The sequence below is a fragment of the Aquimarina litoralis genome, from assembly GCF_039523995.1.
Lineage (GTDB): Bacteria > Bacteroidota > Bacteroidia > Flavobacteriales > Flavobacteriaceae > Aquimarina > Aquimarina litoralis.
Map to the genome: position 1 here is coordinate 1656083 of NZ_BAAAGE010000001.1, position 57671 is coordinate 1713753.

General features: G+C 34.0%; 48 protein-coding genes and 1 tRNA gene (2 of these 49 running past the window's edge). 22 read left to right on the forward strand and 27 right to left on the reverse strand.

The features are described from left to right. The 11 genes from ABD077_RS06645 to ABD077_RS06695 form a co-directional block, all read right to left on the reverse strand. Positions 1-972 carry the 5' end (the start) of a DNA repair ATPase gene (locus ABD077_RS06645; RefSeq protein ID WP_343911569.1) on the reverse strand. The gene continues 3894 nt to the left of window position 1, outside the view, so only the first 972 of its 4866 coding nucleotides appear in the window; the start codon lies at positions 970-972; the stop codon falls past the left edge of the window. Positions 973-1043: 71 nt separating this feature from the next. Then, positions 1044-2048: a tetratricopeptide repeat protein gene (locus tag ABD077_RS06650; RefSeq protein ID WP_343911570.1), complete on the reverse strand. Its 1005-nt coding sequence runs from the start codon at positions 2046-2048 to the stop codon at positions 1044-1046. A gap of 106 nt (positions 2049-2154) precedes the next feature. Next, on the reverse strand, positions 2155-2508 hold the full coding sequence (locus ABD077_RS06655) for a DUF3592 domain-containing protein (protein ID WP_343911571.1): 354 nt from the start codon (positions 2506-2508) through the stop codon (positions 2155-2157). Between the two features lie 54 nt (positions 2509-2562). Beyond that, positions 2563-2820, reverse strand: coding sequence for a hypothetical protein (locus ABD077_RS06660; RefSeq protein WP_343911572.1), 258 nt, complete (start codon positions 2818-2820; stop codon positions 2563-2565). A gap of 2 nt (positions 2821-2822) precedes the next feature. Further along, complete coding sequence (locus ABD077_RS06665) at positions 2823-3074, reverse strand: hypothetical protein (RefSeq protein ID WP_343911573.1); 252 nt, start codon at positions 3072-3074, stop codon at positions 2823-2825. 197 nt (positions 3075-3271) lie between these two features. Next, complete coding sequence (locus ABD077_RS06670) at positions 3272-5371, reverse strand: flotillin family protein (protein ID WP_343911574.1); 2100 nt, start codon at positions 5369-5371, stop codon at positions 3272-3274. Positions 5372-5428: 57 nt separating this feature from the next. Beyond that, complete coding sequence (locus ABD077_RS06675) at positions 5429-5983, reverse strand: SPFH domain-containing protein (protein WP_343911575.1); 555 nt, start codon at positions 5981-5983, stop codon at positions 5429-5431. Positions 5984-5991: 8 nt separating this feature from the next. Then, the gene (locus ABD077_RS06680) at positions 5992-6717 is read right to left on the reverse strand and encodes a hypothetical protein (protein WP_343911576.1); all 726 of its coding nucleotides are present in this window, start codon (positions 6715-6717) and stop codon (positions 5992-5994) included. A gap of 159 nt (positions 6718-6876) precedes the next feature. Next, complete coding sequence (locus tag ABD077_RS06685; protein ID WP_299603633.1) at positions 6877-7191, reverse strand: YbjQ family protein; 315 nt, start codon at positions 7189-7191, stop codon at positions 6877-6879. A 65-nt stretch (positions 7192-7256) separates the two neighbouring features. After that, the gene (locus ABD077_RS06690; RefSeq protein WP_343911577.1) at positions 7257-7967 is read right to left on the reverse strand and encodes a PspA/IM30 family protein; all 711 of its coding nucleotides are present in this window, start codon (positions 7965-7967) and stop codon (positions 7257-7259) included. 3 nt (positions 7968-7970) lie between these two features. After that, on the reverse strand, positions 7971-8366 hold the full coding sequence (locus tag ABD077_RS06695; RefSeq protein ID WP_299603628.1) for a type III secretion system chaperone family protein: 396 nt from the start codon (positions 8364-8366) through the stop codon (positions 7971-7973). A 328-nt stretch (positions 8367-8694) separates the two neighbouring features. Between ABD077_RS06695 and ABD077_RS06700 the strand changes: the two genes are divergently transcribed. The 3 genes from ABD077_RS06700 (at position 8695) to ABD077_RS06710 (ending at position 10719) form a co-directional block, all read left to right on the forward strand. Next, positions 8695-9453: a helix-turn-helix domain-containing protein gene (locus ABD077_RS06700; RefSeq protein ID WP_343911578.1), complete on the forward strand. Its 759-nt coding sequence runs from the start codon at positions 8695-8697 to the stop codon at positions 9451-9453. A 217-nt stretch (positions 9454-9670) separates the two neighbouring features. Further along, positions 9671-10138, forward strand: a complete 468-nt coding sequence (locus tag ABD077_RS06705; protein ID WP_343911579.1) for an ankyrin repeat domain-containing protein — start codon at positions 9671-9673, stop codon at positions 10136-10138. 71 nt (positions 10139-10209) lie between these two features. Continuing rightward, positions 10210-10719: a hypothetical protein gene (locus ABD077_RS06710; RefSeq protein ID WP_343911580.1), complete on the forward strand. Its 510-nt coding sequence runs from the start codon at positions 10210-10212 to the stop codon at positions 10717-10719. Between the two features lie 11 nt (positions 10720-10730). Here ABD077_RS06710 and asnS read toward each other — a convergent pair whose 3' ends face one another. From asnS to rplM, 9 genes are all read right to left on the reverse strand, one after another. After that, a complete protein-coding gene (gene asnS / locus ABD077_RS06715; protein ID WP_343911581.1) occupies positions 10731-12173 on the reverse strand; it encodes an asparagine--tRNA ligase in 1443 nt (480 codons plus the stop codon). A 743-nt stretch (positions 12174-12916) separates the two neighbouring features. Continuing rightward, complete coding sequence (locus ABD077_RS06720) at positions 12917-15328, reverse strand: efflux RND transporter permease subunit (protein WP_343911582.1); 2412 nt, start codon at positions 15326-15328, stop codon at positions 12917-12919. Positions 15329-15412: 84 nt separating this feature from the next. Then, on the reverse strand, positions 15413-17854 hold the full coding sequence (locus tag ABD077_RS06725; protein WP_343911583.1) for a DUF5686 and carboxypeptidase-like regulatory domain-containing protein: 2442 nt from the start codon (positions 17852-17854) through the stop codon (positions 15413-15415). A gap of 88 nt (positions 17855-17942) precedes the next feature. Further along, positions 17943-18506 carry a ribosome recycling factor gene (gene frr / locus ABD077_RS06730; protein ID WP_219007079.1) on the reverse strand — a complete coding sequence of 188 codons (564 nt, stop codon included), beginning with the start codon at positions 18504-18506 and terminating at the stop codon, positions 17943-17945. A gap of 60 nt (positions 18507-18566) precedes the next feature. Further along, a complete protein-coding gene (gene pyrH / locus ABD077_RS06735) occupies positions 18567-19274 on the reverse strand; it encodes a UMP kinase (protein WP_299604669.1) in 708 nt (235 codons plus the stop codon). Between the two features lie 457 nt (positions 19275-19731). Further along, positions 19732-20694: a translation elongation factor Ts gene (gene tsf / locus ABD077_RS06740; protein WP_343911584.1), complete on the reverse strand. Its 963-nt coding sequence runs from the start codon at positions 20692-20694 to the stop codon at positions 19732-19734. A 165-nt stretch (positions 20695-20859) separates the two neighbouring features. Continuing rightward, positions 20860-21675: a 30S ribosomal protein S2 gene (rpsB, locus tag ABD077_RS06745; RefSeq protein ID WP_299603610.1), complete on the reverse strand. Its 816-nt coding sequence runs from the start codon at positions 21673-21675 to the stop codon at positions 20860-20862. Between the two features lie 131 nt (positions 21676-21806). Further along, the gene (rpsI, locus tag ABD077_RS06750; protein ID WP_299603607.1) at positions 21807-22193 is read right to left on the reverse strand and encodes a 30S ribosomal protein S9; all 387 of its coding nucleotides are present in this window, start codon (positions 22191-22193) and stop codon (positions 21807-21809) included. After that, positions 22193-22648, reverse strand: a complete 456-nt coding sequence (rplM, locus tag ABD077_RS06755; protein WP_343911585.1) for a 50S ribosomal protein L13 — start codon at positions 22646-22648, stop codon at positions 22193-22195. Before rplM ends, rpsI begins: the two co-directional genes overlap by 1 nt. Before the next feature lie 277 nt (positions 22649-22925). Here rplM and ABD077_RS06760 point away from each other — a divergent pair, with 277 nt between their 5' ends. The 3 genes from ABD077_RS06760 (at position 22926) to ABD077_RS06770 (ending at position 27467) form a co-directional block, all read left to right on the forward strand. Beyond that, positions 22926-25619 carry a DUF5916 domain-containing protein gene (locus tag ABD077_RS06760; protein WP_343911586.1) on the forward strand — a complete coding sequence of 898 codons (2694 nt, stop codon included), beginning with the start codon at positions 22926-22928 and terminating at the stop codon, positions 25617-25619. A gap of 80 nt (positions 25620-25699) precedes the next feature. Beyond that, the gene (locus ABD077_RS06765) at positions 25700-26893 is read left to right on the forward strand and encodes a serine hydrolase domain-containing protein (RefSeq protein WP_343911587.1); all 1194 of its coding nucleotides are present in this window, start codon (positions 25700-25702) and stop codon (positions 26891-26893) included. A gap of 178 nt (positions 26894-27071) precedes the next feature. After that, the gene (locus ABD077_RS06770) at positions 27072-27467 is read left to right on the forward strand and encodes a lipocalin family protein (protein WP_343911588.1); all 396 of its coding nucleotides are present in this window, start codon (positions 27072-27074) and stop codon (positions 27465-27467) included. A 74-nt stretch (positions 27468-27541) separates the two neighbouring features. On the opposite strand, the gene ABD077_RS06775 is transcribed toward ABD077_RS06770, so the two are convergent. Continuing rightward, positions 27542-28396, reverse strand: coding sequence for a TerC family protein (locus tag ABD077_RS06775; RefSeq protein ID WP_343911589.1), 855 nt, complete (start codon positions 28394-28396; stop codon positions 27542-27544). 65 nt (positions 28397-28461) lie between these two features. Further along, on the reverse strand, positions 28462-31275 hold the full coding sequence (gene polA, locus ABD077_RS06780; protein ID WP_343911590.1) for a DNA polymerase I: 2814 nt from the start codon (positions 31273-31275) through the stop codon (positions 28462-28464). Positions 31276-31674: 399 nt separating this feature from the next. Here polA and ABD077_RS06785 point away from each other — a divergent pair, with 399 nt between their 5' ends. Then, positions 31675-32913, forward strand: coding sequence for a metallophosphoesterase (locus ABD077_RS06785; protein ID WP_343911591.1), 1239 nt, complete (start codon positions 31675-31677; stop codon positions 32911-32913). Positions 32914-32995: 82 nt separating this feature from the next. Continuing rightward, on the forward strand, positions 32996-33292 hold the full coding sequence (locus ABD077_RS06790) for a thioredoxin family protein (RefSeq protein WP_299603584.1): 297 nt from the start codon (positions 32996-32998) through the stop codon (positions 33290-33292). Between the two features lie 21 nt (positions 33293-33313). Here the strand turns inward: ABD077_RS06790 and ABD077_RS06795 are convergent, their stop codons facing one another. Both ABD077_RS06795 and ABD077_RS06800 read right to left on the reverse strand, forming a co-directional pair. Beyond that, the gene (locus ABD077_RS06795) at positions 33314-33952 is read right to left on the reverse strand and encodes a polysaccharide deacetylase family protein (protein ID WP_343911592.1); all 639 of its coding nucleotides are present in this window, start codon (positions 33950-33952) and stop codon (positions 33314-33316) included. Between the two features lie 43 nt (positions 33953-33995). Then, positions 33996-37298 (reverse strand): protein O-mannosyl-transferase family, encoded by a 3303-nt coding sequence (locus ABD077_RS06800; RefSeq protein WP_343911593.1) that lies wholly within the window; start codon positions 37296-37298, stop codon positions 33996-33998. A 214-nt stretch (positions 37299-37512) separates the two neighbouring features. Here ABD077_RS06800 and ABD077_RS06805 point away from each other — a divergent pair. Beyond that, a tRNA-Gln gene (locus tag ABD077_RS06805) sits at positions 37513-37585 on the forward strand. A 196-nt stretch (positions 37586-37781) separates the two neighbouring features. On the opposite strand, the gene ABD077_RS06810 is transcribed toward ABD077_RS06805, so the two are convergent. Next, a complete protein-coding gene (locus ABD077_RS06810; protein ID WP_343911594.1) occupies positions 37782-37973 on the reverse strand; it encodes a hypothetical protein in 192 nt (63 codons plus the stop codon). A gap of 95 nt (positions 37974-38068) precedes the next feature. Then, on the reverse strand, positions 38069-38902 hold the full coding sequence (locus tag ABD077_RS06815; RefSeq protein WP_343911595.1) for a universal stress protein: 834 nt from the start codon (positions 38900-38902) through the stop codon (positions 38069-38071). Between the two features lie 230 nt (positions 38903-39132). On the opposite strand from ABD077_RS06815, the gene rimP reads away from it, so the two are divergent. The 3 genes from rimP to infB are packed head-to-tail and all read left to right on the forward strand — an operon-like array spanning position 39133 to position 43715. Then, positions 39133-39633 (forward strand): ribosome assembly cofactor RimP, encoded by a 501-nt coding sequence (gene rimP, locus ABD077_RS06820; protein WP_343911596.1) that lies wholly within the window; start codon positions 39133-39135, stop codon positions 39631-39633. A gap of 12 nt (positions 39634-39645) precedes the next feature. Next, positions 39646-40878, forward strand: a complete 1233-nt coding sequence (gene nusA / locus ABD077_RS06825; protein WP_343911597.1) for a transcription termination factor NusA — start codon at positions 39646-39648, stop codon at positions 40876-40878. 44 nt (positions 40879-40922) lie between these two features. Further along, positions 40923-43715, forward strand: a complete 2793-nt coding sequence (infB, locus tag ABD077_RS06830; RefSeq protein ID WP_343911598.1) for a translation initiation factor IF-2 — start codon at positions 40923-40925, stop codon at positions 43713-43715. A gap of 73 nt (positions 43716-43788) precedes the next feature. Here the strand turns inward: infB and ABD077_RS06835 are convergent, their stop codons facing one another. Then, the gene (locus ABD077_RS06835; RefSeq protein ID WP_343911599.1) at positions 43789-44241 is read right to left on the reverse strand and encodes an SPOR domain-containing protein; all 453 of its coding nucleotides are present in this window, start codon (positions 44239-44241) and stop codon (positions 43789-43791) included. Between the two features lie 224 nt (positions 44242-44465). Between ABD077_RS06835 and ABD077_RS06840 the strand changes: the two genes are divergently transcribed. The 10 genes from ABD077_RS06840 to ABD077_RS06885 form a co-directional block, all read left to right on the forward strand. Further along, positions 44466-45788 (forward strand): c-type cytochrome, encoded by a 1323-nt coding sequence (locus ABD077_RS06840; RefSeq protein ID WP_343911600.1) that lies wholly within the window; start codon positions 44466-44468, stop codon positions 45786-45788. A gap of 54 nt (positions 45789-45842) precedes the next feature. Continuing rightward, positions 45843-48950, forward strand: coding sequence for a TAT-variant-translocated molybdopterin oxidoreductase (locus ABD077_RS06845; RefSeq protein WP_343911601.1), 3108 nt, complete (start codon positions 45843-45845; stop codon positions 48948-48950). A 34-nt stretch (positions 48951-48984) separates the two neighbouring features. Next, positions 48985-50718, forward strand: coding sequence for an NrfD/PsrC family molybdoenzyme membrane anchor subunit (gene nrfD, locus ABD077_RS06850; RefSeq protein ID WP_343911971.1), 1734 nt, complete (start codon positions 48985-48987; stop codon positions 50716-50718). 4 nt (positions 50719-50722) lie between these two features. Continuing rightward, the gene (locus ABD077_RS06855) at positions 50723-51262 is read left to right on the forward strand and encodes a DUF3341 domain-containing protein (protein WP_299603561.1); all 540 of its coding nucleotides are present in this window, start codon (positions 50723-50725) and stop codon (positions 51260-51262) included. Positions 51263-51267: 5 nt separating this feature from the next. Beyond that, positions 51268-51915 (forward strand): c-type cytochrome, encoded by a 648-nt coding sequence (locus ABD077_RS06860; protein ID WP_343911602.1) that lies wholly within the window; start codon positions 51268-51270, stop codon positions 51913-51915. Between the two features lie 45 nt (positions 51916-51960). Further along, positions 51961-53307, forward strand: a complete 1347-nt coding sequence (locus ABD077_RS06865; RefSeq protein WP_343911603.1) for a quinol:cytochrome C oxidoreductase — start codon at positions 51961-51963, stop codon at positions 53305-53307. Positions 53308-53339: 32 nt separating this feature from the next. Continuing rightward, positions 53340-54416 (forward strand): cytochrome c oxidase subunit II, encoded by a 1077-nt coding sequence (locus tag ABD077_RS06870; RefSeq protein WP_343911604.1) that lies wholly within the window; start codon positions 53340-53342, stop codon positions 54414-54416. 48 nt (positions 54417-54464) lie between these two features. Further along, positions 54465-56285 (forward strand): cytochrome c oxidase subunit I, encoded by a 1821-nt coding sequence (locus tag ABD077_RS06875; RefSeq protein WP_299894965.1) that lies wholly within the window; start codon positions 54465-54467, stop codon positions 56283-56285. A 133-nt stretch (positions 56286-56418) separates the two neighbouring features. Further along, a complete protein-coding gene (gene ruvB, locus ABD077_RS06880; protein WP_343911605.1) occupies positions 56419-57441 on the forward strand; it encodes a Holliday junction branch migration DNA helicase RuvB in 1023 nt (340 codons plus the stop codon). A gap of 21 nt (positions 57442-57462) precedes the next feature. Next, positions 57463-57671 carry the beginning of a cytochrome P450 gene (locus ABD077_RS06885; protein WP_343911606.1) on the forward strand. Its footprint extends 1123 nt past the window's final position, so the window shows 209 of its 1332 coding nt (coding positions 1-209); it begins with the start codon at positions 57463-57465; its stop codon lies off the right edge, out of view.

Below are 57671 nucleotides of genomic sequence, written 5' to 3' on the forward strand. Positions count from 1 at the left end.
AACTTCATTGGTGAACAGTTTTACTTCTCCAGATTGTAGATAATAACCATTAGGATAGATGATTCCTTGATCATCAGGCAAAAGCACACAAGCGTCTTTTATACACTCGATTTTTTTTACTTCTTGTACTTTATGATTGTATACAAAGTATCTAGGAGTTTCCTGAAATGGTTTTATTTCTAAGGCGATGAGGTTGCCTAAATCTGCATAACGATATTGACCATCATCTAAGGTTTGATCTACTTGCGCTACCGCTTCATTGTAGATTCCTTTTCCATCATCTGTGTTGTCTTCGATTTTAATGGTGAGATCTCCACCAACGGTTTCTACAAATACTTTATCTAAAATAGAGATATGCGGATGGGTTCCGTATCTATGCATATCTCGAGTTACTTCTGTCCACTCGAAATCATACTGATTCGGGAATTTAAATTCGTGCTCACTTCGATTATCAACATAGGTAAGTGTTCCTTCATTGATTAACCATTTAAAGGTTTTAATATCGGATACGCTTTCGCTTAACTGAAAAACCATATGAAGATAGTTGCCTACAATAGCAAACTTTGAAAAAATGGTGTTTCTGTAGTACTTGTATAAATTCGTGAAATCATTAATAAAAATATCGTCCTCGATGAGGTCTAATTTTTTATTTACAAAGTGATCATCTGTGTATGTATAAATACTAAAAACATCTTCTAACTTGATTTCTGTTCTTAAACCAAAATGTACGTTGTAACCAAAGAGACAATATTTACCAATGGTTACAATGTCTCTGGCGATACAATTGTTCTCTGTATTGATGCGATTATTGGCAATTAGTTTAGTTTCTACACTACCAAAAACTTCTTTTCTTGCATCATTTAGTTGGGTAAGACGATTCTGGAGTTCACCTTTTTGTTTTTGCAAACGATTTTGGATGATCTCATAGGTTCCACCGTCTAATTGTATAGTATTTTTATTGGTTTCTTCCATAGTTGTTACCCTAGGTTTTTTTAGCTTTGATTCAAGTTTATCAATTTGTTTAAAAAAATATTATTTCAGATTTAATATTTAATTTTTATAACATCGAATCCTCCTGAATCAGTTATATATAAAATAGTTCGTTCTCTTCTCTTTAGATATTTTAATTCTGTCAATAAATCTGTATCTGGTTTATTTAGTTCTTTTATTCTTTCATAACAGTAATAATAGTTTTGTTTATCAGATTCATAGAGTTCTTGATAAGTTATAACTGCATTTGCTTTGCTTTTGATTATTTCGTAGTAATTACCGATTAACCACTTGAAATCTTTATTGATCATTGATGCTTCCTTAAGTAACTCTAAAGCTTGTTTGTACTGCTGTTTTTTGATATAACATCCAGCAATATTTGCATCATTCTTTAAGTTTTTGGTTGACTGTTTTTTTATTAAAAGAAATTGATCTAAAGCTAAGTCTATTTTATTGTTATCATAAAGAATTTCTCCTATGATAGTTTGTATTTCTATTGTCTTATTTTCTTTATGCAAGAACTTGTCATTTTTGATTAAGGAATCTGCATATTTAAGAGCATCGAAAACGTTTTTGTCTGATCTTTTATAAATTTCTTGTATTCTTAAATGTAATTGAGCATTTCTTTTGTCTAATTGCTTATACAGAGGTGTTTTTTTCTGAACTTTAGAGTAATCTTTTTTAAAAGGTAATTTAATAATGTTATGTGGTACAGTATTCCATAAAATATTTGTAAACAGACCTTTGTGTTTAATATAAATAATAGAATCACCTATAGAGGTGCTATAATACATTTCCTGATTTGGGATTACATTAATAGTTTTATTTGATTCTCCTTTTATAGAGAAAGAGAAGCCCTTAGGGTCTGTTTTTTGTGCAGGTATTGGTGCAAAAGGGGTTTCTCCAGTTGAACTCCCTCCTGCACGACCAGTATTATTTTGGTATTTTTTTTCCACGATAATCCCGCCATGATGTTCTTTTTTTGAAAATACACCATCAATTACCAAAAGAATTATTAGTGAAATAATTAAATAAATACCGACTTTGAATATGGACACTTGTTAATGTTTTTTGCTCTAGTTGTAAATCCTATTTGTATTTATTATTTAAATAAGTACTTCTCGCTTTATTAAATTATACGTTTAGTTTGCGAAGTTGAACAATTTATTCTTTAATCTTCTCAATCCTTGAATTCGTTGGTTTTTCTGAATCGTAGACAATTTTTAAAGAATCTCCAACTTTTCCTGGTTTTTCAAAATACAAATCATGCTCTTGTCGTACTATTTCTTGGATCTTTTGATAACTCTTTCCATTTACCTCGTATTCATATGTTACATGAAAGTTGTCAATGTCCAAACCAATATCACTATCTAATTTGTTGGTAGTGATTTTAGTTATCACCGCGGATGTTTGGACTCCATTTTTTGCTAAACTTTCTTTTTTGTAATAGGTATTAAATGCTAATACGCCAATGCATATAAATAATACTGCGATTAGTCCTAAAAATTTTCTACTCATGATTTTGTGTTTTTATTATCTAAACGGTCCAAAACTTACACCTAGATCGAAATACTATTGATAAAGTACAAACCAGAAAAGCAACACAAAAATGACGATACTTAGTACAATTGTTAGTATGTGTTTTCTACGAGTTTGTTTTCGTTGTTTTTTTAGTTTATCCCTAATCTCTTGCAATAACTCTTCAGAAACGGCTACGGTTTCAATGCCTTTACTTTCACTGTCACTTTCTGTCCATCCATCATAGGCTTTTCGTTCTTTTCTTCTACTATTTTTAAGAAGATTGCTTAAGTTATGACCATATCCTCCCATTACTATGCAATGTATATCAGAATCGATGTGATCAGAACTATTATTATTCCAAAGACAGCAACTTGTTTTCTATAAAGTACCTGTCTTTGTCTTTTTAGCTTGTCTCTTATCTTTTGTAAAGTTTCTTCCGAAACGGGTTCTACCTTGATACCTCTGCTTTGGGTATCCGTATTTCCATTTATATGGCTAAAAGCATCTCTTTTATTTCTTCGATCATTAAACTTAATCGAAGCGACCATTGCTGCTATACTCATAATTAAACCAGTATTAAAAGTTAAACAAATCCCATCTAGTCAATCACTCGCTACCCCAAAGAGAGCTCAAGACTTTCAGGGATTGACTTTTATGGGTCTAAAAATGTATATGTGTTAGTATGCATATATTTCATGAAAAGAAAAGGGTAGGTGATACCCTTTTCTTTTTGTTTTCTCTGCACAGAGAGAAGTTTATATTATTTCAATTTCTTGTCCGAAATTCCTAATCCTTTGGCTAGATTAAACAGGTTACTAAACAAGGTGTTTTCTTCTTCGTTAGTAGATTTCTGTTTTAAATCCATTAGGATATTGGCAATCGTTAGATTCTTGATGTCTTCAGAGGAGATTCCGTATTTAGTTGCAAACTCTCTTACTTTTTCTAAAAGGTTTCCTTTTACATCATCACTTCCTAGAATAGCATCTTTTACTTCTTGTACCGTACTAGAATGTTGTACCAATCTATCGTATCCTTTGGCTTTGGTAATTTGACCAATAATTTGCTCGAAGAACATAGTTTCACCACCTACAATATCAATATTGGCAGCTTTTAATGCAGCTCCGATAACATCTGCTTGTGCAAAGGCAATCTCTTTCTGAATATTGATTTGTGCAAGATCCACTTGTAATTCCTTATCTAATTTCAACTTGAATTCTTCGTGTTCTTTACCAACACCATCCAGCTTCTTCATTGCTTCAGCTTTCTCTTCGATTCCCGCAGCTTCTGCTAATGCAATTTCTTTATCGCCTATAGCTTGTGCAAGTGCTTTTTCTTTAATCACTTCAGCCTCTGCGATTCCTTCTTCTTTAACAGCTTCTGCTTTTGCAAGAATACCTGCAGCTTCCGCTTTCGCTTTTTTCTCGATGATATTCGCTTCTACTAATCCCTGACGCTCGTTAGCATCGGCTTTGGCATGCATTACTTGTGCTTCAGACATTCCAATAGTCGCTTCTTCTTTAGCCTGTGCTTCTGCTAATGTTTTACGAGCTTCCGCTTCTTTTTCACTAGCTTCTTTTTGAGCTTGTGCTTCGATATTGATTTCTTCAGCTTTTTGCTTAGCAGCTTCTTTTTGTGCTTCGGCTGCTTTGATTGTGGAGATCAGCGCTTCTTCTGCATTCGCTTCAGCAATGGTAATTTTCACTTGCTTTTCACGATCTGCAGTTTTAAATGCTTCGATATCTTTCATGTTTTCTTGCTCTTCGACCACACCTTTTTCTAGCATCACTCGATCACGAATCACATCCTGAATGTTCTTTTTCTCTACTTCAACTACTTTTTCTTTTTCTATTTGTGCTAAGGTTACAATTCGCTCACGTTCAGTTGCTTCTAGCATTCTATCTTTTTCTACTCTTTCTGTTTCAACAGCATTAGTACGTTGCTTGTTTTTCTCAGCAACAATAATTTGACGTTGCATATTTTCTTCGGCAACTTTTACTTTCTCTTCGGTAGCAATACGTGCTGTTTCAGATTTAAGTCTTTCTTCTTCACCTACTTTTAGTATTTCAGCTTCTTCACGTGCTTTGATATTAGCAATTTCTCTACGTTGTTGCTCTTCTTTTTCTGCCAATTGCTTATCAAGTTCTAGGATAGCTTCTCGTGCTTCTACGTCTTGCTTGCGAATAACTTTTTCCTCATCGCGCTTGATCAGATTAGATTTTACATTCTGTGCAGCAGTTAACTCAGTGATTTTCTTAATACCTTCAGCATCCAGAATATTATCTGGTTTCATAACGCTTAGTGAAGTTTGTTCTAAGTCATCGATTGCGCAATCATCTAACACGTATCCATTTAGATCTGTACCAATGATATTTACAATTTCATCTCTAAATTCTCTACGCGCTTCATATAATTCTACAAATTCAAACTTTTTTCCTACTGTTTTTAACGCTTCAGAGAACTTAGCATCGAATAAACTTCTCAGTGTGTCAATTTCTGAAGCTCTTGCACATCCGATAGTTTGAGCCACGTTAATAATGTCTTCGACAGATTTGTTTACTCTTACGAAAAATGCAACTTTAATATCTGCACGGATATTATCTTTACAGATTAACCCATTAGTTCCTGTTCGTTCTATTTCTATTTTTTTGATAGAAATATCCATAATTTCGACCTTATGTAATACGGGAATTACATACAGACCTTTATCAAATGCAACTGCCGTTCCTCCAAAACCTGTTCTTACAAGAGATTCTCCTTGAGGTATCTTTTTGTAAAAAATTGCAATTATTATAAAGTATAGTATAATGAGAAGTACTATCGATACCACGACTACAATAGCTATTGATCCTATATTGCCCATAGATGTTAAGTTATTTAGTTAATATTATTTGATTGTTTTGTTTATATAATTAATTGTTTAAGTTTCATTTTCTACTATGTCATAAATGGCGCAGTCATCTATACTATACCCATTATGATCTGTACCAAGATGGTGGACGATTTCATCTCTAAATACATCTCGGTTTTCTAATATCTCTTCTTTATTAAAACGATAAGCTATTGTCTTTAGAGTTTCTTCAAATTTTACTCTAAATAGATTGCTTATTTCATCGTTATTAAATGTTCTTTCGCAACCAAAAGTTTGAGCCACCCGAATCATATCTTCAACACTTCTATTTATTCGAACAAAAAAAGCAGCTTTTAGTTCTATTTGCTTATTGTTTTTGCAAATCAACGCCTCCGATTTGATTCGGTGTATGTCAACTTTTTTTATAGTTAAATCAATTTTGTCTAATTTATGAACAAAGGGGATTGTTAATATTCCTCTATCAAAAACAACCTTAGTTCCTCCAAATCCACTTCTTATCAATGCTTGTCCATGAGTTACTTTTTTATAAAATATTAAAAGTAATATGACCAAGGTCGAAATACCAATTATTACTATTGCAGCGGTTGTTAAAATATTAGTCATTTATATTTTCAATATGTTGAAGGCTGGACAATGTATAATGGTTTATTCTTCACTTGATTTATGATTTCCACCTTTGTATTTGCAGCTATCTCAATTCCATCTTTAGATTTTACCATAACCTTTATAGGGTCTGATTGAATTTTAATTTCTAATGTTGATATTTTTTCACCAGAAAGAGGACTTTGTAAAATCCCTTCTCGACCAAGTAATTCTAGTTTACTCTCACCTTTGTTATTAAAATTTGTAAAAAATCGTTTAAAAGGTGTAGTGATAATTTTTGTAATAATTAAAGCAGGTAAAATACTTCCAAAGAAAAAGACAAATCCAAAATCATTATTATAACTGTGTGTGACTGATGTTCCTGTCATTGTTAATGCCCACCAGAATAGTACAAAAAATGTGAAAGTGAACATAAAAGGAAGTCCTACAAAATTGAAATAAATCAGAAATATTTGAAAGAAATTCAACTTGCCACGGCGTCGTATTACATCTTCTTTTTTTACCTCCGTATTGGAGATATCCTGGACATCTAGGTTTGCTCTGGCATCAAATTCTGCTTCCGCATCTACATCCATATCCACGTCTACATCTGCATCTATATCTATATCTGCATCGAATAAGTCTAAGTCTAATCCAGAAAGTGTAGTTAATAGCCAATATAGAATAAGCAAACCAAATAAAATCGTTAAAGGTAAATTAACGTTAGATATGGCTATGTCGAATAATTCTTTCAATGTTTTAGTTGTTTAGTAAGTTAATTGTTATCTCATTAATTATCCCTCTTTTCAAAATCTTCAGTTTGATAGATTTTTATTCTTCGTATTGCTAGATAAATCAGAGCGACGAGGATACTTGTCCAAAAAATACCTATAAATAATGCTCCCATCTTCTTATTATTTAAGTTTTACTGCTGTTCCATAGGCAAGGATTTCTGAAGCTCCTTGCATAACCATAGAGGTAGTCAATCTTACATTAATAACCGCATCTGCTCCTAATCGTTGCGCATCCTGATGCATTCTTTGTAATGCTTGTTCTCTGGACTGTGCCTGTAGTTTGGTGTATTCTTCTATTTCTCCCCCTACAATATTTTTTAGCCCTGCAAAAACATCTCTACCAATATTTCTGGCTCTCACTGTACTTCCTCTTGCAATTCCTAAAATTTCAATAACTTCCTTATTAGGTATCTTTTCTGTCGTAGATGTTACCATGATTTATTAGTTTTTTTGTTACTATTTTTCTGAATGGACTAAAAGTAACTGATAATCAGTGTATTTTATTTTTTGTCTTTCAGCCCTAATTGTTCTTTTAGCTTTGCTAAATCATCTTCTGCATTTGTTCTAGTAATGTCTACCGCTTTGTCCAATTCCTCATCTATAGATTTAGAAGCATTGGCAATATCTCCATAAGCCTCTGCTAAAGCTTCTTCCTGATGTACTTTGTCCTTCATTCTTTCTAACATAGAAACAGTACTAGAACTATCTATTTCTGCCATTTGCTTATTTACATTTTTGGTAGCAGCAGAAACTTTTACTCTTGCTTTTAAAGTTTTTAACTCGTTTTCCCACTTGCTAATGTTTTGTTTGATTTCATCAACATTTTTTTCTAGCTGAGACACGGATTTATCAAACTTTTCTGTTTCACCTTTACCGCGAGTAACATGCTGTAATGATTCTTCTTTTTTAATTAAAGCTTCTTTAGCTAATCTATCTGCCTCTGCAGTATCTAGATCGCCGCTTTGTGCTTTTTTTAGAATCAGCATAGCTTTTTGTTGATAATCTTCTGCTTTAGCAGCAAATTCTTCTGTGTCATTTTTAGATCGAATTGCTAAAGCTTTTACCTGTGCTAAAGCTTCCAGGCTTTTTTCTAGATCAACTTTCATATCTCTAATTCCTTGCTCTGTCATCTTAATTGGATCTTCCATTTTATCGATCGCAGAATGTGCTTCAGCTTCACCTATTTTAAATAGTCTTTTGAAAAAGTTCATAATTTAATATTTTGAAAAATTTATAATTTGTTCTGAGTATTCACTTAATAATAATCCTAATGAGTTTAATGTTCCTTCTAATTCATTAAGATCTAAGTTTTCTATTTGTAATGTGTCTCTGAAGATTACCTTTTCACCAGTTTCGTCCAGGACAAATGCTCCGTGAACAATATCTCTATTCTTTTGAAGCAAACTACGATACACTAGTTCATTCTTATTTTTTATATTAAAAATGTGCTGTTCAATGATCAAAATAGGTGGTGCAACACCTAGAATCAAGTTTTTAATCCCTTCATTTTCTTTACTAATCATTATAATTCCATCACCGATATTTTCATGAATGATGTTGAAATTAAGGGTTAGTAAATATTCTTTCACCAGTTGGAAGTGATCTTGCATATGATGGTTGTTTTGATTGATAATTAGTAATTTATTCGCTGTTTATGACTTAGTATCAATATTACAAAAAGTAAGATAACTTTTCTACTATATCGACGGCTAAATTGACAATGTATTGTACTACGGATATCATGGGTATGTTGTTGTTTTATGATTAATGAATTTAGTTATGATGCTAAAATTTTTAGTATGCCCTATGATTTTGCCCAAAATCATTATACTTTTAAAAAGTATTTCTACTAAAATTAGCATTTATTGAATATATTAGCTAATATTGTTAGTGTAAAAGTACAATAATTTTTTAAAATTGCAAATAAAATTAGCAAAAATGTCATTTTTTGGAAAAAATATTAAAAAAATTAGAAGTGTAAAGAGTTTGAGTCAACAAGCTTTTGCGGAGCTATTTGACTTAAAAAGAGGGACTTTAGGGGCGTATGAGGAAGGTAGGAGTGAGCCTAAGATAGACACGATAATAAAAATAGCTAATTATTTTAGCATAGCTATTGATAAGCTGCTAACGGATGAACTTACGGTAAATGAACTTTTAAAGTTTAAAGGAGATCTTACTACCTATGCGGAGGATATAAAGAGAGAACAGTTTGCTGTGATACCTTGTATAACAGAAAGTACAGCTGGAGAATATATCTCACTTTATAATAAAGACAACTTTGTAAAAGAGCTACCAACAATTCAATTGCCAGTAAATCCTGCTAAAAAGTTTAGAGGCTATACGGTATTGAATTTAGAAATGACAAATCATGATCAAGGTTTTTATCCAAAGGATATCGTTATAGGAGAAGAAGTGCCTTCTAATGTCATTAAGAAATTGAATAACGGTACCTTGGTAGTAGTACTAACAGATTCTAAATTGATTTTTAGAAGATTGTATATAACGAACAATAATGTTGTTTTAAGGGCTGATCATAAGAATATTGAAGACGAAGAATATCCAATTTCGGAAATTAAGGAACTGTGGCGTGTACGTTATGTGTTTTGTAAACGTATTCCTGAGTTTGCAGATGGAATGGAAGATAAATTACAAATGATAGAACAAGAGCTATTAAGAATGAAAGAGAAATTGAGATAAAACTTATCATCAAAAACAGCGTAATTTTAAAAAGAGGTGCGACGGCTCCTCTTTTTTTTAGTAAGCGTATCATTAAAAGATGCGCATTCATCTGTTTTCCATTGTAAATTATAAAATTCTCCTAATTAGGGCGTTGCTCAATATTTTTTTGATATCTTCCATTGGTTAATAAAGACATTAGCGTAAATTCCAATATAAATATTGCAACTCCATTTTGATGAATACAATTTTTGATGCGATCCGTTCTCAGAATTTAGAAGCTGTAGATAGCTTTCTAAAAAAGGATCCAAGTTTAGTACATACAAAAGATCAAAGAGGATCTACACCTCTTTTACTTTCTACTTATTATGGTTTTTTGGATTTAGCCAAATTGATTATAAGTCGAGGAGCGGATATTAATCAACAGGATGCTTCTGGAAATACTGCTTTGATGGGAGTTTGTTTTAAAGGACATTATGAAATTGCAGAACTATTGATTTCTAATGGTGCAGATCTGGATATTAAAAGTTACAATGATGCAACGGCATTAATTTTTGCAGCTACCTTTGGTCAAAAAGAAATAATTAGATTATTGATTTCTAAAGGAGCAGATGTTACCATCAAAGATAATACCGGTCGTACGGCGGAAATGCATGCTCAAAGTCATGGAATTGATTTTGCTGAATTATTGAATGAAACAGAGTGAGTTTAGATTCTCATATAACGGATATAAAATCGGTTAATATACGTTCTACAAATATTAAAAGACGGTTATTAATGTCTCCTATTACTGTAGGCAATCTTACGAAATATCTTCAAGATCATATTGGAACTGAAATATTGATTATTAATACCAATGTAGGTATGGAAATCTATTACTGCGCTAAGAATGATCATAGTCATTTTATAAAAGAAACTACATTATTGCATACTATGAAGCCTATAGACGCTTCAAAATTAAGATTTAAGAACTCTCTCACTTCTGAAGAAGTTCGGAAAAATTTCACAGAAACTATAATTACTTTTGCGCAATATCCACAGCTATTCTTGGCGTATGCAAAGAAATTTATTCATTTAAGAAATAATAATTCTCAAAGTAAATACATCATGCCTGCTTTGAATAGTTTTTTTGAAGATGCAATGGCGTTTTTGGCTGAGACAGGTAAAGTGCCACACTATGATAAAATTCAAAGAGCAAAAAATAAATCCCAGAAGTTAGATGGAAATCAAAAAATAATTTACAATCTAATTTCTGAGATTCTATTAAAAAAACATAGAAAAAACTAAATATCTATGTATTAGAATTCTGCGTTTAAAGGAGTTCTAGGGTAAGGTATTACATCTCTAATATTACCCATTCCTGTTACGAATAATACTAGTCGTTCGAAACCTAATCCAAAACCACTATGTGTACAAGTTCCAAAACGACGAGTATCTAAATACCACCATAATTCTTCTTCAGGGATATTTAGAGCAGCCATTTTTTCTTTTAATACATCTAAGCGCTCTTCTCTCTGAGAACCTCCTACGATTTCACCAATTCCAGGGAATAAAATATCCATGGCTCTTACCGTTTTTCCATCTTCATTAAGTCTCATGTAAAAAGATTTAATATCTGCTGGATAGTCAAATAAGATAACAGGGCATTTAAAATGTTTTTCTACTAAGAAACGCTCGTGTTCACTTTGTAAATCTGCTCCCCAATCATCTATAGGAAATTTAAATTTTTTCTTTTTATTAGGTTTAGAATTTTTTAGAATCTCAATTGCTTCCGTATAACTTACTCTTTTAAAGTTGTTCTCTAAGACAAATTTCAGCTTATCTCTAAGTAGCATCTCTGCTCTTTCGGCTTGAGGTTTTTGTTTGTCTTCCTGCACTAATCTGTTTTCTAAAAATTCTAAATCATCCTGACAATTATCCAATACATATTGAATTACGTATTTGATAAAATCTTCAGCCAAATCCATATTTCCATCTAGGTCACAAAAAGCAACTTCTGGTTCTACCATCCAAAACTCGGCAAGGTGACGAGAAGTATTAGAGTTTTCTGCTCTAAAAGTAGGTCCAAACGTATATACCTGACCTAATCCCATGGCATAAGTTTCAGCTTCTAATTGTCCGGAAACTGTTAGATTAGTTTCTCCTCCAAAAAAATCTTGTTTGTAATCTACATTTCCATTTTCGTCTTTTGGAATATTGTTGAAGTCTAAATTTGTTACCTTGAACGCTTCTCCGGCTCCTTCAGCATCACTTTTAGTTATTACTGGAGTGTGCACATAGTAAAAGTCATTTTTTTGAAAGTACTCATGAATGGCAAAAGATAATTTAGATCTCAAACGCATAATTGCTCCAAAGGTATTGGTTCGAACACGTAAGTGAGCTTGTTCTCTTAGTTTTTCCAAAGTATGACGCTTTGGAGATAAAATGGTAAGTTTCAATTCTTCTGGATCTGCTTCCCCTTCAATAACAATATTCGAAACTTTTATTTCTACACGTTGTCCTTTACCTTCACTTTCAGTAAGTGTTCCTTCTATAGCAAGTGCTGCACCAACATTAATTTTGGAAATAATTTCACTATCGATCGTATTATCTTCAATTACACACTGAATGTTCTTAATAGTTGACCCATCGTTAATCGCAACAAAACGATCATTTCGAAAAGAACGAACCCATCCTTTTACAGAGACAGGTTGCAATAGTTTATCACTAGCCAATACTTCTATTACTTTCGTATGTTTCATCTTTCTTTTATTCTTTTTAATTGTTAGTCATAAATAACCATGATACGTTTTCAGTTTATTCAAAATGATACCGTAAGTAAGGTTATTTATATCTATTTAGTTCATTTGTATGATAACAGGTTGATTGATTACTAAATTTTTATTCTTTCAATCAATGTGGCACCTATTTCTGTTTGTGCGTTATACTAAATAAACAGTATAAATTTTAAGTTAGCAAAGATAATTTTTTAATCTAATTGGGGCATTAGAATCTTACTCAAAAAATGGACGAATTGTATTCTTAAACGTTTTAACTCTTTTTTAAATCGGAAATTGATGCTTTTTTTTGCAAAACGTGATTTGGCGGTTTTTTCTAGAAGAATTTGATGTAAAAACCGTAAAAATAGAGGTTTTTGGGGAAAAAATCGCTTTTTTCAAAGTTTTTTTTATAATTGAGTATAAAAATTCTTACGCAAATATTTTTCGTAAATAATTGATATTTAGATTTTTATTTTTTAGCAAACTTTTTAAGGACTACAAAAAAAAAGTTAAATATATATTTTTTTTATCGAAAGGGGGAAATTCCCCCCTAAAATGTGTTTCAAAATACAAAAAGGGAGCGTATCTTGCATATGCAATTATGACGATTGTGTTTACGTTAAGTTTAGTTCGATAGGTTTTGGGGTAATCTATCTTACACGGAGTCTCACTAGTTTACTAGTGAGGCTTCTTTTTTTAGTAGAATTATTTGATAAAATTAATACTTAATTTATCGATTCTTTTTCTTCTTCTGGAAGTTCCTCATCGCTTGCTATAATCTTTAAAGAAGGTTCTTTTAAAGTCTTTTTATTAGCAATGCTACGTTCTAAAGAAAGTAATAGGGATGGTAATAATAATAGATTAGCTAGCATCGCAAACAACAAGGTTGCAGATACAAGACCTCCAAGAGCTTTAGTTCCTCCAAAACTAGAAATCATAAATACAGAAAAACCAAAAAATAAAACGGTAGATGTATAAAACATACTAACTCCCGTTTCTCTTAAAGCTGCAAATACTGATTTTCTAATTCTCCAATGGTTTGATTTAAGCTCTTGTCTATATTTGGCTAAAAAGTGGATGGTATCATCTACAGAAATACCAAAAGCAATACTAAATACTAAAATAGTAGAAGGTTTTATAGGTACTCCTAAAAATCCCATAAGTCCTGCTGTCATTAAAAGTGGCAATAAATTAGGAATTAATGAAATAATGATCATTTTAAAAGATCTAAACATCCATGCCATAAAAAGTGCTATCAATATAATAGCTAACCCTAAAGAAAATATAAGATTCCAAACGAGATATGTGGTTCCTTTTTGAAAGATCAGAGCTTTTCCAGTAAATGAAATTTCATAACGATCTTTTGGAAACAATTTCTCTAATTTTGGAGCAAGATTAGCTTCTATTCTTTCCATTTCTTCAGTTCCAACATCTTTCATAAATGTTGTAATTCTGGCATACTGTCCGGTAGAGTCTACATAACTGTTCATTGCTCCCGCTTCAGACTCAAAACTTTTGGCATATGGTAAAATAAAATTACGCTCCTGACTTGTAGGTAGTTGATAGTATTTGGGGTTTCCATTGTAGTAGGTCTGTTTAGCATACTTTACTAAGTTTACAATAGAAATGGGTTTTGATAACTCCGGAGTTTCTTCCAATAATTCTTCTAACTGTTCCATTCTGCGCAGTGTAGGCAGTTTAAGAACTCCTTGCTTACGTTTGGTATCGATTAAGATCTCTAAAGGCATGATACCATCAAACTCGTCCTCAAAGAACTGAATATCTTGGAAAAAACCAGCAGATTTGGGCATGTCCTCTAACAAACTTCCCGAAACTTTAATGGTATAGATTCCAATGATACTAGCAATAAGAATAATTAAAGAAGTAGTGTATATGGTGATTCGTCTGTTTTTTACTGCATGCTCCATCCAGTTTACTAATCGCTCAACCCATCTCTTTCCTAGGTGTTTTAGGTGTCTTTCTTTTGGCTGAGGCATATAACTATAAATAATAGTAATTACCAGTAAGCATAGGATAAAGAGCGCTACGATATTAATCGCAGCTACAATACCAAATTCTTTCAATAACTTACTCTCTGTTAAAGCGAAAGTAGCAAAACCTGCTGCTGTTGTTACATTGGTCATTAATGTAGCATTACCCACTTTGGTAATAACTCTTTGTAGTGATTTAGCTTTATTACCGTGTTTTTTTATTTCCTGTTGGTATTTGTTTATCAGGAAAATACAATTTGGTATTCCAATAACAATAACCAAAGGAGGTATAATTGCGGTTAGTACCGTAATTTCGTATTCTAGTAATCCAAGTAATCCAAAGGCCCACATTACTCCAATAATCACAGCCGTCATCGATATAAATGTGGCTCTGAAAGATCTAAAAAAGAAGAAGAAAATTAAGGATGTAACTAATAATGCTGCCAAAATAAAAATCTGAATCTCATCCATAATGTTCTGAGAATTCATAGTTCTTATATACGGCATTCCGGATACTTTTACATCCATTCCGTATTTTTCTTCAAAAGCTTCTATTCTAGGATTTAGGATATCTTCAATGAATTTTTTTCGAACAATTGTATTTACAATTTCTTTGTTTAGATAGATTGCACTTTGAATTGTCTTGGACTTGTTACTGTAGATGAGCCCTTCGTAAAAAGGTAGTTTGTTAAATAGTTCATGCTCATATTCAGAAACTTGTTTTTCTGTATAGATACTATCTTTTATGAAAGGTATGAGTTCGAATCGAGGAGGGTTATTCTCTTTTTTAAGCGTTTTTAAATCACTTACGGAGATTACAAGATCAATTTCGCTGTATTTTTTAAATGAATCATTAAAATCATTCCAAGCTTTTAGTTTGGTTGGAGTAAATAATGTGCTATCATTTATAGCCATTACAATAAGGTTACCCTCATCACCAAATTTATCAAGAAATTCCTGATATTTTAAGTTAACTTCATGATCATCCGGAAGTAGATTTGCTTCTGTAAAGGAGAAACGCATATTTTTCCATTGGAAACCAAGAAAAACTGTGATACCAATAATCACGATAAATATTGCTGCTCTATTGCGGAGTATAATCCCAGCTAATGTATTCCAAAACCCGAAAGTTAGTAACTTTGCCATTCTCAATTTTCCTTGTGCAAATGTAAGGATTTGAGAACTTAATCTTTAAAATTCTGAAAAGAAAAACGAATAAATAATAGGGTCTTACAGCTTAAGGTAAAAAGTGAATTTAAAAGCTATGTTGTCCTCAAATTTAGGTAGGTGATATGCACCATATCTATACGCAAAACTAAGTCCAAAGCCAGCAAAAAGTTTGTTGATTTCAAATCCAGATTCTTGGTATCCTCTCTGTAATGAATTAAAATCAACTCCCTGATGTTTGTCTCTATTGCTAACATCTCCGATCGCGTATCTTGTTATAAGAACCATTTCTGGTTTGAACCAGCTAGCAAATTTGAACGGTCTTAATCGATGTCTTATTTGTAATGTAGCTAAACGATCACTAAAAAATTCACTAAAAAACATGGTTTCAAAACTTCTTCTACCTGCTACAGAAAATCTTTGAAAAATAGTTTCTTTGGTTGGAGCATTAGGGTATGCATGATATAAATGTGTTAAAGGTACATCGCCACTTGCTATATCAGCCTCTAATAACAAACTAGTGCTTGATTGATTAAGGCGGTTTATAATATATTCGGCTTTAATCCCAATTTTACTATAATTGAAGTTGCTGTCAAATATTCCTTTATAGCCTTGAGTGTATTGCGCAGTTATTTTGGGGTATCCGTCTTGTATTTCTTTGAAACCATTTGGAGTTTTCAAGAATTTGCTGAAGGGACTCCATCTTAGTGCTATTGTCGATTCTGCGGTTTTGTATTGAGAAAAAGTTTCACCATCACTTGTATATGTATAGCCTCCAGTTTGATCAATATTACTCACTGAGAATTGTGCTTCAGATAATAATTTAGGTAAAATTCTATGTTGTAAGCTAGAACTCCAGGTTCGGTGTTTGTAATAGAAGTCTATATTTACTAAGCGTGGTTCGAAAAGGGAGTACACTCTCCTGTCGGTTAAATAGAAAAAGCTTCCTACTTCTCTTAAATCGTCTGTATAATTTAGATTTAGCCAGGATCCTGAATCTTTATTTAATAAAACTCCTCCACCAATACCAAATTTAAATTTGGCATCTCTAAAACCATAAACTAAGTATCCTTCTGCACGAAAACGTTTCGAAAACTTCTCATTTGTTAAGCCCCCTAATCCCAAACGCAACCCTTCGAAATTGTTGTATTTGATAGGGTAAGTAAGATCAAAATCGAAAAACCCAACAGGGTAATATCCTATATTAAAACTCTGAATAACATCGATTCTTCTTTCAATATTTTGCGCTTGTACAATACTGTCTACGACTGTAAAGGATTTTAGATCTTTTTCTGTTATAGCGCTAGTGCGGTATTTGTTCCAGTATTCTTCACTTCTATTGGTTGCATCGGGTGCAATTTCAATTGCCGATTGCTGTATTTTTATCTTGGTATCTGGTTTTGTGTTATAATCAAAAAAGTCTGTTTTAGATATTAAAAAATCATTATTTCCAGTAAAACTTTTCTTATCATTTCCTAGTCTTCCTACTGATATTTGCCCTCCGAATAAAGTGACCTTCTGTTTTCCGATTCCTGGCCGTATCGTTACTTCTTGATTTAGAGGCAACCATAATTTCTCTTCTGCATTGTATTCGAAATTATGATTTACTAGTACATTTAGTTCTCCTCGCAATTCCGCAACTGCTTTTTGAATTGCTAAGGTTTCCATATCTAAATATAAAACGCCTTCGAGACTTGCTATTTTCTTTGATCTTCTTGGTTGAAATAGGATCACGTATGCAGGTCTTTTTTCTTGAGTAGTGTCTAAAACCTTATAATAATAGTTTTTTAGCGCTCTGTTGGATAGTGGCCCAGCATATCGATTATTGAAAATGACATAGTTTTCTTTATACAAAGAATTAGATTGTATTTTAATTCCTAATACATTATAAACGGGTTTGTTGAAACCAGTCATTCTTGATGCTAGAACGGTTTCTTTTTCATCTCGCCCTTTATTGAATTGATGAAGGCTAATTTTTTCTGATAGGAAGGAGTGGGCGTCATTAAAAATTCTTTCCATATCAGCACCAGTAGTATCTGGAGTTTCAAATCTAGCCTGGTTATCTTCTGTAATCTTAAACTTGTTGTAAGTTTTGTAGCTATAGTTGGATAAAGCTTTGTTGGGGTTATTCTTGTCCTTGTTGGAAATTGCTTGTTTAATGATATTTGAAGCAATGCTTCCTGGAATATCTAATGTTACAGTTTCGAGATCTTCTAGTTTTGGAGATAGTTGTATTTCTACTTTTACAACATCTTCGGATTTAATAGAAAACTTTTTGGTATGATATCCTACATAGCTTATAGTAAGATTTACTGGATAGCTATCACATCGTATTACAAACTCTCCTGTAGAAGATGTTAATGCGTAAGCATTGTGATCTGTTTTAACAGTGGCAAAAGGTAAGGGATTGTTGGTGCTTTGATCAATTACTTTTCCGGTAATGCTAATTTGTGATAGAACAACAAAATGAATAAAAAATAATAAACAGAAAAGTTTGTTTTGCATTATCCGCGAATCATAATAATTGAATTAAAAATGTACAAAAGTGTTCTTTTGGTCAAAAAAAACACTTTTGTACCAAATTGTAAGGAAATTATACCGTCATAATTTCTTTTTCTTTAACGGCCAACATTTCATCAATTTTCTTAATGAAATTATCCGTTAACTGTTGGATATCTGTTTCGGCATTTTTTGCCATATCCTCAGATAATCCATCTTTTTCTAGTTTTTTGATTTCATTATTGGCATTTTTTCTATCATTTCGAACACCAACTTTAGAATCTTCTGCTTCAGCCTTGGCTTGTTTTACAAGGTCTCTACGGCGCTCTTCTGTTAACGGAGGGACACTTATAATTACGCTTTCTCCATTATTCATAGGATTGAATCCAAGGTTAGCTACCATGATCGCTTTTTCAATTTCTTGAATAAGGGATTTTTCAAATGGTTGTATGGTAATAGTCCTTGCGTCGGGTGTATTTACATTTCCTACCTGATTTAAAGGTGTAGGACTTCCATAATATTCTACCATAACACCACTAAGCATAGCTGGAGATGCTTTTCCTGCTCGTATTACAGTTAATTGTTTTTCTAAATGAGCGATAGCGCCCTGCATAGATTCTTTGGTTGAATCAAGAATAAAATCTACTTCTTCGTTCATTTGTGTATAATTCTTTTCTTTATTAATGTATGAATCAAAAAATGAGTCATTTTATGATTACTAAAGATTTACTTTGGTTCCGATAGATTCTCCGGAAACAACTTTAAGTAAATTTCCAGCTTTATTCATATCGAAAACTATAATAGGTAATTCATTTTCTTGGCTTAGAGTAAAGGCTGTTGTATCCATAACTTTAAGACCTTTGCTTAAAACATCATCAAATGTAATAAAATCAAATTTAGTAGCATCTGCATTTTTTTCTGGATCATCTGTATAGATTCCGTCTACTCTTGTTCCTTTTAGAATAACATCAGCGTTGATTTCAATAGCTCTTAATACCGCTGCAGAATCTGTAGTGAAATATGGATTTCCAGTTCCGCCACCAAAAATTACAACTCTTCCTTTTTCAAGATGTCTAAGAGCTCGCCTTTTTATAAAAGGTTCAGCAACCTCATTGACTTTTATTGCAGATTGTAATCTTGTTGGAATATCAGCGTCTTCCAATGCGCTTTGGAGGGCTAGACCATTGATTACAGTAGCAAGCATACCCATATGATCAGCTTGTACTCTGTCCATGCCTTTGCTAGCTCCAGCAACACCTCTAAAAATATTACCACCACCTATTACTATAGCAACTTCAACACCTTTTTCTGTTATTTGTTTGATCTCATGAGCATATTCTGCTAATCTTTTTGGGTCAATACCGTATTGGCGTTCTCCCATAAGAGCTTCACCAGATAGTTTTAGTAATATTCTTTTGTATTTCATCATTTGTTTATAGTGTGCTGCAAATATAATGATATTCTTAATTAAGAAAATACTTTGATAGCTAAAGGTAAATCCCAATAAAACGAGAAAAAATGTTAAAAATAACAGTTTGATTTAAAAAAGGGTTCTTTTCCCCTAACGCCTCTATTGATTGGTGTTTGATAATGTTTTAGGTTTGCCAAAGGGAAAACAAAATAGGGGGAGATGAGAGGCGTTTTTGAAATAATGATAAAACATTTTTAGAGTTTGCAAAATCACTTCGGTGTGATTTGTGATCTAGACTAATTGGGGAGTTAGTCTTTTATGGGGTAGCATTTTGGAGGGGTCCAAAATGTTTAAAGGAGATGTTTTAGAAGTTATTAGAAAATGCTTCGAAAAATGACGAAAAAAACCGCTTCATTTGAAGCGGTTTTTGATTTTATAAACTAATGTAACTGGATACGTTACTTTGTTGTTTTTATAAAGAAATTCTTTCGAATCCTACTACAGAAATATCACCTAATGTTCCAACGTATTCTCCAACAGTTTTCTTTTCATCTTTGATGAAATTCTGGTCAAGAAGACATTGTTCTTGATCTAAGGTTGTATTATCAGAAATAAATCTCTCTAATTTACCTGGAAGAATTCTGTCCCAGATTTGTTCTGGTTTACCTTCAGCTTTTAATTCAGCTTTTAATCTTTCTTCAGCTTCAGCAATTACAGCATCAGTTAACTGAGATCTTGAGATAAACTGAGGAACATTTTTTAAGGTTTTTCCTAATCTTACAAGTTCTTCGTTTTCTTTTTCAATGGCTGCAATTCTAGCTTGCGTCTCAGAAGCTACATATTCTGGATCAAAATCTTTATAAGATAAAGTTGTTGCTCCCATAGAGGCAACTTGCATAGAAATGTCTTTTGCAAGTGTTTCTGCTTCATCTATGCTTGTAGATAAACCTGTAAGAGCACCGATTTTATTACCGTGGATGTATGATCCAACGAAAGGAGCTTCTAATACTTTGAAATCTCCAATTTCTATTTTCTCACCGATAACTCCAGTTTGCTCGATAAGCTTCTCCTGAACAGTCATTCCGTTAAAATCTGCAGCTAATAATTCGTCTTTAGTTGAGCTGTTTAATGCTAACTCAGCTAATTCTTTTGCTAAAGAAACGAAAGATTCGTTTTTTCCTACGAAATCAGTTTCGCAGTTAAGAGAAACGATTACACCTTTATTTTTAGCTTCATTAACTTTTGCGATAACTGCTCCTTCAGAAGATTCTCTGTCAGCTCTTTTATCTGCTATTTTTTGTCCTTTTTCTCTAAGGATTTTTATTGCTTTGTCAAAATCTCCATCAGCTTCAACAAGTGCTTTCTTGCAATCCATCATTCCGGCACCTGTAGCTTTACGTAATTTACTTACTTCTGCGGCTGTTATTTTTGCCATAACGTTTTAGTATTTAATGTGTTTGTGTAAAAAACAAGTCGTTTAGTTGTAATTACTGCGAAAGTAAAGAACTAAACGACTCATTAATTTTATATTAAAGTTAAGTTTTGCAAGATTAACTTTAATATTTATAATTTTTAATGATTAAAAGCAATCAATGAATGTTTATTCTTCTTCTTGCTTAGCAGCTTCAGCAACCACAGGTGCTTCTTCAGCTTTTGGAGCAGCTTCTGCCGCTGGAGCTGGTGCTTTTTCAGCTGGTGCAGCTGCTTTTGGTGCTTCTTTAGAAGCTTTTCTTTCGTTTAATCCTTCGATAATCGCATCACTTACATAAGTCATCACTTTATCAATGGATTTAGAAGCATCATCATTTGCAGGGATTACATACTGAACCTGACGCGGGTCAGAATTTGTATCTACCATTGCAAAAATAGGAATGTTTAATTTTTGTGCTTCTTTTACTGCGATGTGCTCACGAGTGATGTCCACTACGAACAATGCTCCAGGTAGACGAGTCATATCAGAAATAGAACCTAAATTCTTTTCTAATTTAGCTCTTAAACGATCTACTTGTAAACGCTCTTTTTTAGATAGTGTATTGAAAGTACCATCTTTCTTCATTCTATCAATAGCAGCCATCTTCTTAACTGCTTTACGAATAGTAACAAAGTTAGTTAGCATTCCTCCAGGCCATCTTTCAGTGATGTATGGTTGATTAGCTTTAGATGCTTTTTCAGCAACGATTTCTTTTGCTTGTTTTTTGGTAGCTACAAAAAGAATTTTTCTACCAGAAGCTGCGATTTTCTTTAAAGCTTCACTAGCTTCGTCAATCTTAGCAGCAGTTTTGTATAGGTTGATGATGTGGATTCCGTTACGCTCCATATAGATATATGGTGCCATGTTTGGATCCCATCTTCTTGTCAGGTGACCGAAATGAACACCTGCATCAAGTAAGTCTTTTACTTCGATATTGTTTGCCATTTTTGTAATAGTTTACGTTCTGTTGAATTAGCAATATTCAAGTGGCTATCATTTTGTTGATACGGCCTTGAACATTTAGATGCTAAACTAACTCCCATTTGTGGGATAACAACAAATACATTTTTAATAAATTAACGTTTAGAGAACTGGAATTTCTTACGAGCTTTCTTCTGACCGAATTTCTTACGCTCTACCATTCTTGGGTCTCTAGTCAATAAACCTTCTGGTTTAAGAATAGCTCTATTTTCCTGATCTAGCTCACATACTGCTCTTGATATAGCAAGTCTAACAGCTTCAGCTTGTCCAGTAATACCACCACCGTATACATTTACATTTACATCGTACTTGTCCTCATTACCAGTTAAGGCAAAAGGTTGGTTCACTTTATATTGTAATGTAGCAGTAGGAAAGTAAACGTTAAGATCTTTTTTGTTGATCGTAACTTTTCCTGAACCTTCTTTTAGGTAAATTCGAGCTACAGCCGTTTTTCTACGACCAATTTTGTGAATAACTTCCATTACTTAAATTCTTTTAAGTTAATAGTTTTAGGTTGCTGAGCTTCCTGATTGTGTTCTGCTCCAGCATATACCTTTAAATTACGGAATAAAGCTGCTCCTAATTTGTTTTTAGGTAACATTCCTTTTACCGCTTTTTCGATTAAACGCTCTGGGTTTTTGTCAAATAATTCCTGAGCAGTAAGACTTCTTTGCCCTCCAGGATATCCTGTGTGACGGATATAAGATTTATCAGTCCACTTTTTTCCTGTTAAGTTGATTTTTTCAGCGTTTGTAATGATAACATTATCACCGCAATCAACATGTGGGGTAAAGCTAGGTTTGTGCTTTCCTCTTAATAGTATTGCAACTACTGAAGATAGGCGTCCTAAAGTCTGTCCTTCAGCATCGATATGTACCCATTCCTTTGAAACGGTTGCCTTGTTGGCAGATGCTGTTTTGTAACTTAATGTGTCCACACTAACTAATTTTACTAATTAAACATTCCTTTCCTATATAAAATAGGGGTGCAAATGTACGATTATATATTTAGATAGCAAACAGGTAGTTGATATTATTTTGAAAGGATGATTGCTTGGTTTTCAGATAGATCAATTATTCTATTGTTTTTTCAAAGTTTTATTTGTCTTGAAGAAATAAAGCGATGTTAATATTTTATTAAATAATTAAATAAACTGTGACAAAAAATAATTATTTAAGTCCTTGTATAAACATCAATCAACAAAACCAATCAACATGAAGTGCACTATCCAAGTGTTCGTATTACTTCTTTTTACTTTATCGGCGAATGCTCAAGATTCTACCAAAGTTAAAAAAAGAATATATACTACTAAACCTCTTCAGGGTTTTGAGGCACCAACCATAAATGGATTAATCGATGAATCAAGTTGGGATCTAGTCGAATGGTCAGGAGATTTTATCGAAAATGAACCTGATGAAAATACTCCTCCTAGTCAGCAAACAAAGTTTAAAATATTATATGACCAAAAATACCTTTATATAGGATATAGGTGTTATGATAAAGAACCTGATAAAATAGAAAAAAGGTTGTCTAGAAGAGACGGTTTTGCTGGAGATTGGGTAGAGATTAATTTAGATAGTTATCACGATAAAAGAACTGGTTTTTCTTTTACTATTACTGCAGCAGGAGTAAAGGGAGATGAATTTATCTCCGATAATGGAAATAATTGGGATGGTAGTTGGAATCCGATTTGGTATACGGCTACTAATATCGATGAAGAAGGATGGACCGCTGAAGTAAAAATTCCATTAAGTCAATTGAAGTTCGGAAAAAGTAAAGAACAAATATGGGGGCTTCAGGTAAATCGTAGGTTCTTTAGAAAAGAAGAAAGATCCGTTTGGCAAAGAATATCACAAGATGCGCCTGGATGGGTAAGTGAATTTGGGGAGTTACATGGTCTAATAGATATAGAGCCGCAAAAGCAGTTAGAAATACAGCCTTTTGCAGTGGCTCAATATGATACCTTTCCGGCTGAAGATGGAAATCCGTTTAGAGATGGAGATGATTTTAAATTAAATGGTGGTTTGGATGCTAAAATTGGTATTACCAACGACCTAACTATGGATTTAACTGTAAATCCTGATTTTGGTCAAGTTGAAGCCGATCCTGCTGCGATAGCCTTAGATGGGTTCCAGATATTTTTTAGAGAACAACGGCCATTTTTTGTAGAAAATAAGAATATTTTCGATTATCAATTTGCAAATGGTTTTGATAATGTCTTTTACTCTAGGAGGATAGGCAGAAGCCCTCAGGGTTCTGTAGGATCGAGCCCTGTAAATACTGAATTCGTAGATAGACCTAATAATACTACAATTTTAGGAGCAGCAAAATTTAGCGGAAAAACGAAAGACGGATGGTCGATAGGTATATTAGAAAGTGTAACACAACGAGAAATTGCTAAAATAGAGGATGCTGATGGTAATAGGAGAGAAACAATTGTAGAGCCACTTACTAATTATTTTGTGGGTCGAGCTCAGAAAGATTTTAATGATCGGAATACCTATATCGGCGGAATTTTTACCGCTACAAATCGTAATCTAGGTGATATTTTAAATATTGATTATGATAATCCGGATACAGATGAAACTTCTGAATTAACTGGATTGCGAGAAAATAATCTAAACTTTTTAAGAAAGGCTGCGTACTCTGGAGGTTTAGATTTTAGACATAATTGGAAAGATAGAAAGTATTTTATAGAAGGAAATTTTGTGACGAGCCATGTAGAAGGATCTAAAGAGGCTATTGAAGCAACACAAAACGAACTCACACACCTTTTTCAGCGTGTAGATGCGGATCATGTAGAGGTAGATCCAAATAGAACATCTTTAACAGGAACAGGAGGGAAATTGATTGGAGGAAAATCCGGCGGTGGCAATTGGCGATACACCGCCGGAGTTTTCTGGAGGTCACCTGAGTTAGAGTTAAATGATATTGGTTTTTTAAGACAGGCCGACGATATTAGGCAATTTGCCAATGTGCGCTATTTATTTCTAAAACCTACAAAATTTTATAGAAGAGCTAATTTGAGTTTTGAACAAACTTCAGCTTTTGATTTTGAAGGAAATTTCAATAGGATTCAGTATGAGTTTAATGGATTTATTAATTATAAGAATAATTGGTGGACAGAAGTAGGGGCAGCTCATAAGCCAAGAATTTTTACCAATACCATATTAAGAGGAGGTCCAAGATGGCGTTTTTCTGAAGAGAATTTTGCGTTTTTGTTTTTTGGTTCGGATAGTAGAAAGAAATTTAATTTTACCATGGGGTATGTGAATTCGGGAGCGAGACAGAATAACTTTACTTTTCATCGATATGTTTTAAGAATGCGATATCAGCCTTTTAATGCATTAAGCGTTTCTCTGAATCCAGAATTTGAAAGGAACCCTAATAAGACGCAGTATGTAACTGAGGTTGACTTTAATGGAACACCGAGATATATTACAGCTAGAATTGATCAGCAAACATTAAGTGCTAGTATACGTCTTAATTATAATATAAATCCTAATCTAACAATTCAGTATTACGGACAGCCTTTTATTTCCCGAGGAACTTATACAGATTTTAACTATGTAAATAATCCGATTGCTTCTGATTTGAATGAACGAGTAACGCTATATGATAATAACCAAATTTCGTTCGCAGATGGAACGTATTCGGTAGATGAAGATGGAGGAGGGATTGATTATTCATTTGGAGATCCTGATTTTGCTTTTGTTCAGTTCAGATCTAATTTGGTACTGCGTTGGGAGTATATTCCAGGATCGGAAATTTTTCTAGTATGGTCACAAGGGATCACAGGTTCAGGGAATCCAGGAGATCATTTGTTTAGAAGTTTAGATAATCAAATTTTTGGACAGCAACCAGAGAATACTTTTTTGATCAAAGCTACTTACCGGTTTGTTTTATAAAAATTTAAAAAAGGTTTCAAGAAAGTTTTTATATCGAAGTTTTTTACCTGTATTATTGCAATAATTAAGATTGTTGCTTTATGAAATGTTTTTTTAGAATTGCGATTGCTCTCTTTGCTATTGGTTGTACTGCCCAAAAAGAACAAAAAGAAGAGTTTCGGATTGAGTCAAAGCCGGTAGTAGAAAAGACGGATTCTTTGTCCTTTTTTCTAGAACATTACGAAAAGTTTTTTGCAACAAATTTTAATATTTCAGAATGTCCTGGTGCAGCGGTTGTAATTGTAAAGGATTCAACAGTTGTATATCAAAAGGGTTTTGGAGTCAAAGAAATTCATACTACTGACTCTGTTGATGTTAATACGGTTTTTAGAATTGCAAGTTTATCTAAAGGAGTAACATCTGTTTTAGCGGGTAATTTAGCAGATCGAAACGAACTTCAGTGGAATCAAAACGTAAAGCAAACCGTTAAAAATTTTAGCTTAAAAGATAAAGCTCAGGCAGAAAGACTTACCGTTAATCATCTACTTTCCCATACTACAGGGTTGTACAAATACACTAATTCTAAATTGATTCATAAAGGGATGTCTTTGCAGAGCATTATATCTAATTTTAGATATAATGGTGTTGTGGCTAAGGAAGGAACGACGTACGATTATCAAAATGCAGTTTTTTCTGTAATCGAAAAGGTAATGGAAAGTAATACTCAAAAGTCATTTGGTACATTACTGGAAGAACGATTGTTTGGACCTGCTGGGATGACGAATGCTTCTAGTAGCTACCTTGGGATCAAAAATAATGGTAATGTAGCTTTACCTCATAAATGGAATCATTATTCTAAGAAATATTCTCTAACAAATCTTCATAAAAACTATTACAATGTAGCTGCGGCAGGTGGTATTAATGCATCTATATCGGATATGGGGGAGTATCTAAAAGTATTATTGGGGTATCGTCCGGATATCATTTCTAAAGAAAGCTTGTCCGAAATTTTTAATCCTATTATTTGTACGAGTGATAATGATACCTATGTGAATTTATGGGATGGAGTTACGGATTCATATTATGCTAAAGGTTGGCGAATTTTGGATTATCGAAATAGGAGAATCGTATACCATGGTGGAAATGTAAACCAATACAAAACGCAGTTAATGATTGATCCAGAAAATGGAATTGGTGTTTGTGTTCTATTTAATGGTCCAAACCCTTTTAATGGGCCTGTGATACCTACATTTTTAAATTATTACGATTTTTTTACTGCAACAATGGGTAATTAGGGTTTATTGAGTGGTATTTAAAATAAATATGTGCTTCTTTTGTTATAAGAATAAGCAATGAATCTTTATTAATAATTAAAACTCAAAAACAAGGAAAGCCAATTTTTTTCTTTTTGCAATTTGTAGCGCACTAATTTTCACTTCTTGTAGTAATGATGATGATGGAGAAGTTTCGGATATGGTTTCCTTAGTAGGTACTTGGGAGCTTACTTCCGCGACTGGTGGATTACCGGTTGACTTAGATATGGATGGAAATGCATCCACAAACCTTTTAGAAGAACTTTCTTGTTTCGAAGATGTAATTACGGTTAATGAAGATGATACCTATAATCAGGATGTTACAGAAATAACCGTTGATGTGGAGCCAGGTATACCACCAGTAGTGACAGCAAGTTGTACAGGTAATACGCTTATGGAAACTGGCGCATGGAGTTTGGATGGGGATCAATTAACTTTTACTCCTACAGGAATGGATCCCACAACGGTAACAATTACGTTAACAGAAACAACACTTTCTTTTACAGATACTTTGGATGATTTAGGAGAAATCGACTTAATCTTTACTAGACAGTAATACGTTACGTATAAATAAAATAAAAAGAGCTTCCTTAATTGAGAAGCTCTTTTTATTTTATTTGTATTCTTAAGTTACTTTTCTTGTTGGTCAGCTAGTAGGTCTTTAGATTCTTTTTCTGCGAGAGCTTCTTGGTGTTCTTTTTCTGTTAATAGTTTTTTCTGATAGCGTCCTTGTACGATGTCTACAATAACCAATACTACAATTACGAAATAAAAAGTAGTTTTGCTCATTTGAGTAACTTCATTATTAAAAATATGCAGATGGGCAAGGTGACCTCCTTCAGATAGAAGCATAATTCCTACTATGAATAATATAAACAGCCCAAGTACCTCATACATTCTATTTTTCTGAAGGAAATTAGATACTTTATCAGCCAAGACAATCATTAGAACACCACCTAATATGATAGCAATTGACATTAAAATTAGTTGAGGAACATAATCCATATCGCTGGTTAAGGCCATTGCGCTAAGTATAGAATCAAATGAAAAAACCAAATTCATGATAACAATCCATAAAATGACTTTATTAATAGAGCCTTTTTTGTCTTCCTTATCGGTTTCTTCATGTTCTTTTAATAACATCATATGCCAAATCTCCTTTATGGCGGTATATATAATGAATACACCTCCTGCAAGTACAATAAGGCTATGAACGTTAAGATTGAATTCAAGAATACCATTATCATGGAGACTTAAAAAAGGTTCCTGAAAATATTGGATAAGCGACATCAAAACAAAAAGTAAAACTATACGTAAGATGATGGCTAGGCCAACTCCCATTTTTCTTACAAAACTTTGTTTTTCTGGTGGTGCTTTTTTGGATTCTAATGAGATATACAATAAGTTGTCAAACCCTAAAACTGCTTGCAGTAATACCAGCATTAAAAGAGTTACAAGGCTTTCTACGGTAAAAAGTTGTTCCATGAAAATGTTTTGATTGGTTTTTATTCTAATCTATTGGTATAAAATTGTTAAAAGTAGTTACAAAATTAATGTGCTTCGAGCCAATTAGTCCCTAAACCTAAATCTACATCTAATGGAACGGCTAGTTTATAGGCATTCTCCATTTCAGACTGAATCAAGGATTTGATTTCTTCTAATTCGGGTTTAAATACATCAAAAACCAATTCATCATGTACTTGAAGTAGCATTTTCGTTTTGTAATTACTTTCTTTTAGTTTTTTATGAATATTAATCATTGCTATTTTAATAATATCAGCAGCGCTTCCCTGTATAGGAGCATTTACTGCATTTCGTTCTGCTGCTCCTCTTACTACTGCATTAGCCGAATTAATATCTTTAAGATAACGACGTCTTCCTAATACTGTTTGTACATATCCATTTTCTCTGGCAAAATCTACTTGTTCACTCATATAATTACGTAGTTTTGGATATGTCTTATAATAAGTGTCTATCAGTTCTTTTGCTTCGCTTCTGGAAAGGTTGGTTTGGTTACTCAGGCCAAAAGCTGAAACTCCATAAATAATACCAAAGTTTACTGTTTTTGCATTACTACGTTGTTCTCTAGTAACTTCAGAAATGGGGACATTAAAAACCTTAGCAGCAGTTGAAGCATGAATATCTTCTCCATTTTTAAATGCACTGATCATTGTCTCTTCTTCACTCAAAGCAGCTATAATTCGTAATTCTATTTGCGAATAATCCGCAGCTAACAAGGTATAATCCTCACTACGTGGAACAAATGCTTTTCTTACTTGTCTTCCACGTTCGGTTCTTATCGGAATATTCTGAAGATTAGGATTGTTGGAGCTTAAACGCCCGGTAGCGGCAACAGTCTGCATATAGTCTGTATGAACTCTACCAGTATTTTCATTTACTTGATTCGGTAGTGCATCTACATAAGTACTTTTTAGTTTAGATAAGCCTCTGTAATCTAATATGTTTTGGATAATTTTATGATCTTTTGCTAGATAAGAAAGCACATCTTCAGCCGTAGAATATTGACCCGTCTTGGTTTTTTTCGGCTTGTCTACTAGCTTCATTTTTTCAAAAAGAACAATTCCCAGTTGTTTAGGAGAAGCAATATTAAATTCTTCTCTAGCTTCGGAATAGATATTAGATTCTAAGGTTTTAATATCTTTATCTAACTCTTCAGATAATGATTGTAAAAACTCTTTATCTAAATTAATACCTTCAATTTCCATATCTGCAAGTACTCGTAATAAAGGTACTTCGATATCTTCGAAAAGTGATAATATGTTTGCCGCGTTAAGTTCTGGAGTAAAATGCTCTTTTAGTTGATATGTAATATCTGCATCCTCAACAGCGTATTCTGTTTGTTTCTCCTGTGGAACTTGTCTAAAGGATAATTGATTCTTTCCTTTTTTTCCAATTAACTCTGTGATCGACACTGGAGTATAGTTTAAATATGTTTCGGAAAGAACATCCATATTATGTCTCATATCCGGGTTGATCAGATAATGAGCTAGCATAGTATCAAAGAGTTTACCTTTTACTTCTATGTTGTATTTAGCTAAAACTTTGATGTCGTATTTTAAGTTTTGACCAATTTTTACAATATCTTCAGCTTCGAAGAAAGGTCTAAGAAGCTCGATCAATTCTTGTGCTTCATCTTTGTCTTCAGGAAACGGAACATAAAACCCTTTCCCAGCTTCCCAAGAAAAAGCAATACCAACTAATTCAGCAGTTAGAGGGTCTAAACCGGTAGTTTCTGTATCAAAACAAACGTTATTTTGTTTCAATAAATTTTGCAGAAATAATTTCATCGCCATGCCAGGTGCAACACTCTGGTAAAAATGCTCGGTATTAGATATGTTTTTTCTCGATGATAAAGAATCTGTAGAAGAAGATTCTTCATTGCTCCCAAATAATGAAAACTGACCAGCTCCTGCAGTACTAGTTGATTTCTTAGTCGCTGTTGCGGTTGTGTTCTCTTCTGATGGAAAAAAGATTTTGGTGAATTGATCTGTTAATCTTCTAAATTCTAACTCTCCAAATATTTCTTTTACCTTTTTCTCATCAGGCGTAGAAATCTCATAATCTTTTGCATCAAACGTAACATCACAATCTAAAATTATGGTGGCCAATTTTTTTGATAGTAGCCCTAATTCTTTATTAGCTTCTACCTTTTCTTTCATTTTCCCTTTTAACTGATCTATGTTTTCAAACAATCCTTCCATCGATCCATAGGCCGCAATAAACTTTTTAGCAGTTTTGTCTCCGACACCTGGTAGGCCTGGTATGTTATCTACCGCATCACCCATCATACCTAGATAATCAATAACTTGTTCTGGTCGTTCTACTTCAAATTTTTTCTGAACTTCAGGGATTCCCCATATTTCGATACCATTTCCCATGCGAGCAGGGCGATACATAAATATATTTTCGGAAACAAGTTGTGCATAATCTTTATCAGGTGTAACCATGTAGGTTTTGTATCCTTCTTTTTCAGCCTGTTTTGCTATAGTTCCTATAAGATCATCAGCTTCTACTCCTGCTTTTTCTATAATAGGAATATGCATCGCTTTTAAAATTTCTTGGATAATTGGGACCGCAATTTTTATGGCTTCTGGAGTTTCATCTCTATTGGCTTTATATTCAGGAAATATTTCTAATCGATCCTTACTTCCAGCTTTATCAAACGCAACCGCCAGGTGATCTGGTTTTTCTCTTTTGATGACATCAAAAAGAGAGTTTACAAAACCCATAATCGCAGAGGTATCTTGCCCTTTAGAATTAATTCTTGGGTTTTTGATTAAGGCGTAATATCCACGAAAAATTAGTGCATAGGCATCCAGTAGAAAAAGACGTTTTTGTGACATGTTGTGAATTCTATTTTTAGAAATGCAAGATAAAAATAAGATTAATGAAAATGGGTTTAAATCATACTAAATAAGAAATGCCGCCAATGAATGACGGCATTTCGCCCCAAAATAAAATTGATAACAATGTTATCAATTGCTATAAATACGATAGTAATTTTCTATAAATAAAGTAGATTTTTTTTGTACATCCCCATGTTCTTCCTGTGAAACGAAGGTACGAATAAAAATTATACATATGAAAGAAAAATGTAAGATTTCTAACGTTAAGAATTAGGTATCATTGGTAAACCCGTTATTCTGTTATGATTTGGTTCTAAACAGTTAATTTTTACTTAAATATTACTTAGTTTGTTAAAAGGTAAGATAGTTTTGTTTTTTATAAATTATTTTGTGTACATGCGTTGGATAATACCCCTTATATTTTTTGGTTTAATAGAATTATACGCTTATCAGGTGATTCGCACACTTTCCAAAAATCAATGGATTCAAATTGTTTACTTGTTGTTGTCATTATTGGTTATTAGTTATGTTATTTATGTCTTTGCAAATTATGACAGAAGTGTTGGGCCTAATAAATATTCTCTTAGAGCAAGTGGATTATTATTAGTAACATTAGTGCCGAAGCTGATTTTGGTATTATTTATGTTTGGAGAGGATATTATTAGATTGTGTATAGCTGGTTATACCTATCTTACCAATACATTTTTTGATGGTAATGCTACCCAATACTTGCCAAGTAGGAGAAAATTTGTTAGTCAAATTGCACTCGGTGTTGCCGCTATTCCTTTTGCTGGTTTGGTACATGGGATTTTTAGAGGTAAATATAATTTTAAAGTTATAAGTCATGTACTGCATTTTGAAGATTTGCCAACAGCCTTTGATGGCTTTCGTCTAACACAGATTTCTGATATACATTCTGGAAGTTTTGATGAGGTTGAGAAAATAGAATATGCTGTAGATTTAATAAATGAACAACAAACGGATTTATTGGTTTTTACTGGGGATATTGTAAATACAATGGCGAGTGAAATGGATGATTGGATTGATACTTTCAAGAAGTTGAAGACTCCTGAGTATGGTAAGTATTCGGTTTTGGGTAATCATGATTATGGAGAATACGTTACTTGGGATTCTGAAGAAGATAAAAAGGCAAATTTTGAGGCTATTAAACGAATACATTCTAAGATCGATTTTAATCTATTGTTAAATGATAATGCTTTTGTAGAAAAGGAAGGAGAGCGTATCGCTATTGTCGGAGTAGAAAACTGGGGTCATAATTTTAAGAAAGCGGGTGATCTAACGAAAGCATCAGACGGAGTAGCGAAAGATGACTTTAAAATTTTATTAAGTCATGATCCTTCTCATTGGGAATATGAGGTTAAAAAACATGAGGATCATTATCATCTTACGCTAAGTGGGCATACTCATGGGTTTCAATTTGGTATCGAAATCCCTGGTTTTTTAAGATGGAGTCCGGTACAATATGTATATAAGCAATGGGCCGGTATGTATAATGAAATGGGACGATATCTTAATGTAAATAGAGGTTTTGGTTTTCATGCATTTCCTGGTAGAGTAGGAATTTGGCCAGAAATTACGGTGATAGAATTGAGAAAAGGAGCAAAACCCTCTTAATTCATAGAAAATGTTATATTTACAATTAGATATCTACTTTATGCGTTAATAGTAAAAAGTGAGATCATAAAATTTATAAAGCATGTCAAAGTTTGGTGATTTAATAGGTATTGAGGTTCCAGTATTATTGGACTTTTATACAGAATGGAATGAACCATCGGTTTCCATGCATCCCGTTTTAAAAGACGTAGCTGCTGCTCTTGGTGATAAAGCTAAAGTAATCAAAATAGATGTTGACAAAAACGAAGAATTAGCAACAGCACTTAGAATAAAAGGTCTTCCTACGTTAATGATTTATAAAGCGGGTGAGATGGTTTGGAGACAGAGTGGAGAGCAGGATGCGAATACACTCATTGGATTGATAAAGGAATATGTGTAAAAGAGGTTCTTTCTCTCTTTTTTATATTTTATCAAATACACATCCTTGTTCGGTAAAATATTGCAATATTTTTGGTAAAGTTGCAATAAGGTTTTTCGAAGCTTTTACACTGTCATGAAAAATTATAATGCTTCCATTTCTAGTGTTTTTAATTACGATTTTTGTACATTCTTCAGGCGTTATGCTATGCATCCAGTCTTTTGCTAAAACATCCCATAGTATAATTTCATAACCCAATCTTTTTAATTCTGATAGTTTTGACTTATTTAATTGTCCGTAGGGTGGTCTAAATAACTTATTTTTTAGGGAGATGTGTTTAGAAATCTCACTCTCGCAACATAATGTGTCATCAATATAATTAGAGAAACTGGTTTTTCTTGCTTTTACATGATGCATAGTATGATTTCCAATGCTGTGATCATCCTGAATTATTTTATTAAAGATTTCAGGATGTTTTCTGATATTATCACCAATGCAAAAAAATGTAGCTTTTGCTTTAAATAACGTTAATTGCTCTAGCACAAATTCCGTTATTTCAGGAATAGGACCGTCGTCAAAAGTTAGATATATTTTTTTTTCATTTTTGGCATAAAAATCCCAAACGTAATTAGGAAATAGTAGTTTGATACTATTAGGTGTTTTGCTAGGTATAATATCCAAAATTTGTCTAAAAAAAGAGCCTTTTTTAAAAAGCTCTATATTGTTATGAATTAGGTGTTTCCTCTAGAGTATCTAATACTTTTTGACTATCCTGAAGTTCCTTCTGCATTTCTCTTTCTTCCGTTTCTAACAGATCTTGATTGTCATATTCCTCATCTTCCGAGTAAAGTTTGGTGAATAGGCGTAAATATCTGTTGAATTCCTCAGCTTTTTCTTCAATCATTTCTCTATCCTGATTAATCAGTAAAAGATCGACTACACTACGATATCGTTCTACATTACTTACGATTTCGCTTGCATATTGGTATTGGTTTTTTAAGGTAAGACTTCCAAAATAAGTTAGTTGCTCTTGGTATTTTTTGGCAATTTTGTTCCATAGTTCACGTGCTTTTTCTTTTTCTCCTACTTCATAATAGCCACTTACATACGGCTCTAATAATGTATAGTACTCGTAAAACTCAATAGGCATTTTTTCCATTCCTAAATCAAGAATTTCTTTTGCCTTATCATTTTTTCCTTCGTTAATTAAAGCTTCAACCAAACGAGCTAAGTTACTTCTATAGGTAATTGCATTCTTTCTGGTTTCAGGATCATGATAAATATCTGGATTCTCACTGTTACCCCAATCCCAACTGGTTACGTTTTTATACATAACATCGGTATCTATTCTGCCTAAATTGTAAGGATTTCTCTTATCTACAGGAGTTCTGATAGGAACTAATTTATAGGTTACACCATCTAATTGTAAGTAATCTTTCATCCATAAATAATCATCATCTCCAAAACTACCACCAGTAAAATAAATAGGTCTTTCCCAATTGTTATTAGCGATAATATCTAGCATCAATAGGCGATTCTTAAATAATAAATCTCCTTTAAGATGAATGTCTATATAAGGAACTATCAAATCAGCATCCTTTTGTGATACAATTCCGTTTCTAAGAACGGCTTCTTTATCCACTGGTATTCTAATGTGCTTTGTAGGGAAGGTGTTTACTTGTTTTCCATTTTGCAAATCTCCTTTGGTTCTTGGGTCGTCGGTTTCTATCCAGCGCATCCAGTTTTTAATAAGCATGGTGTCATTCGTAACTGGTTTGTAATAAATAGCATCATTATTACCGAAACGATAAAAATCGTGAGTCAACTGTGAAGGAATTGGTTTGCCATCATAGGCAGCTCTTTTCATCTGATCTATGTACCAATCTGTAGCAAATAAACTTGTGTTTACAGTTCTTACATCTGTTCGATATTCTTCTATGTCTTGTGCATACCATAGCGCAAAAGTATCGTTATCACCTATAGTAAATAGAATGGCATCTTTTTGGCAAGATTGTAAGTACATTTTGGCCATTGCTTGCGCAGTATATCTATTAGATCGATCATGGTCATCCCAATTCTGCGCAGCAAGTAATACAGGTACGGCTAGTAAACATACAGTTGTCACAATTGGAGCTAGTAATTTTGGTTTTAGCGCATTTTTCAGAATATCGAACAAAGCGTAAACTCCAAAACCTATCCAAATGGCAAAGACATAAAAAGAACCTACTAAGGCATAGTCTCGTTCTCTTGGCTCAAAAGGTCTTTCGTTAAGATATACCTTTAGTGCTAAACCAGTAAAAAGGAAAAATACAAGTAAGATCCAGAAATTTTTCTTGTCCTTTTGCGCTTGAAAGATAAAGCCTATTAATCCTAACAATAATGGTAAGAAGTAGTAGGTGTTTCTGGCTTTGTTTTTAAGGGCATCGGTCGGTAAATTGTCTTGTGAACCTAAATGCAATTCGTCAATAAAATTGATACCACTTAACCAATTACCTTCAAGATTACCATATTTACCTTGATTATCATCTTGTCTTCCAACAAAATTCCACATAAAATATCTCCAATACATATATCCAACCTGGTATTCTAGCATATACATAATATTAGAAGCAAAAGAAGGTTTTTCGACATTTAGATAGTCTCCAAAAGAACGTAAAAATTTGTTGTAATCATCATTATCAAGTTTACCTACTGCATATTCTCTTCTGAATTGAGTAACGGCTTCGAGTAATTCTGATTCATCCTGGTACTCAGGTTTTATAGTAAAACTAATTGGACCTGTAAAATCCATGTAGTTTGCTATGTGTTCCGTACTCCACATTCTAGGTAAAAACGCCTTATGATCATCATCAATATTTTGTCTGGCATTCTTCCAGTCATTAACGATGTCATATTTACCCGTTTTTAAATTCTTTTCATATTTAGGTTTATCATCCTCGTAAGGGTTATTCTCGTCTAGTCCAGCATAGATCTCTGTAAACTGAGGTCCATAGAATAAATGAGTTTCTGGATATTGTTCAAGATTATAATAGGCTAATAACTCTCTCGCATTATTTGGGTTGTTTTCGTTGATAACAGTTCCTGCATTTGCTCTAATAGGTAACATAATCCAACAAGAGAAACCTATGAAAATGAACAAAACACATAGAACAGATGTGTTAACCAAAGGAAATTTCTTTTTGTTCGTATATTTTAGAATAAAGTAAAATGCAGTACCAATAATGAGACCTAAAAATATAGTTCCCGAATTGAAAGGCATTCCAAAACTGTTCACAAAAGTTACTTCGAACCATCCGAATAATTTTAAGGTAGATGGTAGAAGTAGTTTAAAAATGAAAAGTAATATCGCAACTACGAAAACATTAGCAATCACAAAGTTTTTTATGGTAACCTTGTAGTTTTTGAAATAATAAAGTAATCCAATCGCAGGTATGGAAAGTAATCCCATAAAGTGCACACCGAATGATAATCCAGTGATAAATGCAATGAGAATTAACCATCGGTTTCCTCTAGGTTTGTGCATGTCTCTTTCCCATAGTAATCCTAGATAAAACATAACGGATAAGATGCATGTGGCCATAGCATAAACTTCTGCTTCCACAGCATTAAACCAAAAGCTATCGGTAAAGGTAAATGCTAAAGATCCAACTAGTCCACTTCCTAATGTAGCAAATGCTTTTGCATCAGTGAAATTCTCATCGGTAATAATTAGTTTTTTTACTAAAATAGTTATGGACCAAAACATAAATAGAATCGCAAATGCACTTGCAAATGCAGAGGTCATGTTTACTACAAATGCTATTTGTGTAGGGTCTGATGCAAATATAGAAGCAAAAGCTCCAATCATCTGAAATAAAGGAGCTCCTGGTGGGTGTCCAACTTGTAATTTAGATGAAGTGGCAATATATTCACCTGCATCCCAAAAACTAGCTGTTGGTTCTACGGTTAAATAATAAACAAGTAGGGATATGGCAAAAACTACCCATCCTAAAATTTTATTCCACTTTTGAAAGTTGAATGCATTCATAAGATAACTGTTATATAACGTGTGGCGAATTTAGTAATAAAAATACTTCTCTATTAGTTTTTTTAGCAAACGCTTAACAGAAGTTTATATTTTGATGATACTCAAGGTAAATTCAATTTATTTTCAGTTAAAAATAGTAGTAAGTGCAATTTTTTTAAAAAAAATGTTTGTAGAGCCGAAAGAATGTTTTAAATTTGCACCCGCAATGACGCATTGGTCTATGGTGTAACTGGCAACACGTCTGGTTTTGGTCCAGAAGAGTCTAGGTTCGAGCCCTAGTAGACCAACTTAAAAAGGAATTGATTTTTATCAGTTCCTTTTTTGTTTTATAGGAAATAATAAATGTAGTTTGGTGAATATTTTGTTTTAAGATTTAATGATAAGAAGATAAAGAGAACTTATAGAATAATAAAATCCGAATTCTGACAGGTATTCTTCAGAATTCGGATTTTTTTTAGATTTAGAACTCAGATAAATGAAGGTTTAAAAAGTTTCTTCGCAAGTGTATATCTGAGGGCAATAAACATACGCTCTGCAGTATGCAGGGCCAGTTACAGATCCGCTACAAGAACATCCACAAACGGATACGTCAACTGAAGCAGCTCCTTTGATTGTTTTTTGTCCTTTTTTTGAAAGAACACGCACACCTTTGATCGATAAAATTGAATTTTCCATAATAAATATTGTTTTTGTTAGATCCAAAACTATCATTTTCAGGAAGGTTTTATTTCACTGTTTTCAGGGATGAGAGCTTTAAATTTATGTAAATTTCAAATTTTAAAAGTTAATACGGGTCTTTTGGCATGATTAACAACATCTTCTCCGAGACTTCCATTAATAAAATGTGACAATCCTTTTCTTCCATGTGTGCTAATTCCAATGAGTCCTGCATTAACCGATTTGGCAAAGTTTAGGATTCCTTTTTCAACGTTAATATCATTGTAAATATTTAGGCTGTAGTTGTCTATAGGAAGATCGGAGATCATCAAGTTCATTTTTTCTTCTGTTTCACTAGTGGTTTTAAAACTATTTGCGGTGTTAATCCAAACTAAATGAAGTTTAGCTTCTAATAGTTTGGCAAATTGATGCGCAGCAACCAAAGAAGGTTTGTCTTCATCATCAAAATTGGTGGCGTACACAAAATCTTTAACTTCAAAAATATTACAATCTTCTTTGATAACTAATACTGGTTTTTCTGATGTCCTAACTACTTTTTCAGCATTGGATCCTATGAATAGTTCTTCGAAGCCCGAAGAGCCATGTGACCCCATCACGATCATGTCAACATTGTTTTTTTTGCAAGAATCCATGATACCGTTTAATACATCTTCAAAACTTACGGTTTCAATAACATCTAAGCCTTCCAAATAACTGCTTTCTAGAACTTCTTCAAATTTTTTATGCGTTTGTTTCATAAAAAAAACCGCTTCTGGTGCAGGAGCTGAGCTTCCGGAAGACATTAGGTCTACAAGATGCACAGGCATTTCCAGAATATGTAATAAATATATTTTTGCATTGTTTTTTTTTGCTAATTGTGCAGCTACCTTTAAAGCGCTTTCTGCTTGTGAAGAAAAGTCAGTAGGTACAAGGATATTTTGTATCATAATCAGTTAGGTGTTAATATGAGTAGATATCGTTAAATGTGTTATGTTTTAGCTCTTTCCGTAATGAAAACATTTAACTGTAGTTTATGCACTTATAATTATATCATCTAGATGATGATTTCGGTAAAGGCTTAACAGTCAATTAAATTTACGAATAAATTCATTGTTGTGTGGGTTTTGAATCTAAGATATTATTATTATCTTTGCACCGTTGAAATTAAAAAACCAGGATGAGGGGACGAAAAGTCCCCTCTTTTTATCTACTTATGTCATTAAAAGATAAAGTTCAAAACTTATTAGAAGAAGCGCTTAGTGAAAGACCTTCTCTTTTTTTAATAAATCAAAAAATACACCCTGATAATAGTATTGAAATTATTATAGATGGTGATGATGGAGTAAAGGTGGAAGATTGTATTGCGATAAGTAGGGCTATTGAACATAATTTGGATAGAGAAGAAGAGGATTTTTCATTACAAGTAATGTCTGCTGGTGTTTCGGAAGGTTTGGTAAATCAACGCCAATACAAAAAGAATGTCGGAAGAAAGCTGAAAGTAAAAACAGAAGATAGTACTGTAGAAGGAGAATTAACTTCTGTAACAGAAGATCATATAACACTGGTTTGGAAAACTAGAGAGCCAAAACCAGTAGGAAAAGGAAAAATAACGGTAACCAAAGAAGTTTCTTTTGCATATTCAGAAATAAAAGAAGCTAAAGTTATGATAACATTTTAATTATAAATTGATATGGAAAATATCGCATTAATAGAATCATTTTCAGAATTTAAGGATGATAAGTTAATCGATCGTGTTACGCTAATGGCGATCTTGGAAGATGTGTTTAGAAATGCACTAAAAAAGAAATTTGGTAGTGATGATAATTTCGATATCATTATAAATCCCGATAAAGGGGATTTAGAGATTTGGCGAAATCGTGTGGTAGTTGCAGATGGAGAGGTAGAAGATGGGAATCAGGAGATCTCACTTTCAGAAGCTCAAAAAATTGAGCCAGATTTTGAAATCGGTGAAGATGTATCTCAGGAAGTTAAATTGATTGACTTAGGAAGAAGATCTATTTTAGCATTACGTCAAAATTTGATTTCAAAGATTCATGAACATGATAATACTAACATTTATAAGCAGTTTAAAGAATTAGAAGGAGAGATATACACCGCGGAAGTTCATCACATTCGACACAGAGCTATTATATTGTTAGACGACGAAGGAAATGAAATAATTTTACCAAAAGATAGACAAATACCTTCTGACTTTTTTAGAAAAGGAGAGAATGTAAGAGGGGTAATTGAATCTGTAGAATTAAAAGGTAATAAGCCTGCAATTATAATGTCGAGAACTTCTCCTTTATTCCTTGAGAAGTTGTTTGAGTCAGAAATACCAGAGGTGTTTGATGGTCTTATAACGGTGAAGAAAGTTGTTAGAATTCCTGGTGAAAAAGCAAAAGTGGCTGTGGATTCTTATGATGATAGAATTGATCCAGTTGGAGCTTGTGTAGGTATGAAAGGTTCTCGTATCCATGGAATCGTTAGGGAATTGGGTAATGAAAACATTGATGTGATAAATTACACGAATAATTTACAGCTCTTTATTATTAGAGCATTAAGTCCAGCAAGAGTAACTTCTATTAAGTTAGATGAAGAGGGTTCTAGAGCTGAGGTTATGTTAAAGCCAGAAGAGGTTTCTAAGGCAATTGGACGTGGTGGACATAATATTAGGCTTGCGGGTCAATTAACTGGTTTTGAGATAGATGTATTTAGGGAAGGTGTGGAAGAAGATGTAGAGTTATCTGAATTCTCAGATGAAATTGATTCTTGGATTATAGAAGAATTTGCTAAAATAGGATTAGATACCGCTAAGAGTATTTTAGAACAAGATATTAAAGATTTAGTAAAGCGAACAGACCTCGAAGAAGAGACTGTTGGTGAAGTTATTAGAATATTAAAATCAGAATTTGAAGATTAATAACTTCAATTAATTTATATTTGAGCATAAAATAAAGGGCATTTATGGCTGAAGCAAAAACAATGAGATTAAATAAGGTATTACGCGAATTCAATATCTCGCTTGATCGGGCTGTTGACTTTTTGAGTTCAAAAGGTCATGAGATAGACTCGCGTCCTACCACTAAGATTTCTTCGGAGATCTATCAGCTTTTGTTTGATGAGTTTCAAACAGACAAAAGTAAAAAGGTAGCTTCAAAAGAGGTTGGTGAGGAAAAAAGGAAAGAGAAGGAGGCGCTTCGAGTACAGATCGAAACAGAGCAAGAAGAGCGACGTAAGCGTGCTGAGGCTCGCGAAGTTGTGAAAGCTAAAGCCCAATTAAGTGGACCTAAGCAAGTAGGTAAGATTGAATTGGATAAGAAGGAGAAAACTGCTGAACAGCCCGAGGAAAAAGCAGTAGTTGAGCCTCCAAAAGAAGAGAAGGTAGTAGAAAAACCTAAACAGCCTGAGGTTGTGTCAAATCGACCTGAGAAAAAAGGTATAAAGATTGCCAAGGTAGCTTCTATAGATTTAGAGCAAAAGAAAGCATCTAAACCTGTCAAGCAACAAAATCAAAAGAAAGAAACACCTGTGGCAAAGGATGCTGAAGTTCCAGCAGAACCAGTGAAGGTAGAAACACAGTATAAGAAATTAGATGGTCCTAATTTTACAGGGCAGAAGATTGATTTAACCAAGTTTCAAAAACCAGCAAAAAAGAAAGAAGATAAATCTGATAAATCTGCTGACGGAGACGCTAAAAAGCGTCGTAGAAGAATAAGTAAGGATGGTGCCTCTAAACCTGGAGGTCCAGGAAATAGACAAGGAGGAAACCGTGGTCCAGGTAATAGACAAGGTAATCGCGGTCCGGGTAATAGAAATAATAAAGGAAAGCGTCCTGCTATAGTAAAAGAAGAGCCAAGCGAAGAAGAAGTACAAAAGCAGGTAAGAGAGACTCTTGAAAAACTTCAAGGGAAATCTAAAAAATCTAAAGCAGCAAAATATCGTAGAGATAAGAGGGATCAACACCGTCAGAAGGCGGAGGATGATGTGGCTCAACAAGAACAAGAAAGTAAAGTTCTTAAAGTTACAGAATTTGTAACGGTTTCTGAGGTTGCCACGATGATGGATGTTCCTACTACGCAAGTAATATCGGCATGTATGTCACTCGGTATTATGGTAACTATGAATCAGCGTTTAGATGCAGAAACACTTTCGATAGTAGCAGATGAATTTGGATATGAAGTAGATTTTGTTACTTCTGATGTAGAAGACGCAATTGAGGAAATTGTAGATGCTCCAGAGGATCTTGTTTTAAGAGCTCCTATAGTAACAGTAATGGGTCATGTAGATCATGGTAAAACATCATTGCTGGATTATATCCGTGAAGAAAATGTAATCGCTGGTGAAAGTGGTGGAATTACACAGCACATTGGTGCTTATGGAGTTCAGTTAGAAAATGGGCAGAAAATTGCTTTCTTAGATACTCCTGGTCACGAAGCCTTTACAGCGATGCGTGCTCGTGGTGCTCAGGTTACGGATTTGGCAATTATAGTAATTGCTGCTGATGATGATGTGATGCCACAAACAAAAGAGGCGATCAGTCATGCTCAGGCTGCTGGTGTACCAATTGTATTTGCTATCAATAAAGTGGATAGACCAGAAGCGAATCCTGATAAGATTAAAGAGCGATTAGCTTCCATGAATTTATTAGTAGAAGATTGGGGAGGAAAAATACAATCTCATGATATTTCTGCTAAAACTGGTCAAGGAGTTAAGGAGCTTTTAGAGAAAGTTTTATTAGAAGCGGAAATATTAGAGTTGAAGGCTAATCCAGATAGATTGGCGTCAGGAACCGTTGTAGAGGCATTCTTGGATAAAGGTAGAGGATATGTTTCTACAATTCTTGTTCAAACTGGAACGCTGCGTGTGGGAGATTATGTGTTGGCAGGAAAGAACAGTGGTAAGGTAAAAGCGATGCAGGATGAACGAGGTAAGAATGTGAAAGAAGCTGGGCCTTCTACACCTGTTTCTATATTAGGATTAGATGGTGCGCCTCAGGCGGGTGATAAATTTAGTGTTCTTGAAGATGAAAGAGAAGCTAAGGATATTGCAGCTAAAAGAGCACAGTTACACAGAGAACAGTCTGTTCGTACACAACGACATATTACATTAGACGAGATTGGACGTCGTATTGCTTTAGGTGATTTTAAAGAATTGAATATTATTCTTAAAGGAGATGTGGATGGTTCTGTAGAAGCACTGACAGACTCTTTCCAGAAATTGTCTACTGAAGAAATTCATGTAAATATTATTCATAAAGCGGTTGGTGCAATTACAGAAAGTGATGTGTTATTAGCTTCTGCATCTGATGCGATTATTATTGGATTTAATGTGCGACCAGCAGGAAATGCTCGTCAGGTTGCAGATAAGGAAGAAATTGATATCAGAACATATTCTATTATATATGACGCTATCAATGATCTTAAGGATGCGATGGAGGGAATGCTTTCTCCAGTTATGAAGGAAGAGATTACAGGTACTGCAGAAATAAGAGAAACATTTAAGATTTCTAAAGTTGGTACTATTGCAGGTTGTATGGTACAGACTGGAAAAATCATTCGAAATGCAGGAATACGATTAATACGTGAAGGTGTAGTTGTGTATACTGGTGAATTAGCTTCATTGAAACGATTTAAAGATGATGTTAAGGAGGTTTCTAAAGGTTATGATTGTGGATTGCAAATCAAAAATTATAACGATATTAAAATTGGAGATATCATCGAATCATTCCAGGAAGTTGCCGTAAAGAAAAAGTTATAGAACTTAAGAGCGATATAAGTAAAAAGCCCGATCAAAATGATCGGGCTTTTTGTTTGTTAAATCCTTATTGTGATTAATCTCTTCCTAATTTGAAAGGGAAAGCTGTTGGGAATTCTTTTTTAATTTCTTTTAGAGCTCTGTCCATTTCTAACTTACTTCTGTAATTGCCTATCCATACTTTGTGGTTAGGGGTTTCGTAAACTATTTCTGAATTCCATTGAGGAAAAGCTGTTTCTGCTTTCTTTTGAACCTCATTTGCTTCTTTAAGATCGCCGGTAAATAATTGCACTCGGTAATTTTCGCTTAAAACACCTTCTTTGTCCATTTTTGTTTTGATATTCAGAAGTTGTTGTATTCTTGGGTCTTGATTTATGGTTACGGTTGGTTCTGCAGGAGTAGCTATTTCTACTGTGGTAAAAACAGTAGGATTGTTAGAATTTGTGGAATCCTGCGCATTCAAAAAGTTCATCCCAACAAAACAAAATCCTAATACGAAAACGCTGTTTTTTTTGTTTAAAATTCTCATTACAAATAGATTTGATACAAAGGTAAAGTTTAATAACTCAAAATCCTTTAAAAATATTATTTAGAATTATTATAAATTAGCACTTAACAGTTCGCTAACATTTCTAAAATCGACTTATTGTAGTACTTTTGCTGTCGAATTAAATGGACGTGGTTTTTGCATCGTTTTTTTAAGAATAACGAAAAAACCATACCAAAATTTAGACGATAATTCTACTTTATAATATGAAACAGGTGAAATACCGAAATTCAGCCTCAAAACTCCTACTTCTAGGAACTGTTTTTTTATTCTCTTTAATGAATCCAGTTTTTGCTCAGGAAGAAGCAGCAACAACTGAAGCGGCTACCGCTGAATCTGCCACTGGTGGAGATGTAGCAAAAGGAGAAGCGTTGTTTAAATCGCTTTGTGCTGCTTGTCACAAAAGATATAAGAAAATGACAGGTCCAGCACTTTTTGGAGTTGCTGATAAGTATGAGAGAGAATGGATTTATTCTTGGGTAAAAAATAGTGCAGCGATGATCGCATCTGGAGATGCAAGAGCGGTTGCTATTTATGAGGAGTACAAAAGAACTCCGATGAATGCATTTCCACAATTGACCAATACCGATATAGATAATATCTTGGCCTATGTAATGGTTCCTAAAGCTGAGCCCAAGGCTGCTGCAGCTACAGTTGCAAGTGAAGGACAGGGTGGGTCTGGAGACGGAGCTTCTACTACTCTTATTTTAGGAGCGTTGGTATTAGTGTTCTTAATGTTGGTGGTTGTACTATTCTTAGTGAATAAAACATTAAGAAGTTTCGCAGAAGCTAATGGTGTTGAGTTTGCTGAAGAAGAAGCAAAAACTCCAATTTGGAAAGCTTTTGTGCAGAATCAATTCTTAGTATTAGTGTCAGCGATATTTGTGTTGCTTGCAAGTGGTTATTTTGTATATGGTTATCTAATGCAGGTAGGTGTTGATCAAGGATATATGCCAATTCAGCCAATACACTATTCTCATAAGATTCATGCTGGTGACAACAAGATTGAGTGTAAGTACTGTCACTCTTCCGCTAGAGTTTCTAAACATTCGGGAATTCCTTCTTTAAATGTTTGTATGAACTGCCATAAATCTATAGCTGAAGTTGCAGAAAGCACTGCTACCGATGAATATTCTAAAGAGTTTTATGATGGTGAGATCAAAAAGCTATACAAAGCTGTTGGTTGGGATGAAGCTGAACAAGCGTATACAGGAAAGACAGAGCCAGTAAAATGGGTTCGTATACATAATTTGCCGGATTTCGCATATTTTAATCATTCACAGCACGTAAGTGTGGCAGGTATTGAGTGTCAGACATGTCACGGTCCTGTAGAAGAAATGGAAATTATGTATCAGCATGCTCCGCTAACAATGGGATGGTGTATCAACTGTCATAGAGAGACTAATGTGAAGGTGGAAGGAAATGAGTACTATGAGAAGATACATGCAGAATTGTCTAAGAAGTATGGAGTGGATAAATTAACAGCTGCTCAGATGGGTGGTTTGGAATGTGGTAAGTGCCACTATTAATAAATAATTTATTCGTTTAAACGAAAAAATAAGTAAGAAGCTAATATCAATTATATGTCATCAAACAAGAAATACTGGAAAAGTGTTGAAGAGCTAAATGAAAATAGCTCTATTGTTGAGACGCTACAACAAAATGAATTCGTTCAGGAAATTCCTACGGATGAGTTTTTAGGAGATAAATCATCTCTGGAGAATTCTTCGACTACACGTCGTGATTTTCTTAAATATGTAGGTTTTAGTACAGCAGCTGCATCATTAGCAGCGTGTGAAGGCCCAGTGATTAAGTCAATACCATATGTAGTGCAACCAGATAGAATTGTTCCTGGTGTTGCCAACTACTATGCAACTACTATTGCTGATGGTTTTGATTTCGCTAGTGTTTTAATTAAAACTAGAGAAGGTCGTCCAATTAAAGTTGAAAATAATAATCTGGCTACTTCTAATGGAGAGGCAAACGCTAGAGTGCATGCTTCGGTATTGTCATTATATGACAGCTCTAGATTGAAAGGTCCTAAGAAAGGCGCAGAGGATATTAGTTGGAGTGAACTTGATAAAGAAGTTGGTGCTAAATTAAATGGTCTTGGAGGTAAGAAGATTGTTTTGTTAACGCAAACTTTTGCAAGTCCTTCTACTTCAAAACTAATTGCAGAATTTAAAGCGAAGTATGCTAATGTTTCTCAGGTAGTTTATGATTCAGTTTCTTACAGTGAAGCATTGGATGCTTATGAAATGATGTATGGAGAAAGAGCACTTGCAGATTATGATTTCTCTAAGGTAAATACTGTAGTTAGTATTGCTGCTGATTTTCTTGGAGATTGGCAAGGTGGTGGATATGATGGAGGATATGCGCAAGGACGTGTTCCGAAAAATGGTAAGATGTCAAAGCATATTCAGTTTGAGGCAAATATGTCTCTTTCTGGAGCAAATGCAGATAATAGAATACAAGCAACGCCTACTCAACAAAAACAGGTTCTGGCAGCATTATACAAATATGTAACGGGAGCTGGTTCTAAAGGAGCGTTGGATGCTGCATTAGATGCGGAAGTAGTGAAAGCCGCTAAGCATATTCAGAAAGCGGGCAGTAATGCTGTTGTTGTTTCTGGAATTCAAGATGTAGATGCTCAATTATTAGTATTAGCGATAAACAAGCATATTAATAGTAAAGCGTTTAATGAAAATACACCTCGAAAAATCCGTCAAGGTGATTCGAAAGCAGTAGCGCAGTTGGTAAAAGATATGAATGCAGGACGTGTAGGAGCGTTACTAATTGCTGGTGTTAATCCAGCATATTCATTGCCGAATGCTCAGGAATTTAAAGATGGTCTTGAAAAAGTAGATCTTTCTGTAGCTTTCAGTATGCATAATGATGAAACCGCTTCAGCGTGTAATTACATAGCTACAACACCTCATTATTTAGAGTCTTGGGGTGATGTGGAGTTAAAGAAAGGAAGTTATAGTTTGATGCAACCAACTATTCGTCCTTTGTTTGATACAAGACAATTTCAGGAAACTTTATTAAAGTGGACGGGAAATACTGCATCTTTTAATGATTATATTAAAGATGCATGGACTGGAGTTCTAGGTGGAACTTCATGGAGTCAAGCATTGCATGATGGAGTGTTGGTGAAACCAATATTACCAAAAGAATCTTTAGAAGAAGCAATAAATACTCCAGAAGGAGAGGTTGTAGAAGAAACTCCAGCAGGTCCTAATGTAGGAGCTGCAGCCAGAAGATTAGCAACAGCTAAGGCTAATGGATTAGAGCTTACTTTATATACAAAAACAGCTTTAGGTGATGGTCAGCAGGCGAATAACCCTTGGTTACAAGAAATGCCTGATCCAATAACCAGAGCTTCTTGGGATAATTACCTAACGGTATCTAGAGCTGATGCTGAGTCTTTAGGACTTATCAATGAAAATGTTGCTAACGGTGCGTTAAATGGTAGCTATGCGACAGTAACAGTTAACGGTGTTAATGTTACTGCACCAGTAATAATCCAACCAGGTCAGGCCAAAGGTTCGGTAGGTTTGGCATTAGGATATGGAAAGACTGCTGGACTGAAAGAAGAAATGCAAGTAGGGGTTAATGCTTTTACTTTGTATCAAAATCAGAATGCAGTACAGTCTGTAACTTTGGCGAAAGCTGAGGGTACTCATGAGTTTGCTTGTGTGCAGTTACACAACACGCTAATGGGACGAGGCGATATTATCAAGGAAACTACTTTAGAGATCTTTAATACGAAAGATAAGCATGTTTGGAATGCTGTTCCTGAAGTAAGTAAAAATCATATTGAATATGAGGTTACTTCTCCAGAAGTAGATCTTTGGGATGAATTTGATCGTTCTGTAGGACATCATTTTAATCTTTCTATAGATTTGAATGCTTGTACAGGATGTGGTGCTTGTGTGATTGCTTGTCATGCAGAAAACAATGTTCCTGTTGTTGGAAAATCAGAAATGCGTAGATCACGTGATATGCACTGGTTACGTATAGATCGTTATTATTCTTCTCAAGAAACTTTTGAAGGTGATAATGCTAAAAAAGATGCAATCTCTGGATTAGGAAGTTCGTTATCGGAATTTGGTGAAATGGAAGTTCCTTCAGATAATCCTGAAGTAGCATTCCAACCAGTAATGTGTCAGCATTGTAATCATGCTCCTTGTGAAACAGTTTGTCCAGTTGCGGCAACTTCTCATGGTAGACAAGGACAAAACCATATGGCTTATAACCGTTGTGTAGGTACCAGATATTGTGCAAACAACTGTCCTTACAAGGTAAGAAGATTTAACTGGTTCTTATATAATGAAAACGATGAGTTTGATTATCATATGAACAATGATCTGGGACGTATGGTAATAAATCCAGACGTTACTGTTCGATCAAGAGGTGTTATGGAAAAATGTTCTATGTGTATCCAAATGACACAAAAAACTATTCTAGATGCAAAGAGAGATGGTAGAGTGATTAAAGATGGAGAATTCCAGACGGCTTGTTCAGCTGCTTGTTCTTCGGGAGCAATGACTTTTGGTGATATCAACGATAAGGATAGTAAAGTAGCCAAATTAAAAGAGGATAATAGAATGTATCACTTACTTGAGCATGTAGGTACAAAACCAAACGTGATGTATCAGACGAAAGTAAGAAATACAACAGAAGCCTAATTAACTAAATAAAGAATCAATTCAATTATAAAGGATTATGTCTCATTACGAAGCACCTATAAGAAAACCTTTAGTAACTGGTGATAAAACCTACCACGATGTAACAGTGGATGTTGCTGCGCCAGTTGAAGGTAAAGCAAACAAATCTTGGTGGATTGTGTTTTCAATTGCCCTTGTTGCTTTCCTTTGGGGAATAGGTTGTATAATTTATACAATTTCCACAGGTATCGGAACCTGGGGATTAAATAAAACAGTTGGATGGGCCTGGGATATCACTAACTTCGTTTGGTGGGTAGGTATCGGTCACGCAGGAACACTGATTTCAGCTGTACTATTATTATTCCGTCAGAAATGGAGAATGGCGATTAACAGATCTGCTGAAGCGATGACCATTTTCTCGGTTATTCAGGCAGGGTTATTCCCAATTATTCACATGGGACGTCCATGGTTAGCATATTGGGTATTGCCAATTCCAAATCAGTTTGGATCCTTATGGGTAAACTTTAACTCACCACTACTTTGGGATGTATTTGCGATATCAACATATCTTTCAGTTTCATTAGTTTTCTGGTGGACTGGATTATTACCTGATTTTGCGATGATCCGAGATAGAGCGATTACTCCTTTTAACAAGAAAATATACGGTATCCTATCCTTCGGATGGAGCGGTAGAGCAAAAGATTGGCAACGTTTTGAGGAAGTGTCTTTGGTACTTGCAGGTCTAGCAACACCATTAGTACTTTCTGTACATACAATTGTATCTTTTGACTTTGCAACATCAGTAATACCTGGATGGCATACTACAATCTTCCCTCCTTATTTCGTTGCGGGAGCAATTTTTTCAGGATTTGCAATGGTGAACACACTTTTGATCATTATGAGAAAAGTGTCTAATCTAGAAAACTATATCACTATTCAACATATAGAATTAATGAACATCGTAATCATGATTACTGGTTCTATAGTTGGGGTGGCTTATATAACAGAGTTATTTGTTGCATGGTATTCTGGAGTGGAGTATGAACAATATGCATTCTTAAACAGAGCAACAGGACCTTACTGGTGGGCATATTGGGCGATGATGACATGTAACGTGTTCTCACCACAGTTTATGTGGTTCCCTAAACTAAGAAGAAGTATTATGTTCTCTTTCATAATTTCTATAGTGGTAAATATAGGAATGTGGTTTGAGCGTTTCGTAATTATTGTTACTTCTCTTCATAGAGACTACTTACCATCATCTTGGACGATGTTCTCTCCTACATTTGTAGATATAGGAATATTTATCGGTACGATTGGATTCTTCTTTGTGTTGTTCTTGTTATATGCTCGCACATTCCCAGTAATTGCGCAAGCAGAGGTGAAAACAATATTAAAGTCTTCCGGAGAGAAATACAAAAAGCTTAGAGAGGCTGGGATAGATCATAGAGATGAACTTCCTAAAGTGGAAGCTAAAATCACCGCTGAAGAAGTTGAAGATAAAGTAGAGGAAGTAAAAGAAGCTAGTCAGGAAGACATAGATAGTTTACTGGGTAATTTAGGAACTTTTGACGCTAGTACTCAAACTGCCGATGACCTAAAGAAGGTTAATGGTATCGGTCCAGTAATGGAAAAGAAACTGAATGAAATAGGGATATTTACTTTTGATCAAGTAAGTAAAATGACCGAAAAAGAATACAATTTATTAGATAGTATTACAGGTTCTTTTCCAGGAAGAGCGCAACGCGATGATTGGGCTGGACAAGCTGAAAAATTAAAAAACAATTAGAAGTATGGCATCTAAAGTTATACATGCATTATATACAGATGATGATGTCCTAATGGACGCTGTAAAGCAGGTTCGTTCTGAGCATTATCATATAGAAGAGGTTTATACTCCTTTTCCAGTTCACGGCTTAGATAAAGCTATGGGATTAGCTCCGACAAGATTAGCAATTACATCGTTTATGTATGGATGTGTTGGTCTTACAGTTGCAATCACAATGATGAACTACATTATGATCGAAGATTGGCCTCAAAACATTGGTGGGAAACCAAGTTTTAGTTACATCGAAAACATGCCAGCTTTCGTTCCAATTATGTTTGAGCTTACTGTGTTTTTTGCAGCACACTTAATGGTAATTACTTTCTACATGAGAAGTAAATTATGGCCTTTTAAAGAAGCAGAAAATCCTGATGTAAGAACTACAGACGATCATTTCCTAATGGAAATAGATGCTAGTCATCACGATGTAGATAAGATGACCAACTTTTTAAGCAACACAGGAGCTGTAGAAATTAAAGTAATAGATAAGCAAGAAGATAACCATTAGTTATAATGAAGAATAGTTTAAATATAATAGTAGTCGCAATAATGATGATTAGTATTGTTTCTTGTAAAAAGGATTCAAAGCCTAATTATCAGTATATGCCTAATATGTATGCGCCTGTAGGTTATGAAACCTATGGTCAGTATGAGGTTTTTCCAGGAGGTCAAGAGGCTATGTTACCAGTAGAAGGATCTATTCCTAGAGGTTGGATGCCTTATGATTTTAAAAATGCTCCGGAAGGTTATCAGATGGCTAAAGATTCATTAAAGAATCCTATACGATACACTAAAGAGAATGAAGAGGAAGGAAAGGCGTTGTATGATATTTATTGTGCAATATGTCATGGAGCTAAAGGTGATGGAAAAGGAACTTTGGTAAAAAGAGAAAAGATTTTAGGTGTACCTAGTTATGATGATGCTGGAAGAGCAATTACTGAAGGAAGTATTTATCATGTAATGTATTATGGTATTAATTCTATGGGATCGTATGCTTCTCAAACAAGTGAGCACGAGCGTTGGCAAATTGTTCAGTATGTGCAGAAGTTAAAAGCAGATTTAGAAGGTAAACCAGTTCGCATAGATACTGATGTGGTAGCTCCAAAGATTGTAGAAACTGCAGAACAGACAACAGAAGAACAGCAAGATAACGCACATTAATTTGGTGCAATTTTTAAAAGTTAAGAATAACGATATTATATAAATATGTATACGCTATCAAGTAAATTAAGATTATTTTCTATCATTTTGATGGTTGTTGGATTAGTGGGATTAACAACTGGGTTTTTAAGCACACCAAAAACTATCGAAGACGTTAAAGAAATGATGGCAGGACACGATGCACACGGTGATGGTCATGGTGATACGCACGCAACAGCTGATGCTCACTCTTCTAATGGGCATGGAAATGAAGATGCACATGGTGGAGATGCTCACTATGAGCATACATTACATCAATTACAAAATAAGCCATGGGCAGCATTATATGTGGCGGCGTTCTTCTTTTTCATGATAGCTTTAGGTGTTTTAGCTTTTTACGCTATTCAGTTTGCAGCGCAAGCGGGATGGTCACCAGTTCTATTTAGAGTAATGGAAGCTATTACCGCCTATCTTGTTCCAGGTGGTATTATATTATTTGTGATCTTGGCATTATCAGGATTTCATATGAATCATATTTTCCACTGGATGGATGCTGATTTATTAGATCCTTCAAATGAAAAGTATGATGCTTTAATTGACGGTAAAAAAGGATGGTTGAATGTTCCGTTCTTCTTAATTAGAGCAGCAATTTTCTTAGGAGGATGGTTTTTATATCGCCATTTTGCTGTGAAGTATTCTAGAAAGCAAGACGAAGATAGTACTGGTAACAAATGGTACAAGAAAAGTTTTAAAATATCAGCAGGTTTCCTTGTGTTCTTTATTTATACGGAATCGATGGCTTCTTGGGATTGGATAATGAGTTTTGATCCACACTGGTTTAGTACATTATTTGGATGGTACGTTTTTGCTGGACTATTCGTTTCAGGAATTACTACAATCGCTTTGATCACTATTTATTTGAAATCAAAAGGTTATTTAGAGTTTGTAAATAATAGTCATATTCATGATTTGGCTAAGTTCATGTTCGGAGTTAGTATATTTTGGACATACTTATGGTTCTCTCAGTTCATGTTAATATGGTATTCAAATATTCCAGAAGAGGTTACTTATTTCATTACACGTATAGAGGATTATAAATTACCTTTCTTTGGTATGTTGGTAATGAATTTTATATTCCCATTATTAGTCTTAATGAATAGTGATTACAAACGTATTAATTGGTTTGTAGTTATGGCTGGAATTATAATTTTATGTGGGCATTATATAGACGTATTTAATATGGTGATGCCAGCATCGGTAGGAGAGTCTTGGTTTATTGGAATCTCAGAGATCAGTGCTGTGTTATTGTTTTTAGGTTTGTTCCTATTCGTAGTATTTAAAGCACTTACTAAAGCGCCATTATTAGCTAAGGGTAACCCTTATATTGAAGAAAGTAAACACTTTCATTATTAAAAATTAGATTGTAAAAAAGAAGATAGATAAAAATGACTGTATTCTTAACCATAGTAGTTATAGCACTAGTTGGAATCTCCTTATGGCAGATGTCTAAAATATTAAAGTTATCGCAAGTAAAAGGTGCTGATAATTCTCAAGTAGCAAATGATAAGGATAATAACCTTCAGGGTAAATTAATGCTTGCTTTTGTTATATTTATATACGTCCTAACAATCTTTTGTTTTGTACAATATAACAGTTTTTTCTTGCCAGAGTCTGCATCAGAGCACGGTATAGAGTATGATAGATTGATGTTGATTTCAATGGTGTTGATAATGTTTGTTCAGATTATCACACAAGGACTTTTACATTTTTTCTCATACAAGTATAGAGGAAACAAAAATAACAAAGCATTATTTTTTGCAGACAATGATAAATTAGAGTTTATCTGGACAATTATTCCAGTAATTGTATTAGCAGGTTTAATTATATACGGATTGTTTACTTGGACTGATATCATGAATATTGATGAAGAAGAAGGTGATCCATTAATTATTGAGTTATATGCTTACCAGTTTGATTGGAGAGCAAGATATTCAGGTGAAGATAATGTACTTGGTAAGGCTAATGTTCGTTTTATCGAAGGAGTAAATACGTTAGGGTTAGATGCTTCGGATTCTTACGGAATGGATGATAAAATTGTAAATGAGTTACACCTTCCAGTGAATAGAAAGGTGATATTTAAAATGCGTTCTCAGGATGTTTTACATTCTGCTTATATGCCTTTCTTTAGAGCTCAAATGAATGTTGTTCCAGGAATGATTACTGAGTTTTCTTATACTCCAATAATGACGTCCGAAGAGATGCGTAATAGTGAGTTTATGGTTGAAAAAGTAGCAACTATAAACAAAATCAGAAGAGAGAAGAGTAAGAAATTAGTTGCAGCAGGTGATGAGGCTTTGGAGAATTATGAATTTGATTATTACTTGTTATGTAATAAGATCTGTGGAGCTTCTCATTACAACATGCAAATGAAAATTGTTGTTGAATCCGAAGAGGATTACAATACTTGGCTAAAAGAGCAGAAGACGTTTAAAGAACAGATATCCGCTCAGGCAAGTAATTAAGAAGAAAGAAAAAGAGAAATTATAAATTTTTATTAAAAGTATAATCGTATGTCAGCAATAGCACACGTAGATGGTCATGCAGAAGATCACGATCACGGGCATCACCATAAAGAGACCTTTATAACTAAATATATTTTTAGTCAAGATCACAAGATGATCTCAAAACAGTATTTGATTACTGGGTTGATAATGGGGATCATTGGGATCGCAATGTCTTTATTGTTTAGAATGCAATTGGCGTGGCCTGATCACAAGTTTACGATTTTTGAAGTATTACTTGGTAAGTTTGGAGAAGGTGGGCAAATGGATCCAAGTATGTATTTGGCTTTGGTAACAATCCACGGTACGATCATGGTATTCTTTGTACTTACAGCTGGTTTAAGTGGAACGTTTAGTAACCTTTTGATTCCATTACAGATAGGTGCAAGAGATATGGCGTCAGGATTCTTAAATATGGTGTCTTATTGGTTATTCTTCCTTAGTAGTGTTATTATGGTATTGTCTCTTTTTGCTGAGGCAGGTCCTGCTTCTGCTGGATGGACAATCTACCCTCCTTTAAGCGCACTTCCACAGGCAATTGGTGGTTCTGGTACTGGTATGACGTTATGGCTAGTATCTATGGCGATATTCATTGCTTCTTCATTGTTAGGATCTTTGAATTACGTAGTAACAGTTATTAACTTGCGTACTAAGGGGATGTCTATGACACGTATGCCTCTTACTATTTGGGCATTCTTTGTAACTGCAATTATTGGTATTGTGTCATTCCCAGTATTATTATCAGCAGCTTTATTACTGATTATGGATAGAGGTTTCGGAACTTCATTCTATTTAAGTGATATTTATATAGCAGGAGAGGTATTGCACAATCAAGGTGGTTCTCCGGTTTTATTTGAGCATTTATTTTGGTTCTTAGGGCATCCTGAAGTATACATTGTATTGTTACCTGCTTTAGGTATTACTTCCGAGATTATTGCAACTAATGCTCGTAAACCTATATTTGGTTACAGAGCGATGGTTGCTTCTATATTGGCAATTGCATTTTTATCGACAATAGTTTGGGGTCACCATATGTTTATTTCAGGAATGAATCCATTTTTGGGATCGGTATTTACATTTACAACCTTATTAATTGCAATTCCATCTGCGGTAAAAGCTTTTAACTATATTACCACGTTGTGGAAAGGTAATTTGCAGTTTAATCCGGCTATGTTGTTCTCGATAGGGTTGGTATCTACATTTATTACTGGAGGTCTTACTGGAATTATTTTAGGAGATAGTACTTTAGATATCAATGTACATGATACATATTTCGTAGTGGCACACTTCCACTTAGTAATGGGTATTTCTGCATTGTATGGTTTATTTGCTGGAGTATATCATTGGTTCCCTAAGATGTATGGTAAAATGATGAATAAGAATCTTGGATATGTACATTTCTGGGTAACAGCAATTGGAGCATATGGAGTATTCTTCCCAATGCACTTTATCGGAATGGCAGGTTTACCACGTCGTTATTATACAAATAGTGCATTCCCATATTTTGATGATTTAGCAGATACAAATGTACTGATTACTGTTTTTGCTTTAATTACAGCAGCAGCGCAGTTAGTATTCTTATATAATTTTATACATTCTATTTTCTATGGAAAGAAAGCAACTCAGAATCCATGGAAATCAAATACGATGGAATGGACTACGCCAGTAGAGCACATACATGGTAACTGGCCTGGAGCGATTCCTCACGTTTATAGATGGCCTTATGATTATAGTAAGACTAGAGAAGATGGAGAGTATGTAATACCAGGACAAGATTGGGTGTCGCAGATTACGCCAATGCAAGATGATGAAGAGGAGTTACATCATTAATGGATAAATAACTTCAATAATATATAGAGCCTTTTCAGTTTTATGAAAAGGCTCTTTCTTTTTCTAGTATATTTGTGGAAGCTATAGAGAAATCAAATAATGATTTAAAATGTAGCTATAATGTATCGTACGAATGAATGAAAACCTTAATCCATCAAATGAAAATTTTTCTAATGAAGATCTGGATATAGAACGAGCTTTACGTCCGTTGGCCTTTGAAGACTTTTCTGGTCAGGATCAGGTTTTAGAGAATCTTAAAATTTTTGTTCAGGCAGCCAACCTTAGGAATGAAGCTTTGGATCATACTTTATTTCATGGTCCTCCAGGTTTGGGTAAAACTACCTTAGCGCACATTTTGGCAAACGAACTAGGTGTAGGTATTAAAGTTACATCGGGCCCTGTATTGGATAAACCAGGAGATTTAGCAGGATTATTAACTAATTTGGATGATCGTGATGTATTATTTATAGATGAAATTCATCGTTTAAGTCCTATCGTCGAAGAGTACCTGTACTCGGCGATGGAAGATTATAAGATAGATATTATGATTGAGAGTGGTCCTAATGCTCGAACGGTTCAGATTAATCTAAATCCATTTACTTTAGTGGGCGCTACTACACGATCTGGTTTGTTAACGGCGCCAATGCGTGCTCGTTTTGGAATCCAATCGAGATTGCAATATTATACCACGGAGTTATTAGCTACTATCGTAGAAAGAAGTGCTCATATACTTAACGTTCCTATTTCTTTGGAAGCTGCAATAGAAATAGCTGGACGAAGTAGGGGGACACCAAGAATTGCCAATGCATTGCTTCGTAGGGTACGTGATTTTGCACAAATTAAAGGAAACGGTAAGATAGATATTGAAATTTCGAAATTTGCTTTAAAAGCTCTTAATGTGGATGCACATGGTTTGGATGAAATGGACAATAAGATTCTTATTACACTTATAGATAAGTTTAAAGGTGGTCCTGTGGGAATTACAACCTTGGCTACAGCTGTAAGTGAAAGCGCAGAAACTATAGAAGAAGTATACGAGCCTTTTTTGATTCAACAAGGTTTTATTATGAGAACTCCAAGAGGTAGAGAAGTTACCGAAGCTGCTTATAAACATTTAGGTAGGATAAAAGGAGGCATTCAAGGTGGTTTGTTTTGATAATGAATTAAAGGTTGTATCATGGAAAACACATCAATTCCTAAAGTGTCTTTTTTTAAGGTACTTAGAAATGCAAAACAGATTTTAAGTAATCCATTACCATTTCATCATAGAAACTTTAAAAAATTCGGAAATGTTTTTAAGGTAAGTTTGGGATTTGGAAACTCTGTTATATTTACTAGAGATGCTGGTTTTGCTAAGCATATGTTACAAAATCAACATCGCAAATA

What these genes read in the sequence shown, in the direction of transcription:
- ABD077_RS06865 (WP_343911603.1), top strand. Translation starts at nt 51,961, where the DNA reads ATGTATACGCTATCAAGTAAATTAAGATTATTTTCTATCATTTTGATG.
- ABD077_RS06840 (WP_343911600.1), top strand. Translation starts at nt 44,466, where the DNA reads ATGAAACAGGTGAAATACCGAAATTCAGCCTCAAAACTCCTACTTCTA.
- infB (WP_343911598.1), top strand. Translation starts at nt 40,923, where the DNA reads ATGGCTGAAGCAAAAACAATGAGATTAAATAAGGTATTACGCGAATTC.
- ABD077_RS06710 (WP_343911580.1), top strand. Translation starts at nt 10,210, where the DNA reads ATGTCTCCTATTACTGTAGGCAATCTTACGAAATATCTTCAAGATCAT.
- asnS (WP_343911581.1), bottom strand. Translation starts at nt 12,173, where the DNA reads ATGAAACATACGAAAGTAATAGAAGTATTGGCTAGTGATAAACTATTG.
- rpsB (WP_299603610.1), bottom strand. Translation starts at nt 21,675, where the DNA reads ATGGCAAACAATATCGAAGTAAAAGACTTACTTGATGCAGGTGTTCAT.
- ABD077_RS06800 (WP_343911593.1), bottom strand. Translation starts at nt 37,298, where the DNA reads ATGAATGCATTCAACTTTCAAAAGTGGAATAAAATTTTAGGATGGGTA.
- ABD077_RS06670 (WP_343911574.1), bottom strand. Translation starts at nt 5,371, where the DNA reads ATGGGCAATATAGGATCAATAGCTATTGTAGTCGTGGTATCGATAGTA.
- ABD077_RS06665 (WP_343911573.1), bottom strand. Translation starts at nt 3,074, where the DNA reads ATGAGTATAGCAGCAATGGTCGCTTCGATTAAGTTTAATGATCGAAGA.
- ruvB (WP_343911605.1), top strand. Translation starts at nt 56,419, where the DNA reads ATGAATGAAAACCTTAATCCATCAAATGAAAATTTTTCTAATGAAGAT.
- ABD077_RS06855 (WP_299603561.1), top strand. Translation starts at nt 50,723, where the DNA reads ATGGCATCTAAAGTTATACATGCATTATATACAGATGATGATGTCCTA.
- ABD077_RS06860 (WP_343911602.1), top strand. Translation starts at nt 51,268, where the DNA reads ATGAAGAATAGTTTAAATATAATAGTAGTCGCAATAATGATGATTAGT.
- ABD077_RS06875 (WP_299894965.1), top strand. Translation starts at nt 54,465, where the DNA reads ATGTCAGCAATAGCACACGTAGATGGTCATGCAGAAGATCACGATCAC.
- ABD077_RS06705 (WP_343911579.1), top strand. Translation starts at nt 9,671, where the DNA reads ATGAATACAATTTTTGATGCGATCCGTTCTCAGAATTTAGAAGCTGTA.
- ABD077_RS06870 (WP_343911604.1), top strand. Translation starts at nt 53,340, where the DNA reads ATGACTGTATTCTTAACCATAGTAGTTATAGCACTAGTTGGAATCTCC.
- tsf (WP_343911584.1), bottom strand. Translation starts at nt 20,694, where the DNA reads ATGGCAAAAATAACAGCCGCAGAAGTAAGTAAATTACGTAAAGCTACA.
- ABD077_RS06810 (WP_343911594.1), bottom strand. Translation starts at nt 37,973, where the DNA reads ATGGAAAATTCAATTTTATCGATCAAAGGTGTGCGTGTTCTTTCAAAA.
- ABD077_RS06695 (WP_299603628.1), bottom strand. Translation starts at nt 8,366, where the DNA reads ATGCAAGATCACTTCCAACTGGTGAAAGAATATTTACTAACCCTTAAT.
- ABD077_RS06835 (WP_343911599.1), bottom strand. Translation starts at nt 44,241, where the DNA reads ATGAGAATTTTAAACAAAAAAAACAGCGTTTTCGTATTAGGATTTTGT.
- rimP (WP_343911596.1), top strand. Translation starts at nt 39,133, where the DNA reads ATGAGGGGACGAAAAGTCCCCTCTTTTTATCTACTTATGTCATTAAAA.
- ABD077_RS06720 (WP_343911582.1), bottom strand. Translation starts at nt 15,328, where the DNA reads ATGGCAAAGTTACTAACTTTCGGGTTTTGGAATACATTAGCTGGGATT.
- ABD077_RS06675 (WP_343911575.1), bottom strand. Translation starts at nt 5,983, where the DNA reads ATGACTAATATTTTAACAACCGCTGCAATAGTAATAATTGGTATTTCG.
- ABD077_RS06660 (WP_343911572.1), bottom strand. Translation starts at nt 2,820, where the DNA reads ATGGGAGGATATGGTCATAACTTAAGCAATCTTCTTAAAAATAGTAGA.
- ABD077_RS06770 (WP_343911588.1), top strand. Translation starts at nt 27,072, where the DNA reads ATGGTTTCCTTAGTAGGTACTTGGGAGCTTACTTCCGCGACTGGTGGA.
- ABD077_RS06690 (WP_343911577.1), bottom strand. Translation starts at nt 7,967, where the DNA reads ATGAACTTTTTCAAAAGACTATTTAAAATAGGTGAAGCTGAAGCACAT.
- ABD077_RS06685 (WP_299603633.1), bottom strand. Translation starts at nt 7,191, where the DNA reads ATGGTAACATCTACGACAGAAAAGATACCTAATAAGGAAGTTATTGAA.
- ABD077_RS06775 (WP_343911589.1), bottom strand. Translation starts at nt 28,396, where the DNA reads ATGGAACAACTTTTTACCGTAGAAAGCCTTGTAACTCTTTTAATGCTG.
- ABD077_RS06845 (WP_343911601.1), top strand. Translation starts at nt 45,843, where the DNA reads ATGTCATCAAACAAGAAATACTGGAAAAGTGTTGAAGAGCTAAATGAA.
- ABD077_RS06790 (WP_299603584.1), top strand. Translation starts at nt 32,996, where the DNA reads ATGTCAAAGTTTGGTGATTTAATAGGTATTGAGGTTCCAGTATTATTG.
- ABD077_RS06785 (WP_343911591.1), top strand. Translation starts at nt 31,675, where the DNA reads ATGCGTTGGATAATACCCCTTATATTTTTTGGTTTAATAGAATTATAC.
- ABD077_RS06815 (WP_343911595.1), bottom strand. Translation starts at nt 38,902, where the DNA reads ATGATACAAAATATCCTTGTACCTACTGACTTTTCTTCACAAGCAGAA.
- rpsI (WP_299603607.1), bottom strand. Translation starts at nt 22,193, where the DNA reads ATGGAAGTTATTCACAAAATTGGTCGTAGAAAAACGGCTGTAGCTCGA.
- ABD077_RS06765 (WP_343911587.1), top strand. Translation starts at nt 25,700, where the DNA reads ATGAAATGTTTTTTTAGAATTGCGATTGCTCTCTTTGCTATTGGTTGT.
- ABD077_RS06725 (WP_343911583.1), bottom strand. Translation starts at nt 17,854, where the DNA reads ATGCAAAACAAACTTTTCTGTTTATTATTTTTTATTCATTTTGTTGTT.
- ABD077_RS06760 (WP_343911586.1), top strand. Translation starts at nt 22,926, where the DNA reads ATGAAGTGCACTATCCAAGTGTTCGTATTACTTCTTTTTACTTTATCG.
- polA (WP_343911590.1), bottom strand. Translation starts at nt 31,275, where the DNA reads ATGTCACAAAAACGTCTTTTTCTACTGGATGCCTATGCACTAATTTTT.
- nusA (WP_343911597.1), top strand. Translation starts at nt 39,646, where the DNA reads ATGGAAAATATCGCATTAATAGAATCATTTTCAGAATTTAAGGATGAT.
- pyrH (WP_299604669.1), bottom strand. Translation starts at nt 19,274, where the DNA reads ATGAAATACAAAAGAATATTACTAAAACTATCTGGTGAAGCTCTTATG.
- ABD077_RS06655 (WP_343911571.1), bottom strand. Translation starts at nt 2,508, where the DNA reads ATGAGTAGAAAATTTTTAGGACTAATCGCAGTATTATTTATATGCATT.
- frr (WP_219007079.1), bottom strand. Translation starts at nt 18,506, where the DNA reads ATGAACGAAGAAGTAGATTTTATTCTTGATTCAACCAAAGAATCTATG.
- ABD077_RS06700 (WP_343911578.1), top strand. Translation starts at nt 8,695, where the DNA reads ATGTCATTTTTTGGAAAAAATATTAAAAAAATTAGAAGTGTAAAGAGT.